Annotated in this window: 57 protein-coding genes and 1 tRNA gene (1 of these 58 cut by a window edge); 33 read left to right on the forward strand and 25 right to left on the reverse strand. The window is 66.2% G+C overall.

Features of this window, described 5'->3' with window-relative positions; all coding sequences use genetic code 11:
- The coding region (locus Q0Q36_RS07510; protein WP_293796913.1) for a glutathione S-transferase N-terminal domain-containing protein at positions 1 to 356 on the reverse strand (356 nt) is incomplete at its 3' end.
- A gap of 78 nt (positions 357 to 434) precedes the next feature.
- The gene (locus Q0Q36_RS07515) at positions 435 to 1,427 is read right to left on the reverse strand and encodes a LysR family transcriptional regulator (protein ID WP_293796915.1); all 993 of its coding nucleotides are present in this window, start codon (positions 1,425 to 1,427) and stop codon (positions 435 to 437) included.
- Positions 1,428 to 1,611: 184 nt separating this feature from the next.
- Here Q0Q36_RS07515 and Q0Q36_RS07520 point away from each other — a divergent pair, with 184 nt between their 5' ends.
- Positions 1,612 to 2,199, forward strand: coding sequence for a nitroreductase family protein (locus Q0Q36_RS07520; protein WP_293796917.1), 588 nt, complete (start codon positions 1,612 to 1,614; stop codon positions 2,197 to 2,199).
- Between the two features lie 119 nt (positions 2,200 to 2,318).
- Here the strand turns inward: Q0Q36_RS07520 and Q0Q36_RS07525 are convergent, their stop codons facing one another.
- Entirely contained in the window at positions 2,319 to 2,561 is a 243-nt protein-coding gene (locus Q0Q36_RS07525) for a DUF2312 domain-containing protein (RefSeq protein ID WP_199092121.1), read from the reverse strand.
- Positions 2,562 to 2,842: 281 nt separating this feature from the next.
- Between Q0Q36_RS07525 and Q0Q36_RS07530 the strand changes: the two genes are divergently transcribed.
- The 3 genes from Q0Q36_RS07530 (at position 2,843) to pyk (ending at position 6,177) form a co-directional block, all read left to right on the forward strand.
- The gene (locus tag Q0Q36_RS07530) at positions 2,843 to 4,117 is read left to right on the forward strand and encodes a glycerate kinase (RefSeq protein ID WP_293797126.1); all 1,275 of its coding nucleotides are present in this window, start codon (positions 2,843 to 2,845) and stop codon (positions 4,115 to 4,117) included.
- A gap of 2 nt (positions 4,118 to 4,119) precedes the next feature.
- Positions 4,120 to 4,563 carry a DUF1036 domain-containing protein gene (locus tag Q0Q36_RS07535; protein ID WP_293796920.1) on the forward strand — a complete coding sequence of 148 codons (444 nt, stop codon included), beginning with the start codon at positions 4,120 to 4,122 and terminating at the stop codon, positions 4,561 to 4,563.
- A 174-nt stretch (positions 4,564 to 4,737) separates the two neighbouring features.
- Positions 4,738 to 6,177, forward strand: coding sequence for a pyruvate kinase (pyk, locus tag Q0Q36_RS07540; protein ID WP_293796921.1), 1,440 nt, complete (start codon positions 4,738 to 4,740; stop codon positions 6,175 to 6,177).
- A 139-nt stretch (positions 6,178 to 6,316) separates the two neighbouring features.
- Here pyk and Q0Q36_RS07545 read toward each other — a convergent pair whose 3' ends face one another.
- Together Q0Q36_RS07545 and ykgO are read right to left on the reverse strand one after the other, a co-directional pair.
- Positions 6,317 to 6,970: a tetratricopeptide repeat protein gene (locus Q0Q36_RS07545; protein WP_293796922.1), complete on the reverse strand. Its 654-nt coding sequence runs from the start codon at positions 6,968 to 6,970 to the stop codon at positions 6,317 to 6,319.
- A 140-nt stretch (positions 6,971 to 7,110) separates the two neighbouring features.
- Complete coding sequence (gene ykgO, locus Q0Q36_RS07550; RefSeq protein WP_038363015.1) at positions 7,111 to 7,236, reverse strand: type B 50S ribosomal protein L36; 126 nt, start codon at positions 7,234 to 7,236, stop codon at positions 7,111 to 7,113.
- A gap of 244 nt (positions 7,237 to 7,480) precedes the next feature.
- Between ykgO and Q0Q36_RS07555 the strand changes: the two genes are divergently transcribed.
- The 8 genes from Q0Q36_RS07555 to Q0Q36_RS07590 all read left to right on the forward strand — a co-directional run bounded on the left by Q0Q36_RS07555 (position 7,481) and on the right by Q0Q36_RS07590 (position 13,095).
- A complete protein-coding gene (locus Q0Q36_RS07555) occupies positions 7,481 to 7,690 on the forward strand; it encodes a hypothetical protein (RefSeq protein WP_265056541.1) in 210 nt (69 codons plus the stop codon).
- Between the two features lie 261 nt (positions 7,691 to 7,951).
- Positions 7,952 to 8,028, forward strand: a tRNA-Arg gene (locus tag Q0Q36_RS07560).
- Between the two features lie 48 nt (positions 8,029 to 8,076).
- Positions 8,077 to 8,391, forward strand: coding sequence for a hypothetical protein (locus Q0Q36_RS07565; protein WP_293796944.1), 315 nt, complete (start codon positions 8,077 to 8,079; stop codon positions 8,389 to 8,391).
- A gap of 87 nt (positions 8,392 to 8,478) precedes the next feature.
- Complete coding sequence (locus Q0Q36_RS07570; protein ID WP_293796945.1) at positions 8,479 to 9,426, forward strand: metallophosphoesterase; 948 nt, start codon at positions 8,479 to 8,481, stop codon at positions 9,424 to 9,426.
- Positions 9,427 to 9,521: 95 nt separating this feature from the next.
- Positions 9,522 to 9,800: a cupredoxin family copper-binding protein gene (locus tag Q0Q36_RS07575; protein WP_293797127.1), complete on the forward strand. Its 279-nt coding sequence runs from the start codon at positions 9,522 to 9,524 to the stop codon at positions 9,798 to 9,800.
- An 8-nt stretch (positions 9,801 to 9,808) separates the two neighbouring features.
- Positions 9,809 to 10,369: a sigma-70 family RNA polymerase sigma factor gene (locus tag Q0Q36_RS07580; RefSeq protein ID WP_293796947.1), complete on the forward strand. Its 561-nt coding sequence runs from the start codon at positions 9,809 to 9,811 to the stop codon at positions 10,367 to 10,369.
- Between the two features lie 8 nt (positions 10,370 to 10,377).
- A complete protein-coding gene (locus tag Q0Q36_RS07585; protein ID WP_293796949.1) occupies positions 10,378 to 11,163 on the forward strand; it encodes an anti-sigma factor in 786 nt (261 codons plus the stop codon).
- Between the two features lie 309 nt (positions 11,164 to 11,472).
- Complete coding sequence (locus Q0Q36_RS07590; protein WP_293796951.1) at positions 11,473 to 13,095, forward strand: B12-binding domain-containing radical SAM protein; 1,623 nt, start codon at positions 11,473 to 11,475, stop codon at positions 13,093 to 13,095.
- 157 nt (positions 13,096 to 13,252) lie between these two features.
- Here Q0Q36_RS07590 and Q0Q36_RS07595 read toward each other — a convergent pair whose 3' ends face one another.
- A complete protein-coding gene (locus Q0Q36_RS07595) occupies positions 13,253 to 14,431 on the reverse strand; it encodes a porin (RefSeq protein ID WP_293796952.1) in 1,179 nt (392 codons plus the stop codon).
- A 406-nt stretch (positions 14,432 to 14,837) separates the two neighbouring features.
- Here Q0Q36_RS07595 and Q0Q36_RS07600 point away from each other — a divergent pair, with 406 nt between their 5' ends.
- The 7 genes from Q0Q36_RS07600 to Q0Q36_RS07630 all read left to right on the forward strand — a co-directional run bounded on the left by Q0Q36_RS07600 (position 14,838) and on the right by Q0Q36_RS07630 (position 23,732).
- Positions 14,838 to 16,079, forward strand: coding sequence for an alpha/beta hydrolase (locus tag Q0Q36_RS07600; RefSeq protein ID WP_293796954.1), 1,242 nt, complete (start codon positions 14,838 to 14,840; stop codon positions 16,077 to 16,079).
- A 30-nt stretch (positions 16,080 to 16,109) separates the two neighbouring features.
- Positions 16,110 to 16,556, forward strand: a complete 447-nt coding sequence (locus tag Q0Q36_RS07605; RefSeq protein WP_293796955.1) for a hypothetical protein — start codon at positions 16,110 to 16,112, stop codon at positions 16,554 to 16,556.
- Between the two features lie 172 nt (positions 16,557 to 16,728).
- Positions 16,729 to 17,304, forward strand: a complete 576-nt coding sequence (locus Q0Q36_RS07610) for a hypothetical protein (RefSeq protein WP_293796957.1) — start codon at positions 16,729 to 16,731, stop codon at positions 17,302 to 17,304.
- A 104-nt stretch (positions 17,305 to 17,408) separates the two neighbouring features.
- Positions 17,409 to 17,861 (forward strand): hypothetical protein, encoded by a 453-nt coding sequence (locus tag Q0Q36_RS07615; RefSeq protein ID WP_293796959.1) that lies wholly within the window; start codon positions 17,409 to 17,411, stop codon positions 17,859 to 17,861.
- Positions 17,854 to 19,086 (forward strand): HlyD family secretion protein, encoded by a 1,233-nt coding sequence (locus Q0Q36_RS07620; RefSeq protein ID WP_293796961.1) that lies wholly within the window; start codon positions 17,854 to 17,856, stop codon positions 19,084 to 19,086. The genes Q0Q36_RS07615 and Q0Q36_RS07620 overlap by 8 nt, the downstream gene beginning before the upstream one ends.
- A 337-nt stretch (positions 19,087 to 19,423) precedes the next feature.
- On the forward strand, positions 19,424 to 20,584 hold the full coding sequence (locus Q0Q36_RS07625) for an efflux RND transporter periplasmic adaptor subunit (protein WP_293796963.1): 1,161 nt from the start codon (positions 19,424 to 19,426) through the stop codon (positions 20,582 to 20,584).
- 4 nt (positions 20,585 to 20,588) lie between these two features.
- Positions 20,589 to 23,732 (forward strand): efflux RND transporter permease subunit, encoded by a 3,144-nt coding sequence (locus Q0Q36_RS07630; RefSeq protein ID WP_293796965.1) that lies wholly within the window; start codon positions 20,589 to 20,591, stop codon positions 23,730 to 23,732.
- 60 nt (positions 23,733 to 23,792) lie between these two features.
- On the opposite strand, the gene Q0Q36_RS07635 is transcribed toward Q0Q36_RS07630, so the two are convergent.
- Positions 23,793 to 24,434, reverse strand: a complete 642-nt coding sequence (locus Q0Q36_RS07635; protein WP_293796966.1) for a TetR/AcrR family transcriptional regulator — start codon at positions 24,432 to 24,434, stop codon at positions 23,793 to 23,795.
- 106 nt (positions 24,435 to 24,540) lie between these two features.
- On the opposite strand from Q0Q36_RS07635, the gene Q0Q36_RS07640 reads away from it, so the two are divergent.
- The 4 genes from Q0Q36_RS07640 to Q0Q36_RS07655 all read left to right on the forward strand — a co-directional run bounded on the left by Q0Q36_RS07640 (position 24,541) and on the right by Q0Q36_RS07655 (position 28,608).
- A complete protein-coding gene (locus tag Q0Q36_RS07640; RefSeq protein ID WP_293796967.1) occupies positions 24,541 to 25,350 on the forward strand; it encodes a cyclase family protein in 810 nt (269 codons plus the stop codon).
- Between the two features lie 23 nt (positions 25,351 to 25,373).
- A complete protein-coding gene (locus tag Q0Q36_RS07645; protein ID WP_293796970.1) occupies positions 25,374 to 26,300 on the forward strand; it encodes a 3-keto-5-aminohexanoate cleavage protein in 927 nt (308 codons plus the stop codon).
- Between the two features lie 11 nt (positions 26,301 to 26,311).
- Positions 26,312 to 27,331, forward strand: coding sequence for an SMP-30/gluconolactonase/LRE family protein (locus Q0Q36_RS07650; RefSeq protein WP_293796972.1), 1,020 nt, complete (start codon positions 26,312 to 26,314; stop codon positions 27,329 to 27,331).
- Between the two features lie 68 nt (positions 27,332 to 27,399).
- Positions 27,400 to 28,608: an ABC transporter substrate-binding protein gene (locus tag Q0Q36_RS07655; protein ID WP_293796974.1), complete on the forward strand. Its 1,209-nt coding sequence runs from the start codon at positions 27,400 to 27,402 to the stop codon at positions 28,606 to 28,608.
- 130 nt (positions 28,609 to 28,738) lie between these two features.
- Here Q0Q36_RS07655 and Q0Q36_RS07660 read toward each other — a convergent pair whose 3' ends face one another.
- The 5 genes from Q0Q36_RS07660 to Q0Q36_RS07680 are packed head-to-tail and all read right to left on the reverse strand — an operon-like array spanning position 28,739 to position 32,780.
- Positions 28,739 to 29,074, reverse strand: coding sequence for a hypothetical protein (locus Q0Q36_RS07660; RefSeq protein ID WP_293796976.1), 336 nt, complete (start codon positions 29,072 to 29,074; stop codon positions 28,739 to 28,741).
- Positions 29,074 to 29,958 carry a DUF6772 family protein gene (locus tag Q0Q36_RS07665; RefSeq protein WP_293796978.1) on the reverse strand — a complete coding sequence of 295 codons (885 nt, stop codon included), beginning with the start codon at positions 29,956 to 29,958 and terminating at the stop codon, positions 29,074 to 29,076. Before Q0Q36_RS07665 ends, Q0Q36_RS07660 begins: the two co-directional genes overlap by 1 nt.
- A 5-nt stretch (positions 29,959 to 29,963) precedes the next feature.
- Positions 29,964 to 30,791, reverse strand: a complete 828-nt coding sequence (locus Q0Q36_RS07670) for a carbohydrate ABC transporter permease (protein ID WP_293796980.1) — start codon at positions 30,789 to 30,791, stop codon at positions 29,964 to 29,966.
- Positions 30,784 to 31,656 (reverse strand): carbohydrate ABC transporter permease, encoded by an 873-nt coding sequence (locus tag Q0Q36_RS07675; protein ID WP_293796981.1) that lies wholly within the window; start codon positions 31,654 to 31,656, stop codon positions 30,784 to 30,786. The genes Q0Q36_RS07670 and Q0Q36_RS07675 overlap by 8 nt, the downstream gene beginning before the upstream one ends.
- Positions 31,656 to 32,780, reverse strand: a complete 1,125-nt coding sequence (locus tag Q0Q36_RS07680; RefSeq protein ID WP_293796983.1) for a mandelate racemase/muconate lactonizing enzyme family protein — start codon at positions 32,778 to 32,780, stop codon at positions 31,656 to 31,658. Before Q0Q36_RS07680 ends, Q0Q36_RS07675 begins: the two co-directional genes overlap by 1 nt.
- Positions 32,781 to 32,890: 110 nt before the next feature.
- Here Q0Q36_RS07680 and Q0Q36_RS07685 point away from each other — a divergent pair, with 110 nt between their 5' ends.
- Genes Q0Q36_RS07685 through Q0Q36_RS07700 form a run of 4 tightly spaced genes read left to right on the forward strand, consistent with a single transcriptional unit; the run spans position 32,891 to position 37,047 of the window.
- Complete coding sequence (locus Q0Q36_RS07685) at positions 32,891 to 33,682, forward strand: FadR/GntR family transcriptional regulator (RefSeq protein WP_293796985.1); 792 nt, start codon at positions 32,891 to 32,893, stop codon at positions 33,680 to 33,682.
- Positions 33,654 to 34,949, forward strand: a complete 1,296-nt coding sequence (locus Q0Q36_RS07690; RefSeq protein ID WP_293796986.1) for an extracellular solute-binding protein — start codon at positions 33,654 to 33,656, stop codon at positions 34,947 to 34,949. Before Q0Q36_RS07685 ends, Q0Q36_RS07690 begins: the two co-directional genes overlap by 29 nt.
- 56 nt (positions 34,950 to 35,005) lie before the next feature.
- Complete coding sequence (locus Q0Q36_RS07695; protein ID WP_293796988.1) at positions 35,006 to 36,295, forward strand: extracellular solute-binding protein; 1,290 nt, start codon at positions 35,006 to 35,008, stop codon at positions 36,293 to 36,295.
- Positions 36,295 to 37,047, forward strand: coding sequence for an SDR family oxidoreductase (locus Q0Q36_RS07700; RefSeq protein WP_293796990.1), 753 nt, complete (start codon positions 36,295 to 36,297; stop codon positions 37,045 to 37,047). The genes Q0Q36_RS07695 and Q0Q36_RS07700 overlap by 1 nt, the downstream gene beginning before the upstream one ends.
- A 177-nt stretch (positions 37,048 to 37,224) precedes the next feature.
- Here the strand turns inward: Q0Q36_RS07700 and Q0Q36_RS07705 are convergent, their stop codons facing one another.
- The 11 genes from Q0Q36_RS07705 to Q0Q36_RS07750 all read right to left on the reverse strand — a co-directional run bounded on the left by Q0Q36_RS07705 (position 37,225) and on the right by Q0Q36_RS07750 (position 47,050).
- Positions 37,225 to 38,250, reverse strand: a complete 1,026-nt coding sequence (locus Q0Q36_RS07705; protein WP_293796991.1) for an amino acid ABC transporter substrate-binding protein — start codon at positions 38,248 to 38,250, stop codon at positions 37,225 to 37,227.
- Positions 38,251 to 38,294: 44 nt separating this feature from the next.
- Complete coding sequence (locus tag Q0Q36_RS07710; protein ID WP_265056571.1) at positions 38,295 to 38,924, reverse strand: L,D-transpeptidase; 630 nt, start codon at positions 38,922 to 38,924, stop codon at positions 38,295 to 38,297.
- A gap of 14 nt (positions 38,925 to 38,938) precedes the next feature.
- Entirely contained in the window at positions 38,939 to 39,451 is a 513-nt protein-coding gene (locus tag Q0Q36_RS07715) for a hypothetical protein (RefSeq protein ID WP_293796994.1), read from the reverse strand.
- Positions 39,452 to 39,878: 427 nt separating this feature from the next.
- A complete protein-coding gene (locus Q0Q36_RS25100) occupies positions 39,879 to 40,073 on the reverse strand; it encodes an invasion associated locus B family protein (RefSeq protein WP_367187162.1) in 195 nt (64 codons plus the stop codon).
- 11 nt (positions 40,074 to 40,084) lie between these two features.
- On the reverse strand, positions 40,085 to 40,426 hold the full coding sequence (locus Q0Q36_RS25105; RefSeq protein WP_367187163.1) for a hypothetical protein: 342 nt from the start codon (positions 40,424 to 40,426) through the stop codon (positions 40,085 to 40,087).
- On the reverse strand, positions 40,423 to 41,085 hold the full coding sequence (locus Q0Q36_RS07725) for an alpha/beta family hydrolase (protein WP_293796998.1): 663 nt from the start codon (positions 41,083 to 41,085) through the stop codon (positions 40,423 to 40,425). Before Q0Q36_RS07725 ends, Q0Q36_RS25105 begins: the two co-directional genes overlap by 4 nt.
- A 101-nt stretch (positions 41,086 to 41,186) precedes the next feature.
- Complete coding sequence (locus Q0Q36_RS07730; protein ID WP_293797000.1) at positions 41,187 to 42,656, reverse strand: YdiU family protein; 1,470 nt, start codon at positions 42,654 to 42,656, stop codon at positions 41,187 to 41,189.
- Positions 42,657 to 42,759: 103 nt separating this feature from the next.
- Complete coding sequence (locus Q0Q36_RS07735) at positions 42,760 to 43,509, reverse strand: SDR family oxidoreductase (RefSeq protein ID WP_293797001.1); 750 nt, start codon at positions 43,507 to 43,509, stop codon at positions 42,760 to 42,762.
- A 110-nt stretch (positions 43,510 to 43,619) separates the two neighbouring features.
- The gene (locus Q0Q36_RS07740) at positions 43,620 to 45,323 is read right to left on the reverse strand and encodes an SUMF1/EgtB/PvdO family nonheme iron enzyme (RefSeq protein ID WP_293797003.1); all 1,704 of its coding nucleotides are present in this window, start codon (positions 45,321 to 45,323) and stop codon (positions 43,620 to 43,622) included.
- A gap of 21 nt (positions 45,324 to 45,344) precedes the next feature.
- Positions 45,345 to 45,788 (reverse strand): DUF4399 domain-containing protein, encoded by a 444-nt coding sequence (locus Q0Q36_RS07745; protein WP_293797004.1) that lies wholly within the window; start codon positions 45,786 to 45,788, stop codon positions 45,345 to 45,347.
- Positions 45,788 to 47,050 (reverse strand): DUF4399 domain-containing protein, encoded by a 1,263-nt coding sequence (locus tag Q0Q36_RS07750; RefSeq protein WP_293797005.1) that lies wholly within the window; start codon positions 47,048 to 47,050, stop codon positions 45,788 to 45,790. Before Q0Q36_RS07750 ends, Q0Q36_RS07745 begins: the two co-directional genes overlap by 1 nt.
- A 167-nt stretch (positions 47,051 to 47,217) precedes the next feature.
- On the opposite strand from Q0Q36_RS07750, the gene Q0Q36_RS07755 reads away from it, so the two are divergent.
- The 6 genes from Q0Q36_RS07755 (at position 47,218) to Q0Q36_RS07780 (ending at position 54,271) form a co-directional block, all read left to right on the forward strand.
- Entirely contained in the window at positions 47,218 to 48,663 is a 1,446-nt protein-coding gene (locus tag Q0Q36_RS07755; protein WP_293797008.1) for a caspase family protein, read from the forward strand.
- 50 nt (positions 48,664 to 48,713) lie between these two features.
- Entirely contained in the window at positions 48,714 to 49,892 is a 1,179-nt protein-coding gene (locus Q0Q36_RS07760) for an OmpA family protein (protein WP_293797010.1), read from the forward strand.
- Between the two features lie 169 nt (positions 49,893 to 50,061).
- Positions 50,062 to 50,772 carry a GntR family transcriptional regulator gene (locus Q0Q36_RS07765; RefSeq protein ID WP_293797012.1) on the forward strand — a complete coding sequence of 237 codons (711 nt, stop codon included), beginning with the start codon at positions 50,062 to 50,064 and terminating at the stop codon, positions 50,770 to 50,772.
- Between the two features lie 164 nt (positions 50,773 to 50,936).
- A complete protein-coding gene (locus tag Q0Q36_RS07770) occupies positions 50,937 to 51,896 on the forward strand; it encodes a dihydrodipicolinate synthase family protein (RefSeq protein WP_293797014.1) in 960 nt (319 codons plus the stop codon).
- A 121-nt stretch (positions 51,897 to 52,017) separates the two neighbouring features.
- A complete protein-coding gene (locus tag Q0Q36_RS07775; protein ID WP_293797015.1) occupies positions 52,018 to 53,259 on the forward strand; it encodes an FAD-binding oxidoreductase in 1,242 nt (413 codons plus the stop codon).
- Positions 53,260 to 53,269: 10 nt separating this feature from the next.
- Positions 53,270 to 54,271 (forward strand): 4-hydroxyproline epimerase, encoded by a 1,002-nt coding sequence (locus tag Q0Q36_RS07780; RefSeq protein WP_293797017.1) that lies wholly within the window; start codon positions 53,270 to 53,272, stop codon positions 54,269 to 54,271.
- 16 nt (positions 54,272 to 54,287) lie between these two features.
- On the opposite strand, the gene Q0Q36_RS07785 is transcribed toward Q0Q36_RS07780, so the two are convergent.
- Both Q0Q36_RS07785 and cyoD read right to left on the reverse strand, forming a co-directional pair.
- A complete protein-coding gene (locus tag Q0Q36_RS07785) occupies positions 54,288 to 55,034 on the reverse strand; it encodes an SURF1 family protein (protein ID WP_293797019.1) in 747 nt (248 codons plus the stop codon).
- Positions 55,035 to 55,044: 10 nt separating this feature from the next.
- Positions 55,045 to 55,219: the end of a cytochrome o ubiquinol oxidase subunit IV gene (gene cyoD, locus Q0Q36_RS07790; protein WP_293797021.1), read on the reverse strand. Its footprint extends 185 nt past the window's final position; the window shows 175 of its 360 coding nt (coding positions 186–360); the start codon falls outside the window, past its right edge; the stop codon is at positions 55,045 to 55,047.

Below are 55,219 nucleotides of genomic sequence, written 5' to 3' on the forward strand. Positions count from 1 at the left end.
ATCCTCCCTTCCCGAAAACCCCTAAACTGTCTCAAGAGCGCTGACGGCAGACAGTCGGCGGCGACGATGCCGATACCGGTCAGCGCCAGGTCGCGCCGGCGCGCCACGCCTTCCAGAGGGCGCAGAGAGCGGCCTGCGACATCCTCGAAATGCTGGATGATCAGCAAGGATTCGCTGATGGCGATGCCGTCGTCCGTGACCAGCGTCGGCGCCTTGATCAGCGGGTTGATCGCCCGGAATTCCTCCATATGCCGGAAGACCGAGACCGAGCGATGCTCGAACGGCACCTCCAGCAAGGTTCCCGTGATCGCCGCGCGGCGGACATAGGGGCTATCCAGCATTCCGACGAGCAGCATCGCGACCTCCGTTTCAACGCGGCGGCAGAGTGCCGAACCGTCACGGCAAAGCCACGCGAATTCGCGTGATGCGCTAGATCACGCCGCTTGATGCGCGGGGCTAGCGACGGGCGTGAGCTGTTCGCTCAACGGTTCATCGAGCTTGAGGCCCCGACTATGCGCCTCCATCTGGCAGGGGTCCCAATAGGGCGTGCCGCCGAAACGTTCGACCAGGAGGTCGATCAGCACCCGGACCTTGCCGGGCACATAGGCGCCGGGCGGGCGCACGACATAGAGCGCGCGCGTCGGCATCGGGTAGTCCAGCAGGATCGGCACGACCGCGCCGGAACGGATCGCATCCGAAGCGATGAAGGTCGGCAGCACGGTCAGCCCCAGCCCCGCCACGGCCCAGGACAGCAGCGTGTCGCCGCTGTCCGAATGCATGCGCCCGGGCGGCCGCACCGTGATCCAGCGCTTGCCTGTGCGGAACACCCAGTCCTGATCGTTGGTGCCGCTATAGAGCAGGCAATCATGGTCGTTGAGATCGGCAGGGATCGCCGGGCGCCCGCGCCGCTCGAGATAGGCGGGGCTGCCGACGACCGTGGCATGGACCGGCGCGATCTTCCGGGCGATCAGGCTGGAATCCTTGAGCGAGCCGATGCGGATTGCGGCGTCGAAGCGCTCGCCGATCAGGTCGACATAGCGGTCGCTCGCCTGCACGTCGATTTCGAGACGGGGATAGAGCTGCGCGAGCTCGCCAAGCAATGGCGCCACATGCTTGTTGCCGAAGGTCATCGGCATGGCGAGCCGCAACCGCCCGGCAACGCCGCCGGCCCGCTGCGCCACCGCCTCCCGCGCCTCCTCGAGCTCCGCCAGGATGCGCTCGCTGCGCGCCTTGAACTCGAGCCCGGCCTCGGTCGCGGCGACGCCGCGTGTCGTGCGGCTGAGCAGGCGCGTGCCGAGTTCTTCCTCGAGCCGGCTCACCCGTCGGCTGACGATCGATTTCGCCAGACCGAGCGTCTCCGCCGCCCGGCCGAAACCGCCCGCCTCGACCACGGCGATGAAGCTCCGGATATCGTCGAGCTCTGCCATCGGCGTTCCTCCCGCAGCAACAGTCTGGTTCTGATTATGAGGGTTCTGATGCGGGAAGTGAACCGCTACCTCTTCCCCATCGAAGTTCAATCCTGTTTTCGCCGGCAGGATTTTCGGTCTGGGTTTGGAAACCCACCCGTCACATTGACCTGCCGGGCGACGCGCATTCACGGACGAGGAAGCCATGCTCGACAAACTCAAGAAGCGCCGCACGCAATACGCTCTCGGCAAGGCGCTGCCGCTATCCCAAGCTCAGGTGGACGGCCTGATCCGCGAAGCGATCCGCCTTTCGCCTTCCAGCTTCAACTCGCAGAGCTCCCGCGCGGTCATCCTGTTCGGCAAGGAGAGCGACAAGTTCTGGAACATCACCAAGGAGGCACTTCGGGCTGTGGTCCCAGCGGCCGATTTCGAACCGACGGCCAAGAAGATCGACAGCTTCGCGAGCGGCGCCGGAACCGTGTTGTTCTACGAGGATCAGGAGCCGGTACAGGCACTCCAGACCAATTTCCCGCTCTATGCACACAATTTCCCGATCTGGTCCGAGCATTCGACCGGCATGGCGCAACTGGCTGTGTGGACCGCTCTGGCCGATGCCGGGATCGGCGCCAGCCTTCAGCACTACCACCCGCTCGTCGACGCGGAAGCCGGCAAGGCATGGAGCATTCCGGCATCCTGGAAGCTCACCGCCCAGATGCCGTTCGGCTCCAACGAGGCCGGCTTCTCGGACAAGACCTTCATCGACGACGAAGTCCGCTTCCGCACCCATAGCTGACCGAGACAAGTAAGCGCTCGGCGTGAGGCTTCTGAGACGACGCCTGAGTCACCTTCCAACGAAAAGCCCCACATCGGGAAACCGATGCGGGGCTTTTTTATGCCTGCGTGGAAAGCGGCTTACGCCGTCTCACCCACAGCCTGGAGATACAGGTCGAGGATCGCTTCCTCTTCCTTACGCTCGTCGAGATCGCGCTTGCGCAGCGCCACGACCTTGCGCAGCACCTTGACGTCGTAGCCGTTGCCCTTGGCCTCGGCATAGACCTCCTTGATGTCGTCGGCGATCGTCTTCTTCTCTTCCTCGAGCCGCTCGATGCGCTCAACGATGCTCTTAAGCTGGTCGCCAGCTACCGGATCGTCCATCTGATAACCTTCCCGGGTACGAAATTGGCCGGCAGCGTTCGCCCGGATGGGGGGCACACGTCAAGACCGAACTGGCCGGAGCCCGGCCGCCCATCAACAGTCCTGACGCCGCACGGCTGAATGCCCGGCCTCGCCGGCCGCTGAATCGTCGCAAAAAGTATGACTAGATTACCAGACGGCAGATGACGCCGGGCCCAAGCCACCCTACAACGATGACAGGGAGAGCGCCGCAGGGCGGCCAAGACCAGGGGAGCGGCGTGCCGCAATCTGAAATCGCCACGATGCGCGCCACCGCCCGCGCCATCTTCGACGCCGCCGTCGCCCGCGCCCATCCCGCCGGCTGCCTCCCTCGGTACCTGCCCGCGCCGCCCGCCGACGGGCGCCTGATCCTGCTCGCCGCCGGCAAAGCCGCCGGCAGCATGACCGCGCTGGCCGAGGCGCATTATCTCGACCAGGGTTTTCCGCCCGAACGTCTCCTCGGCCATGCCGTCGCCCGCCACGGTTACACCGCGCCGACCCGGCACATCCCGATGGTCGCGGCCGGCCATCCCGTGCCTGACCAGGGCAGCATCGACAGCGCCGAGCGAGCGCTGGCGCTCGCAGCCTCCGCCACAGCGAACGACCTCGTGCTCGTCCTCCTCTCGGGCGGCGGCTCGGCCAATTGGGTCGCGCCGGCCGGCGGGCTTGCGTTGGCCGAGAAACAGGCGGTCAACAAGGCGCTGCTGCGTTCCGGCGCGCCGATCGGCGAGATGAACATCGTCCGCAAGCGGCTCTCGCGGATCAAGGGCGGCAGGTTGGCACTGGTCGCCGCCCCGGCGCGATTGCTGACGCTCGCGATCTCCGACGTGCCCGGCGACGACCCGACCGCGATCGCCTCCGGCCCGACTGTAGCCGACCCCAGCACGACGGAAGAGGCCCGCGCCATCGTCGCGTGCTATGGCCTCGACCTGCCGCCGGCGGCTCGCGCCCTGCTGGACGATCCAGCAAACGAGACGCCGAAGCCCGGTCACCCCGCCTTCGCCAATACTGAATATCGGATCATCGCCCGTCCCGCCGACGCGCTGGCGGCGGCGCGCGCCGCGGCGGAAGCCGCGGGCTATGCCGTGCACGATCTCGGCGCCGATCTCGAAGGCGAGGCGCGCGAGGTGGCCGCCGCCCATGCGGATCTCGCCAGGCGCCTGAAGCGCGAAGGCAAGCGCGCCGCCATCCTCTCCGGCGGCGAACTCACCGTGACCCTGCGCGGCTCCGGCCGTGGCGGCCCCAATCAGGAATATGCGCTGGCGCTCGCCATCACGCTTGCCGGTGAACCAGGGGTTGTCGCGCTCGCAGGCGATACCGACGGCACCGATGGGGGCGGCGGAGAGGCCACCGATCCAGCCGGCGCCCTGGTCGATCCCCAGACTTTGGCTCGCGCCGCCGAGATCGGCCTTGATCCTGCCCGATCCCTCGCCGACAACGATTCGACCGGCTTCTTCGAAGCGCTCGGCGATTTGCTGCAGCCGGGACCGACGCTGACCAATGTCAACGATTGCCGCGTGATCCTGATCGAACCGTGAGAATGCCGGGCTCTACTCGAACGGTCCTCCCCCTCGCCTTTTGCGCGGCAGCCTTCCTCGGAAGCGTGGCGCCGGCGAAGGCGGATTTGCGCATGTGCAACACCACCTCAAGCCGCATCGGGGTCTCGATCGGCTATCGCGACGCGCAGGGCTGGATCACCGAGGGCTGGTGGAACATCAGCCCGCGCGGCTGCGAGACGCTTCTGCGCGGCACGCTGGCAGCGCGATTCTACTACGTCCACGCCGTCGATTACGACAAAGGCGGCGAATGGACCGGCAAATCGGTCATGTGCGTGCGCAACAAGGAATTCACGATCCGGGGCATCGAGGATTGCCTGGCACGCGGCTATGACCGCGCCGGCTTCTTCGAGGTCGATACCGGCGAGCAGAAGAGCTGGACGATCCAGCTCACCGATACCACCGGCGGCGGCGCGCCGCGGCCCTGACCCGCTTACGCCGTGCGAGGATCTCGGCATAAGGTGGATCACCGACGCAGGGTCAGCCGGCCCTGCGGACAAGAACCGGAAGCGAGACCCCGGCGATGGGCCAAAGCTCGCTCCATGACGAATGAAAGGGTGCGGCCGGAGCCAAACAGGCTTGCGGATCGCAGGGGAAGAACGATGAAGCGCGAACGCCGGATCAAGATCATCGCCACTTTGGGTCCCGCCTCCTCGACCGAGGAGATGTGCGCGAAACTGTTCGAAGCCGGCGTCGACGTCTTCCGCATCAATATGAGCCATACCCAGCGCGAGACGCTTTCCGAGAAGGTCGCGATGCTGCGCGGCCTGGAAGGCAAGTTCCGCCGCCCGGTCGGGATCCTCGCCGACCTGCAGGGCCCGAAGCTGCGCGTCGGCCAGTTCGGCGGCGACGGCGGCGTCATGCTGGAAAAGGGCGCGCGATTTACGCTCGATTCCGACCCTGCGCCGGGCGATGCCAAGCGCGTCCACCTCCCTCATCCCGAAATCCTGAGTGCCCTAGAGCCGGGCCACCACCTCATCCTCGACGACGGTAAGCTGCGCCTCGTGGTCGAGAAGGCTTCACCCGAGCAGGCGGTGACCAAGGTTCTGGTCGGCGGACGCCTGTCCTCGCGCAAGGGCGTGAGTCTCCCGCACACCACCATCGCCGTCTCCGCCATGACCGAGAAGGACCGCGCCGATGCCGAGGTCGCGGCCGAGGTCGGCGTCGACTGGATTGCACTGTCCTTCGTGCAGCGCCCCGAGGATATGGCCGAGCTGCGCAAGATCGTCCGTGGCCGGGCGCTGGCCCTCGCCAAGATCGAAAAGCCACAAGCGGTCCTGCGGATGGAGGAGATTATCGACGCCTCCGACGCGATCATGGTGGCGCGTGGCGATCTCGGCGTCGAGATGCCTCTGGAACAGGTGCCGGGCACGCAGAAGCGCCTGACCCGCATGGCCCGCCTCAAGGGCAAGCCGGTCGTGGTCGCGACCCAGATGCTGGAGAGCATGATCACGAGCCCGGTGCCGACACGCGCCGAGGTCTCCGACGTCGCCACCGCCGTGTTCGAGGGTGCGGATGCCGTGATGCTCTCGGCCGAGAGCGCGGCCGGCCAATACCCGGTCGAGGCGGTGGCGATGATGAACCGCATCGCCGAGGAGGTCGAAAACGACGCAATCTATCGCTCGATCCTCGAATCGCAGCGCAACGAACCGGAGGCGACCGGCGCCGACGCCATCGCCAAGGCCGCTCACGAGATCTCCGAGACCCTGAACCTCAAGGCGATCTGCGCTTGGACGTCCTCGGGCTCGACCGCCTTCCGCATCGCACGCGAGCGGCCGAACGCGACGGTGATCGCACTGACGCCCAACCGTGCCACGGCGCGACGCCTGACCCTGGTCTGGGGCGTGCACGCGATCGTCACCAAGGATGCCAGCGACGCCGACGACATGGCCTTCCGCGCCTGCAAATTCGCAGTGCGCGAGCACTACGCCAAGCTCGGCGATCGAGTCATCGTGGTGGCAGGCGTGCCCTTCGGAACGCCCGGCGCGACCAACATGGTCCGCATCGCCTTCATCGCCCAGGAGCATGTCGAGAAGGCGTGAAACCGGAACGTCATTCTCGGGCGGAGCATAGCGCAAACCCGAGAATGACGTTCAGGAGAAGTCCCATTCAGGAGCGAGTGCTCTTCCGGCATGGGATATTCGGGTCAAACTCGAGCATGACGAATGGGATTTCGGGCGCTCAGGCGTCCCGCCCGTCGACCTCGATCTTCAGCGAATCGACAGCCTTCTTCACCGCATCGAACTGCGGATAAATCTCCAGCGCCTTGCGGAAGGCCGTCATCGCGGCCTTGTCGTCACCCTGCTGGCGCAGGATCATGCCCAGCCCCATCATCGCGCCGTAATGGCGCGGCTCCCGCTTCAGCGTCTCGCCGATATCGAGCATGGAGCGGATCGAATCGCCCGCCAGATAGAGCGCGTTGGCACGCTGGTTCCAGGCCTCCGCCCAGTCCGGCTGCAGGCTGATGACACGGTCGAGGAGCTCGATTGCAAGCTCGTTCTGCTTGTCCTTCAGCGCCTGCTGGGCGCGGGTCATCAGCAGGTCCGCCGTATCGGAGCCCGAGCGGGCCCAGCGCCGCTGGATCAATCGCGCGACGCCTTCGGCCTCTTCCTGCGTGGTGGCATCGTGCAGGCGCTGGAACAGCCGCTCCAGCGTCGCCGCCGGGCTGCGCTGCGCTGCATTGGGGGCGACGGGATTATCCGCCTTGTCATCGGGGGCGACAGTGCCCGGCCGTGACGGCGGCGCGGGCTGGGCCAGCGCCCCGCCCACGGCAAGCTGGCCGGCGGAGGCCAGCAGCAACGCGAAGGCGGCGGGCGCGATGCGGGAGCGGATCATGCGCGCAACTCTAGCCGGCATCATCGCTCCGTCAAATCACAGCCGGGCGAGCGCGCAACGCAAAGAGCGGGCACGCCATCGGCGTCCCGCTCTTCAAAATCCCAACCGAGACATTCGCGCGGCGGAAGCCACGCGAAGGCTCAGCCCTGACGCGCCTTGAAGCGCTTCTGGACCTTGTTGATGATATAGACGCGGCCCTTGCGGCGCACGAGCTGGTTGTCGCGATGGCGCGCACGCAGCGACTTCAGCGAATTACGGATCTTCATCGTCTCAACTCCATCGGCCCGCCCGTGTGAGATGGGCCGGTCAAAAACCTTCAGCCTGCGACGCGGACCTCAACGATCCTCCCCGCCCATGCAATGGTGCGACTGATGCGATGCCGGCTGTATACGGATTTTTCCGTGGATCGCAAGTGCGATCGCGCTCCCGCCCGCAGGAAATCCGCTTTCCCTCCCTTGGAACCTGGACGACAGAATGGCGTTTGGACATTCGCCCACACGGAGACCATCCATGCGCCTGCCCCTTCTCACCTCGCTCTTCGCCGTCACGCTGATGCTCGGCGCCTGCGGCAACACTGTTGAACAGCGCATTGGCGGTGCCGCCGTCGGCGCCGGTACCGGCGCAGTGGTAGCGGGCCCCGTAGGCGCGGTCGTGGGCGGCGCAGCCGGTGCCGTCTCCGGCCCCTCCGTCGTGCGCGCAACGCGCAACGCGACGCGCTGAGCGGTATCGCCTGCGTGCCGTGGGCCGGCGTTCATGCGCTTCCCCACGGACGCCCCTCGCCGCATGACCGACATACAAACGAATGACGACACCTGGCCGGCACGGCCATCCGAGCTGGCCAGCGCCAACCGGTCAGAACCCGTCTGGAGACCGATCACAACAATTCCATGACTTCGCGATTTTGAGGGTTGCCAAGACGAAACGGACCGGCTATCTCCCCCGTCATCAGGCCGGACGCAACGCGTCATGACGCTCTGAGACGCGCCCGTAGCTCAGCTGGATAGAGCATCAGACTACGAATCTGAGGGTCAGAGGTTCGAATCCTTTCGGGCGCGCCATTACTTAGCTCTTTCCAGAGAGCCCGGTTTACAGCTTCAAATTCACGCTTGGTTCTGGGATTTCCGCTTAGCGCGGATGTCGATGACGTTGCCCATCTTCGGTTGACCGTTGTCGGCAAGGCCGCGGCGTTCCGCTTGCTCGCGGCAGACCTTCGCCTCCTCGGCGGCGTACCTAATCAGGACCACGATCTCGGCATCGCCGGCACCTGCGGTCGCCGGTTTGGCGCCGCGGGCGCAGCGCAGGGCGCGCAGGGTGAACCCGACGCGTCAGAAGCGGAAGCTGGCGCAACGCCCGGAAGCGCCCCTCTGGAACGCGGTAATGGCATGACAGAAAGCAAAGCGCGCGTCCTCACGCCTCTGTGAACATGTGATGCGGCAGGGGCGGGAATAAACCCACCGCTCCCCCGGTCTCCTCAGCATCTGCCACTGGCGGCAACGCAGGAGATCGACATGCACCACCCCAGTAATGATGATGAGCGCATCGACCGTCGGCACGCCCTCGAATGCATGATCTGGGCGGGTACCGGCGTGCTTTGGACGGTTTCAAGTGGTGTGCCGGTATCGCTCGGCCTCCTCGGTGAGGCCAACGCAGCTGAGACGGCGACAGGTTTCACGTTCCTGCAGATCTCGGACAGCCATATCGGTTTCGACAAGGCAGCTAACCCGCACGCCATCGACACCTTGAAGGAAGCCATCGCGAAGGTTCGGGCCTTGCCCGAAAAGCCCTCCTTCATGATCCACACCGGGGACATCACCCATCTGTCCACGGCAGCGCAATTCGACACTGCCGCGCAGATCATCGGCGGCGCTCGATTCGACGTGCACTATGTGCCCGGAGAGCACGACATCATCGACGAGAACAATGGGCGCGCCTATCTCGATCGCTACGGCGCGGGCACCAAAGGTGCCGGCTGGTACTCTTTCGACCAGAACGGCGTGCATTTCATCGGCCTGGTCAATGTCGTCAATCTCAAGGCCGGCGGCCTCGGCAATCTCGGGGCAGATCAGCTCGCCTGGCTGGCCGACGACCTCAAGGCTGTCAGCGCCTCGACGCCAATCGTCGTCTTTGCCCATATTCCGCTTTGGGCGATCTACCCGGAATGGGGCTGGGGCACCGACGATGCGGCGCAGGCGCTCGCGCTGCTCAAGCGCTTCGGCTCGGTCACCGTACTCAACGGCCATATCCACCAGATCATGCAGAAGGTGGAGGGCAACGTCACCTTCCACACCGCCCTTTCGACCGCCTTCCCGCAGCCCGCACCCGGTACCGCGCCTTCGCCGGGACCGATGACCGTACCGGCCGGCCAGCTGCGCTCGCTTCTCGGCATCACCCAGATCGCCGTGAAGCGAGGCAAGGAGGAGCTCGCGATCATCGACAGCACGCTTTCTGGAACCTGAGCCACGCGGCGCATAGAAGGATGCCTGCCATGATCCGCATCAACCTCAGCCCTCGCTGGCTTGCCTCCGCCCTCGTCTGCCTCGGCATCATCGTCATGGCACAGGCCCCTCTCGGGGCCGCGGATACCGCGCGCGTCAAGATCGACAACTTCACCTTTGCCCCCAAGGTGCTCACCGTGAAGGCGGGGACGACCGTGACATTCGAGAATGACGACGACATTCCCCATGTTGTCGTGGCGAATGACGGATCGTTTCGGTCCAAAGCGCTCGACACCGGGGATTCATATGTCTTCACCTTCACGAAATCGGGTGATTTTCCCTATTTCTGCGCGCTTCATCCGCATATGCAGGGTACCATCACCGTCACTCCGTGAGATGCGTCGTGCCCGGAGAAGCGGATGATGTCGCGGTGTTGACCGGTAAGGTCTCGGCGGAACGCTTCAGCGAGGTGGTTCTCCCCCATCTCTCCGATGCCCTGGCGCTCGCCCGCTGGTTGACGGGCAATGCCGATGACGCCGAGGACGTGGTGCAGGAGGCGTGCCTGAAGGCGCATAAGGGACTGGCAACCTATGCGGGCGGCAATGCGCGCGCCTGGCTGCTGACGATCGTCCGCAACGCCTCCTATGCCTGGCTCGCGCGAAACCACCCACGCCGCATCGTCGCCGTCGGCGACCTGGCCGATCTCGACGCGTTCGCCGCCAAGGCCGACACGGATGCCGGCACGCCGGAGGCGGCCTTGATTGCCAAGGCGGACGCGGCCGCGCTCGAAAGCGCGATCACGCGACTGCCGCACCCGTTTCGCGAGGTTCTCGTGCTCAGGGATGTCAATGGCCTCGGCTACCGGGAGATCGCAGCGATGCTCCATGTGCCGCTAGGCACCGTGATGTCGCGGCTGTCGCGGGCGCGAGGGCTGCTGATGGCTGAACTCGGGGGTACCCGATGAGAGAAAGCATGGAATTGCCATCGGACCCGGCCGATCTCCAGTTGCTGCTTCATGCCCTGGTCGATGGCGAACTCGATGCCGCCACGACCTTGGCTTTGGAACGGCGACTGGCGGATGATCCGTCGCTCGCGGCCGAGCACGCTCGCATCGCCGCCTTGCAAGCCGCCGTTCGCAGCCTGCCTCGCCCCGAACTCAGCGACGCCTTTCAGGCTCGCATCGTTGCACTGGGCATCGGCCCTCGCGAAGCACCGCCGGCTCGTCCCCGCTTCAGCTCGTCCCTCTGGCGCGCGATGGCGGCCTCGATCCTCGTCACCGCGGTCCTGGCGAGCGGGCTGACCCAATGGACGATGACACGCAACACACCGGACAGCTTCGCCGCCGCCGTCGCCAGCAGCCATCGCCGCAGCCTGCTCGCCACAAGTCCGGTCGATGTCGCCTCGTCGGATCGGCACACGGTCAAGCCCTGGCTCGACGCCCGCATCGGCCTGTCGCCCGCAGCGCCCGACCTCGCGAAGGACGGCTTTGCGCTCCTGGGCGGCCGTGTCGAGGTGATCGCGGACAAGCCGATTCCGGCTCTCGTCTACAAGCACCGCGAGCATCTGATCACCCTCGTGGCCACACCACAGGACGGCGGAACCGCCTCGAAACCGACTGTAGCCGAGCGTTCCGCCGGCGGTTTTTCCCTGGTCCGCTGGACCGACGGCGCATTCGCTTATTGGGCGATCTCGGACACGGATCGCGCCACGCTCGAAGATTTCGTCAGCCGCTTCCGGGAAGCTGCCGCGGCGGGATGAGTTCGATCCTCAGGGTTGCCTGAAAGGTGCGCGGAAATCGTCGCAGCCACCAGCGAATCTTCCCCCAAATTATGTCGTATCGCCACTTCTTTGGAGATTACCAAAGGACAGCGAAATTCGGCTAGCGCCTTGTTGTATTGGGACAATCGCATTTCCGAATACCGGCATCGGCTTTGCGCGGCATAGCGAAAACCAATCCCTTCCGGGGCGACAGGCCCTGAAAGGGTTACATTGTTATGGCTGCAATCTCGGACCTTACTCGAACCCTTCATCGCCTGCCGCTCCCTCAGCACAAACAGGGAAGATGACATGTCGACCGACCGCTGCCGCGTGCTGATGATCTATCCTCGGTTCAACCCGAATTCCTTCTGGAATTACAAGGCGACCTGCGAATTGGCCGGAGCACGCCATCCCGCAGCGCCGCTCGGCTTGATCACCGTGGCCGCGCTGCTTCCTGAATCCTGGGAGATCCGGCTCGTCGATCTGAATGCGGAAGAGTTGGACGAGCAGAATTTCGCCTGGGCGGATCTCGTCATGACCGGGGGCATGCTGCCGCAGCAGGACGGAACGCTCGCGGTAATCGCGCAGTGTCGCTCGAAAGGGAAGCCGGTCGTGGTCGGCGGCCCCGACGCGACGTCGACGCCCGAGATCTACGAAGCCGCAGATTTTCTGGTGTTGGGCGAAGCCGAGGAGATCATGGCTGACTTCGTCGAGGCCTGGCAGGCCGGGACGAGGAGCGGCGTCTTCCGTTCAGAGATGGGCAAGACCGATGTCACCAAGAGTCCGACGCCGCGTTTCGACCTCCTGATATTCGCGCATTACCTGCATGTCGGCGTCCAGTTTTCACGTGGTTGTCCGTTCAATTGCGAATTTTGCGACATTATCGAGCTCTATGGCCGCGTGCCACGCACCAAGACGAATGCGCAGATTTTGACGGAGCTGGAGACCCTCTACACGCTCGGATATCGCGGCCACGTCGATTTCGTCGACGACAACCTCATCGGCAACAAGAAGGCGCTCAAGCAGTTCCTGCCCGCCCTCACGCACTGGATCAGGGAGAAGGACTTTCCCTTCGAATTCTCGACCGAGGCCTCGATCAACCTCGCCGATGACGCCGCCCTGATGCAGGCGATGAGCCAGGCCAATTTCTTCACGATCTTCGTCGGGATCGAGAGCCCGGATACCGACACGCTGATCTCGACGCAGAAGAAGCAGAACACGTGCCGCAGCCTTCAGGAGAGCGTCCACCGGATCTACAGGGCCGGTCTGTTCGTGAATGCCGGCTTCATTCTGGGCTTCGACAGCGAGAAGGGCAGTGTTGCGCGCGGCATGATCGACTGCATCGAGGATACGGCGATCCCGGTTTGCATGGTCGGCCTTCTCTATGCGCTGCCCAACACCCAGTTGACACGGCGCCTGGACCGGGAGGGCCGCCTGTCCGTTCCCAGCGACGCCGATCATACGCAAGGCCTGGGCGATCAGTGCACGGCCGGCCTCAACTTCATGACCAGCCGCCCACGCCGCGCCATCCTTGAGGATTACCGAGCGGTGCTGGATGCGGTCTACGCCCCTCGCGCATTCTTCGGTCGTGTTCGACGGGTCGGCCGCATGCTCGATTGCAGCAATCGCCGACTGGAACTGCCGAAACCGATGGAATGGCAGGAATTGCAATCGTCCTGGCGCCTGATCTGGCGCATGTCGCTGGCGAAAGGAGGCGTGCGCCGCGAGTTCTGGAAGACGGTGGTCGACTGCCTCGCACATAACCGCCAGGCACTGCCCTATGTGATGATGATGGTGGCGCTCTATCTCCATCTCGGGCCGTTTTCCCGGCATGTCGTTGCCCAGGTTCAGAGGCAGATCGACAATCTGCCCAAGGCTTCGCCGGCCCTGCGCCCCGTGGGCGCCATGCCAAGAACGGCAGCAGCCGGCTGAGTGCACGCGACGCTGCAACTGGCCGCGCAGCGTGTTGAGCAGAAGCGGCTCGATGAGCCGCCATTCCACTGCCCTCAGCAGGTGGCGCCCATTCAAAGCTTCTTCACGAAGGTTTGAAGCCGCCCCCCGAACCTCGCAACCTTCATAGGTTCAGAACCTAGAACGTTCGCTCCACGAAGAGCTGCGCCGAGCTTTGCCGGCCGGAGAGGCTTGCCGCGCGCGCGTTCCCGGCAAGGTCGAGCTTTTGCCAGGCGAGCGAGCCTTCAAGGCCGAGGCGCAGCCCATCGACCGGCGCCCAGACGAGATTCGCAGCCACGCGGTCGATCTGGATTCGCCCTGCCAGCCCGGAAGGATTCGGGATCGAAAGCCGGTAGCGGCTGACATAGGCGTTGCTCGACCATTCATCCGTCCATTCGCGCCCGATCGCGACGACGCCAGACCAGCCGCGTGTGGTCAGATCACCGGTCAGGACCGAGAAGGCGGTGCGCTGATCGAGCCGCGAACCGAGATAGGGCGCAGCGTCCACGGCACCGGCGATCTGGGCGGTCAGTGTCAACGGCCGATCGAGAAGCGTCTTCTCCCAGGTCGCGCCAAGGATGGCCGCCCGGCCGACGCGGTGCGAACCGCCGGCGCTCGGCACGTCCCGCACGGCGGCAGCGCCATGCAGCGTCAATCCGTCCTGCTCATAGAGAAGGCGCACGACCCCGTCGGGGTAGCTGCTTCCCGCTCTCGGCACCACGGTGCGCCTGTCGACCGCGACATCTTCAGCGGAAAGGGAAAGACTGAGCTGTTCGGTCAACTGCCGTTCGTAGCCGATCAGCCCGACGGTCCGGCTCGGAATTCGACCGATGAAGGCAAAGTCGTCGCCGGTCCAGAAGTCGAAGCGCGAGCCTGCGAGCCCGAAGACGAATGCTCCGAACGTGACGCTGGCTTCGCCGATCGTCAGCTCGCTGCTGTCTGCACCGGCGGTATCCACTGAAAACTCGAAGGCGCTCGCCAGATAGCGGCCGTCGGCGAGCGTCTGTCCGGTCTCGATCCGGACGGTGGAGCTCAGCGGGAAGCTGGCGGCGCTCTGCGGCACCAGTCCCGTCGCCCGTGCCAGCGCGTTCGCCTTGTAGCCATCGTGCTGGATCCCGGCATTGACCGTGCCGGAAACGGCTATGCAGGTGCCGGTGCCTGGCGAGACGAAGCCGCGGGGGCTGTCGTCGCTCTCATCTTCGTCCTCGCCTTCGCTCTCGGCATCATCGTCACCCGCTGCGACCGCGTTCGAAGCCGCCGGTAACGTAAAGAGCGGTGTCGGTTCCGGCGGAGCGATAGTGCAACTGCGCAGGAACAAGGGGGGCTTGCTGGTTGCTTGCGCGGAAGCGCCAGCGAGCATAGCCGCACAGATGGCGATCAGCGCGGCCGTATCGCGCATACTCAGGGTCGAAAGCGGGACCGGCGACGAAACGGACGATGCATCATCCTGGTCGTGCGCGATGCGTTTCCCGGTGGTCATGGCGTCCGCAGCCTCGCACAGCGGCAGATTGTCGAGCGCCGATCCTGCTCCAGAACCATCGAGCCGACGCGGGATCATGAGCCTGAACGAGCGATGACTCGCTTGTCAATGGGACGTCTTCCGCTGCGGCGCTCAGCCCGACGAATTGCGTCCGCACGGCCTATTGTCCTTAGAGACAAGTGCCGCATTGGGCGATATGCTGGCATCCATAGCGTCTTGATGGCTCGGGCCAGGTTTTCGATCCATGCGGCTTCGACGAACCCTACGTCATGCAGGGGCGCTCCTCCTGGCATCTGCACTTGCCGGCTGTGCGGGCGATGTTCGTGGCACGCTCGTGCCGGTGTCCGCATCGGCGCCCGGCGCCAGCAAGGTCACCATGCTGGTCGCGACGACGCGCGCGGCCGATCAGGACCGCGGCATCCTGTTCTCCGGCGAGCGCGGCACCCCATCCTTTGCCGAGATCACGGTCTCGATGCCGCCGGACTCGGCGCGCAAGGTCGGCGAAGTGCAGTGGCCGAGCCGGCTTCCCGGCAATCCCGAGACGGATTTCGTGACGCTGAAGGTCGACAGGATCGACAAGGCCGAAGCGCTGACCCGTTTCCACAAGATGGTTCAGCGCACGCCGAAGCGGCGCGTCCTGGTCTTCATCCATGGCTTCAACAACCGCTTCGAGGATGCGGTCTATCGTTTTGCCCAGATCGCCCATGATTCACGCGCCAACGCCGTGCCGGTGCTGTTCACCTGGCCTTCGCGCGGGTCGGTCTTCGCCTATGGCTACGATCGCGAGAGCGGCAATTATTCCCGCAGCGCGCTCGAAAACCTGTTTCAGGGCCTGGCGCGGGATCCGTCCGTCGGCGAGGTCTCGATCCTCGCCCATTCGATGGGGAATTGGGTGACGCTCGAAGCTTTGCGCCAGATGGCGATCCGCAACGGCCGGATCCCTGCGAAGATCGCCAATGTGATGCTCGCGGCGCCCGATGTCGACGTCGACGTCTTCCGCAGCCAGATCGCGGATATGGAAGGCAAGCGGCCGCGCTTCACCGTCTTCGTGTCGCAGGACGACAAGGCGCTGGCGGTGTCGCGCCGCGTCTGGGGCAGCACGGCGCGGCTCGGCGCCATCGACCCGGACGCGGAGCCTTACCGGACACAGCTCGCCGCAGCGAATATCGCAGTCCTCAACCTCTCGAAGCTGCGCACCGGCGACAAGCTCAATCACGGCAAGTTCGCGGAGAGCCCGGAGGTCGTGCAGCTGATCGGCTCACGGTTGATCGAAGGCCAACCGATCACCGACTCGCATGTCGGGCTCGGTGACCGCCTCATACAGGTAACGGCCGGGACCGCCAGCGCCGTCGGGACGGCCGCAAGCCTCGCGGTTTCGGCGCCGATCGCGATCGTCGATCCCAACACGAGGCGCAATCTCGCGGACAACACGGAAGAACTCGGCCGCTCGCTGCGCGATGCAGGGGATGCGGCCACAGCCGAGTGAAACAAGACCGCTGGCATAGGGAGGAAAACGATGACGACCTTCAAGTTCTCCACCTTCATCGCTGCTCTGCTGACGCTGATTGCTGTCCCGGTCTTGGCGCAGGATTCCAAACTCGGTCCGCCGACCGGCACGGTCCGCATCCAGCAGGTCCAGGTCGCTTTCATCGGGTCGGGCGCAGCCGGCGGGGGCAAGCTGACCTATCGCGGGCATTCCTACGGCATCACGGTCGGAGGGCTCGGCTTCGGCGGTATCGGCGCCTCACGCGTGACGGCCAACGGCACGGTCTATGGCCTGACCCGGCTCGAGGACTTTGCCGGAGCCTACGCCCAGATCCGCGAAGGCTGGGCCGTCGGCGATGCCGGTCGGGGCAGGTTCTGGCTGCGCAATGCCAAGGGCGTGACGATGAAGCTGACTGCAAGGCGCCAGGGACTCCAGCTCTCGCTGGGCGCAGACGGCGTCCTGATCGGATTCAAATAGCCGAGGACCGGTCTCCATTGTCCTCTGAGACAGTGCGGCCCCGGTTTGCGGCGGATCGTCGGAGACTGTTTCTCCACGCAGAATGCGAAGCCAGCAGCCTGAGCTCGAAAAGACAGCCTGCCGAGCCCCCTTACAACCAGGTTTCATCGGAGCATTAGACAGGAGGAGTTCAATGCCAAAATTTAGCAGTTGGGCCATTGCCGTCATGCTGGCACTCGGCAGCGCCGCGTGCGCACCGGTCGTCACGAGCCAGACGGTCGTCGTCGCTGGTGTCGGCCCTGTCGATATCGAACAGATCAATGTCGAGATCGTCGCCGTTGCACCGGAAGAGCACTTCGTAACAGTCCGCCAGGGACGCTTCGTCTGGGATGTCCTGGTCCCGCCCGCTTTCGGCGACCTCCGGAACATCCATGCCGGCGACAAGCTCTCGATCAGCCGTATCGAAGGTGTCGCGCTGAGCGCCCGGCGTGCCAAGAGGGGAGCCAAGCCAAGCATCACCTATACCGAAACTGTCGCCGGCGCGCCCTTCCAGAACCTGCCGGAGAAGTTCGTCGCGCGTTCCCTGACATTGACAGCCAAATTCGAGCGCTTCGATCCGGAGACCAATATCGTCAGCTATGTCGGGCCGGCGGGACCACGGAATCTGCATGTCCTAGAGCCTGCGCTCAGGCGTGATCTCCAGCATTTTGGACGTGGCGACCTGGTCGAACTGACCTTCTCGGAAGCCGTCTACATCCAGAAACTCTGATCACGCCGGCTCTGTCCGCGCGAAGATCGGCGGTTCTGGATCTTCCCGCGGACAGAGCGAGCCGCTGCACAGCCTGACATGTCGTTCGATACTGGAGCCGACCTATGGCAGCAGACCTTCACCCCCTGGCACCACATCATCTCCCGAGCTTCATAACGGCGCCTGGAGAGACGGACATCTTGACGGTGGTCGCGGCCGCCACCCTCATCGGCGCGGTGCTGGGCGCCGGCCTGCTCTTCCTGCGCCTGCACACCCTGCCGGAGCGCATGGCGCACAAATCGCAGAAGCTCCAGTTCGAGATCGTCGCCGTGCTCGGGCTGCTTGCCCTGTTCACGCATATCCACCTGTTCTGGGTGATCGGCCTGCTTCTGGCCCTGATCGACATCCCCGATTTCTCGGGCCAGTTCGGCAGGATGGCGCATGCGCTTGAGCGCATCGCCGGGATGAAGCCCCGGGAGATCGCCGCCGGCGACGCCGAAATGGATCCGGCGGGCGCGCCGGTGAATACCACGGAAGGCAAGCCCGCGCCCTCGCAGACGGAGAGCCACCATGCTTGAGATTCTGGTCTGCTCGCTGCTGACGATCCTCCCGGACTATCTCTTCAGGCGCTACGGACAGGGCAAGCGCCTCGGCAAGGAGATCACGTTTTATTCGGTCTGGTTCGAGTTGCGCTGGGGCATCATCACCTGCCTCATGCTTACGGTCGGCCTGATCACCGTGATCTTCTACAACCATCCCTCGACGACGAATGCGGCCGTGATGTTCCGCACCGTCCCCATCATTCCCGAAACCAACGGACGCGTCTCGGAGGTCCTGGTCGGGATCAGCGGCCCGGTTAAAAAGGGCGACGTCATCTTCCGCCTGGACAGCAGCAAGCAGGAAGCTGCCGTCGAGGCAGCACGGCGCAAGATCGCCGAGGTCGACGCTTCGATCGTCGTCGCCCGCGCCGAGCTCGTGGCCGACGAGAACAAGATCCTGGAAGCGAAAAGCGCCCACCAGCAAGCGCTCGACGAACTCGAAACCAAACAGCAGCTGCAACAGCGGAACAGCGGCACCGTCGCGACGCGCGAAATCGAACGGCTGCAGAACCTGGCCGCAGGCCGCGAAGCCGCGGTTGCCGGCGCCGTTGCGGCGAAGGCGACGGCCGAGACCCGAATCGCGACGGCACTCCCGGCCGAGAAAGCGACCGCGGAAGCCGCACTTGCCCAGGCGCAGATCGATCTCGACAAGATGGTCGTGCGGGCGGGCGTCGACGGACGGGTCGAGCAGTTCACCTTGCGCGTCGGTGATATCGTCAACCCGTTCATGCGGCCGGCGGGCGTGCTGATTCCGCAGGAGGCCGGGCGGACGACGCTGCAGGCGGGCTTCTCGCAGATCGAGGCGCAGGTGATCAAGGTCGGGATGGTCGCGGAAGCGACCTGCATGTCCAAGCCGTGGGTGGTCATTCCCATGGTCGTGACGGGCGTTCAGGACTTCATCGCCGCTGGCCAGGTCAGGAGCAGCGACCAGCTCGTCGACATCCAGCAGGTGGCGAAGCCCGGCACGCTGCTGGCCTTCCTGGAACCACTCTACCCCGACGGCCTGGACGGGGTGACGCCCGGCAGCATCTGCATCGCCAATGCCTATTCGAGCAATCACGAGCTGATCCAGTCGGGCAAGCTCTCGACCACGCGCAAAATCGTGCTCCACGGCGTGGACGCGGTGGGCGTGGTCCATGCCCTGCTGCTCCGCATCCAGGCGCTCGTGCTCCCGATCCAGACCCTGGTCTTCAGCGGACACTGAGCGCTGCGGACCTTCGCTGGTGGCCTGAAGCGTCGCCAAAACCGCGATGCTTCAGGCCGTGCCCCTTGCTGATCCAGAGGCTCTCCGAGCACAGATCGCAGTAGCCCGAGCCGGGCTGGCAGCGTTGAAGCTGCGCGCCGTGCTCGATTGCGCGCGCAGCCTTCTCAAACGGCCGCGCAGCTTTACTCCCATGACACGCGCCCAAAAATCGGCTTTGCTTGAGCCCGTCGTCGAAGAGCGTCGTGAAACCATGACGCCTCCTGCCAAGGATCAAGTCCTGTGGGCGCGGGATAACCTGCTCCCGCCGGACGATCGACAGGACGTGGAGGGGGATCGAATGTCTGAGTTTTCTCGGATGGTGCGAGCGAAACCCGAACCGATGGTCCGGCTCCTTGCATTGGGGCTGCTTGCGGCCTCTTTTGCATGCGGCCCCGGAACGGGCGCCCTCGCCCAGCAGCCTGCGCCCGCGGCCGTCCCAGTCGGCACCGTGCTGGCCGAGAAGCGTGCGATCACGCAGACCGCCGACTTCGTCGGGCGCATCGAGGCGGTCAACCGCGTCGACATCCGCGCCCGCGTCACCGGCTATCTCGAAGAGGTTCTGTTCAAGGACGGGGCGACCGTCGCTGAAGGGGCTCCGCTCTTCCGTATCGAACGCAACCCGTTCGAGGCGGCTGTCGAGCAGGCGCAAGGAGCGCTCGAGAAGGCCCAGGGCGCCCTTCAGAACGCGACCGTGCAGCGCCAGCGCGCCGAGGATTTGCTGCGTACCAATGCCGGCTCCGCCGCCGTCCGCGACCAGCGCGTCGCCGAGGAAAAGGGTGCGCAGGGTGACGAGACCACCGCCGCCGCAAACCTGAAGACCGCCCAGATCAATCTCGGCTATACCGAGATTAAGGCCCCGATCGCTGGCCGGATCGGCCGCACCAAAGTGACCAAGGGCAATGTCGTCGGGCCCGATAGCGGCGTGCTGGCGCAGATCGTCAGCGATGACCCGATGTATGTCACCTTTCCGGTCAGCCAGCGCGAATTCCTGGCGCTCAAGACGAACCGGCTGCCGACGGATGGCACCGCCCCGCTCGTCACCCTCAAGTTCTCCGACGGCTCGACCTATGACCAGAAGGGCCGCGTCGATTTCGTCGATGTCTCGGTCGAGCGCTCCACCGACACCGTGCTGGTGCGCGCCACCCTGCCCAACCCGACCGGCAAGCTCCTTGACGGCACGCTGGTACGCGTCGGCGTCCAGGCCGACAAGAGCGAGGAGAAGGTGCTGGTGCCGCAATCGGCGCTGATCGCCGACCAGCAAGGCTCCTATGTCTTCGCCGTCGAGGACGGAAAGGCCGTTGTGAAGCGGGTCAAGGCCGGCGCAGAGGCCGGCTCCTATGTCGCGATCGAGCAAGGCCTCGCCGGCAACGAGCAGATCGTCATCCAGGGCCTGCAGAATCTGAGGCCGGGCGTGCCGGTCCTCGCCTCGCCCGTGACCCTGACGACCGGCCGGAGCTGAGCCGATGCTGAGCTCCGTCTTCGTCGACCGGCCCCGGCTGGCGATCGTCATCGCGCTCGTCACCACGATCGCCGGCCTGCTCTCGCTGTTCGCGATTCCCGTCGCGCAATACCCCGACATCGTGCCGCCCCAGATCTCGGTGCGGGCTTCCTATCCCGGCGCCTCCGCAGCCGTGGTCGAGCAGACCGTCGCCCAGCCGATCGAGGCCCAGATCGTCGGCACCGACAAGATGCTCTACATGAAGAGCGTCAGCGGCAATGACGGCAGCTATTCCCTGCAGGTCTCGTTCGAGCTCGGCACCAATCCCGACATCAACAACGTCAACGTCAACAACCGCGTGCAGCTCGCCCTGTCGAAGCTGCCGCAAGAAGTCCAGCGCAGCGGCGTCGTGGTCAAGAAGCAGTCCTCGGCTCTGCTGGGCGTCATCGCCGTCTATGCGCCGAAGGGCAATTACGACACGCTGTTCGTCTCGAACTACGTCACGATCAACCTCCTCGACGCAATCAAGTCCACCGCCGGCGTCGGCGACGCCTCGCTGTTCGGCGCGCAGGACTACGCCATCCGCGCCTGGGTCCGCACCGACGCCCTGACCGGCCTGGGCCTCACCACCGGCGACGTCATCGCCGCGATCCAGGGCCAGAACGCGCAGGCCGCAGTCGGCCGCATCGGCGCCCGCCCGATCTCCGATGACCAGCAGCTGCAGCTCAACATCCAGACCAAGGGCCGCCTGACCTCGCCGGAGGAGTTCGGCAGGATCGTGCTGCGTACCAATGCCGACGGCTCGATCCTGCGGCTCTCGGACGTGGCGCGCCTCGAGCTCGGCGCCGCCAATCTCGACCGCGACACTCGCCTGAACGGTGGCCCGGCCGTGCTGATCGGCGTCTACCAGGCGCCCGGCGCCAACGCCCTCACCGCGCTGGAAGCCGTCAAGAAGACGATCGGCGACCTCGAAAAATCTTTCCCCGACGGCCTCGCCTGGAAGGTCACCTACGACCCGACCGCTTTCGTCACCGCCACGATCCACGAAGTCCAGAAGACGCTGATCGAGGCCTTCGTTCTCGTGGTCATCGTCGTCTACCTGTTCCTCGGCAATCTCCGGGCGACGCTGATTCCAACCGTCGCCGTGCCGGTGAGCCTGATCGGCGCCTTCATCGTGCTCAACGCCATCGGTTATTCCGCCAACACCGTCTCGCTGCTCGCGGTGGTGCTCGCCATCGGCATCGTCGTCGACGACGCGATCGTCGTGATCGAGAACGTCGAGCGCGTGATGGAGGAGCACCCCGAGCTGACGCCCGCCGAGGCGACCAAGCGCGCCATGGGTGAGATCGTCGCCCCGATCATCGCCATCACGCTGGTGTTGCTCTCGGTCTTCGTTCCGGTCGCCTTCATCCCCGGCATTTCCGGTGAGCTCTTCCGGCAGTTCGCCGTCACCGTCGCGGTCGCGATGGTGCTGTCGGCGATCAACGCGCTGACCCTGTCACCGGCACTCTGCGCCATCCTGCTGCGGCCTCATCATGGGCCGCGGCGCGGGCCGATCGGCTATGTCATGCACGGCATCGACTGGACACGCGACCGTTATGGCGAGGGCGTGGCGCGCCTCGTGCGCATCTCGGCCATCAGCCTTGTCCTGACCGCCGCCTTCGGCGCCGGCATCTACGCCATGGGGCGCATCACGCCCACCGGCTTCCTGCCCGAGGACGATCAGGGCGCCTTCTTCGTCGTCGCCCAATTGCCCGACGGCGCCTCGATCGGCCGGACATCCGCGCTCGCCGCCGAGGTCGAGGGCATCCTGAAGACGGAGAAGGCGATCGCCGACTATTCGACCGTCATCGGCCTCAACTTCATCGACAACTATTCGCAGCCCAATGCCGGCTTTTTCGTGGTGACGCTGAAGCCCTTTGCCGAACGCACCAGCCGGGAGGACTCGGCTTCGGCGGTCATCGCCCGCCTCGCCCAGAAGTTCCGCGCCGTGCGCGCCGGCAACGTCGTCCCGATCGCGCCGCCGCCGATCATCGGCCTCGGCAGCGGCGGCGGCTTCAGCTACGTGCTGATGGACATGGGCTCGGCCGATCCCAAGGCGCTCGGCCAGGCCCTGCGCGGCCTGACCGTCGCGGCCAACCAGGAGCCGCAATTGCGGCGGGTGTTCTCGACCTTCTCGGATTCGGCGCCCTCGATCTATCTCGACATCGACCGCGACAAGGTCCAGATCCTCGGCGTCGCCTTGAGTGACGTCTTCCAGGCGCTACAGGCCTCGCTCGGCGGCTACTACGTCAACGACATGAACCTGTTCGGCCGCACCTGGCAGGTCCAGGTCCAGGCCGATGGCGCCGATCGCGCCTCGGTTGACGACATCTACCGCATCAATGTCCGCAGCCGCGCCGGCGACATGATCCCGCTGCGCTCCTTCGTAGAGGCCAGGGTGGTGGTCGGCCCGCAGGCGCTGATCCGCTACAACAACCGCCTGGCCGTGACGCTGCAGGGCTCGCCTGCGCCGGGGGTCTCCTCCGGCCAGGCCCTGAAGGCGATGGAGGACGTCGCCGCCAGGACCCTGTCCACGGGCTATCGCGGCGCCTGGACCGACGTCTCCTTCCAGGAGAAGCGGGCCGAGGGGCAAACGACGATCATCCTCGCCTTCGCGCTGCTCTTCGCCTACCTCTTCCTGGTCGCGCTCTATGAGAGCTGGACCATCCCCGTGCCGGTGCTGCTCTCGGTCGCAGTCGGTATCCTCGGCGCCTTCCTGGCGATCGTCGTGGCCGGGCTGACGCTCGACCTCTACGGCCAGATCGGCATCGTCGTGCTGATCGGCCTCGCCGCCAAGAACGGCATCCTGATCGTCGAGTTCGCCAAGGAGCTGCGGGAAAAGGGCCACCCGCTCCTGCATGCGGCGACCGAGGGTGCCCGCCTGCGCTTCCGCCCGGTGATGATGACGTCCTTCGCCTTCATCCTCGGCCTCTTGCCGCTGGTGATCGCGGAAGGCCCCTCGATGCTCGCCAGGCGCCATGTCGGCACGCCGGTCTTCGGCGGCATGCTGGCTGCGTCCCTCATCGGCATCTTCGTGATCCCGGCGCTCTATGTCGTCTTCCAGAGCCTGCGCGAGCGCCTGCGGCCTTCGACCCGCCCGGAGGAGAAGCCCGGATCCCTCCACTGACTATCCGTTTCGGAACGGCGATCAGTCCCTGACCCCGCGGTGGCTTTCCGGAACGCTGGGCTATTCGGCCAGCAAGCGCTCGATGCCCGCGGCGCAGAAGCGGGTCAGGCGCTCCAGCAGAAGCTCCGCAAGGCCGGCGGGAGACAACGTTTGGCGCTCGTCGTCGAGACGCGCGGCGCGGTCGCCCGCCGCCATCGTCATCACCAGCGCCCCAACCATGAACAGATAGGCATCGACCATCGCCGCGCGTGACGCCTGCGGGTATAGTTTCGTGAAGGCCGCCAGGAACTCCGTCGCGGTCGGATCGAAATGCTCGGCGAGGACGCCGCGGGCGGATTCGCGCGGGTCGACCGCCTCCCGCGCCGTCATCAGCGCGAAAGCCGCGCCCTGCACGCCTTCCGCGAAACGCTGGCGGACCGAAGGGCCGATGAAAGCTTCGACCACGGCGCTGATGTCGGGAGTTGGCGCCGCCATCGCCTGCGCAAGGGCAGTCCCCCGGGCTAGTGCCAGCGCATCGGCGCGGCGGGCGAAGACGGCGCGATACAGCGCCTCCTTCGAGCCGAAATAATAGCTGAGCTGCGACAGCCGCACCTCGGCCGCGGCGGCGAGATCGCGCATCGAAGCGCCGTCGGCACCGCCGCGTTCGGCGAATGTCCGCTCGGCTGCGTCGAGAATGCGCTCGCGCGTCGGCACCCCGGCCATCGAATCCCTCCTTCGCAGCGCCCCTGCCCTGCGTGATTTGCCTCTTACCAGAAAGCATATTCTACGCTATTGGTCGGACGTTCGTCCAAATTCTTGCCGACAGAGCATGATGGGACGCCAGGAGGAAACCAGCATGATGCCGACCGGGCGCCTCGTCGATCTCTCGATCCCGCTCGAAAACGACGTGCCCGCCGATCCGCCCTTCCAGAAGGTCAGGATCGACTACCGCACCCATGAAGGCACCGCGAAGGACATCGCTGCCGCTTTTCCAGGCCTGAAGCCCGAACAACTGCCAGATGGCATGGGCTGGGCCGTCGAACTCGCGACGATCTCGACCCATAACGGCACCCATGTCGATGCGCCCTGGCACTATCATCCGACGCAGGATCGCGGGGCGCCGGCCCTCAAGATCGACGAATGCCCGCTGGAATGGTTCCTGCAGCCGGGCGTGAAGCTCGATTTCCGCCATCTGCCCGACGGCCACGTGGTGACGCCCGCCGAGATCGACGCCGAATTAGAGCGTATCGGCCATCGTCTCAGCCCGCTCGAGATCGTCATCGTCAACACCCGCGCCGGCCAGCGCTATGGCGAGGCCGACTATATCGATTCAGGCTGCGGTTTCGGCCGCGAGGCGACGCTCTATCTCGTCCACCAGGGCATCAAGGTCGTCGGCACCGATGGCTGGAGCTGGGACGCGCCGTTCAGCCACACCGCCCACCGCTTCGCCGAGACCGGTGACGCCGCCCTGATCTGGGAAGGCCACAAGGCCGGGCGCGAGGCCGGCTACTGCCAGATCGAGAAGCTGCACAATCTCGAAGCCCTGCCGGCGACCGGCTTCATGATCAGTTGCCTGCCGGTGAAGGTGCGCAACGGCTCCGCCGGCTGGACGCGGGCCGTCGCCATCCTGCCGGCCTGAACCGATAATCGAGGGAGAAGCGCATGAGCAAGGTCATCATCACCTGCGCGGTCACCGGCGGTATCCACACGCCGACCATGTCCGACCACCTGCCGATCACGCCCGACCAGATCGCGGAACAGGCCATTGCCGCGGCAGAAGCCGGCGCCGCGATCCTGCATCTCCACGCCCGCGATCCGAAGGACGGCCGCCCGACGCCTGACCCGGCGGTGTTCATGGAGTTCCTGCCGCGCATCAAACAGGCGACCGATGCCGTGGTGAACATCACGACCGGCGGCGGCCTCAACATGAGCGTCGAGGAGCGCCTCGCCGCTCCGCTCAAGGCCGCGCCCGAGATGTGCTCGCTCAACATGGGCTCGATGAATTTCGCGCTGCATCCATTGGCGGAGAAATACAGCGGCTGGAAGCATCCCTGGGAGCAGCCCTATCTCGCCGGCACCAAGGATTTCATCTTCCGCAACACGTTCGGCGACATCGAGCGCATCTACAAGCTGCTCGGCGAGGGGCACGGCACCAAGTTCGAGCATGAGTGCTACGATGTCGGCCATCTCTATAACCTGGCGCATTGCCTCGATCGCGGCTGGTTCCGGCCGCCGGTCTTCCTGCAACTGATCTTCGGCATTCTCGGCGGCATCGGCGCCGATCTCGACAACCTGATGTTCATGAAGCGGACCGCCGACAAGCTGTTCGGCAAGGATTATCACTGGTCGGTGCTCGCGGCCGGGCGCCACCAGATGGCCTTCTGCACGCAGGCCGCGATGATGGGCGGCAATGTCCGCGTCGGTTTGGAAGACAGCCTGTTCATCGGCCGCGGCAAGCTCGCGACGTCCAATGCCGAGCAGGTCGCCAAGATCCGTCGCATCGTCGAGGAACTTGGCTACGAGATCGCCACCCCGGAAGAGGCCCGCGCCACGCTCGGCCTCAAGGGCGGCGACCGGGTGAATTTCTGAAGGCGCCCGGCATGGCGCCTCGTCCCAACCCGCTCGACGGGTTCACCGTCGATCCCGCCACGATCCGTTACATCGGCGAAGGCCTGCAAAGACCGGAATGCATCCTGGCCGAGCGCGACGGCTCGCTCTGGAGCGCCGATGCGCGCGGCGGCGTCGTCCATATCAGGCCGGACGGCTCGCAAACCCTGATCACCCAGACGGCGAGCCGCGGCTTTGCCGAGGCGACCGATCAGGAGGCTCGCTTCGTCTCGGGCACGCTGCCCAACGGCCTCGCCTTCGCCGGCAATGGCGACATCCTGATCTCCAATTTCGGCACCGACCGGCTGGAGGTCATGACGCGCGACGGCGGGACCCGCGTGCTGGTCGACAGAATCGACGGCGAACCGATCGGCAAGGTCAATTTCGTCCTGCGCGACAGCCAGGACCGCATCTGGCTGACGATCTCGACCCGCACGAAGAACTGGATGAAGGCGATCAGCCCGAACGTCCGCGATGGCTATGTCGCGCTCTATGACGGCGGCCGCCTGCGCATCGTCGCCGAGGGCTTCGCCTTCACCAACGAGATCCGCCTCGATGCCAGGGAGGAATGGCTCTACGTCGCCGAGACCTGTGCGCGGAAAGTGACGCGCCTGCGCGTCTTGCCCGATGGCAACCTGACCGATCGCGAGACCTTCGGGCCGGAGGATCACGGCGCCTGTATCGATGGCATCGCCTTCGACGCCCATGGCAATCTCTGGGGCACCCATGTCTTCACCGACCGCATTTTCGCGATCACGCCGGAGGGCGAGTTGCGCATCCTGCTCGACGACGACCGCGACAGCGCTGCCGGCCAGGCTTTCCTCGCGGCCTTTGCCCGCGGCGAGGCGACGCCGGACTTGATGCTCGCCTGCGGCGGCACGATTGCTCCCTGGTGTGCCAGCATCACCTTCGGCGGGCCGGACCTGCGGACCGTCTATGTCGGCAGCCTGAAGGGCACCCGCATTCCGTATTTCCGCTCACCCGTTGCCGGCCTGCCGATGGCGCATTGGTAGGTCCGGCGCCGTTCGACACGGCACGCGGCAATCAGAACAGAATTCGAAAACAGGATTCGGGAGGAACCATGAAGCGCATCATCTCTGCATTGGCGGGCGTCTCCGCGCTGTGCCTGGCCGGTGCGGCCCAGGCCGAAATCTCCGGCGGAACGGTCAAGATCGGCGTGCTCACCGACATGTCCGGCGTCTATTCCGACATCACCGGCAAGGGCTCGATCGTCGCCACGCAGATGGCCGTCGACGACTGCCTGAAGGCGGAATGCGCGGGCATGAAGATCGAGATCGTCTCGGCCGATCATCAGAACAAGCCGGATGTCGGCTCGACCATCGCGCGCGAGTGGATCGACCGGCAGGGCGTCGACGTCCTCGCCGACATGTCGAATGCGTCGCTCCAGCTCGCCATCCCGCCACTGCTCAAGGAAAAGAACCGGGTCGGCCTGTTCCCGGGCGGCACGGCCCGCCTCACTGGCGATGCCTGCCAGCCCGACCATATCGTCCAGTGGATGTGGGACACCTATGTCCAGGTCGCCGGCATCGCCAACTACCTGACCAAGCCCGGCACGAAATGGTATCTCGTCACCGCCGACTATGCGCTTGGCCACCAGCTCGAAGCCGACGCCAAGACGCTGGTCACGGCCAAGGGCGGGACCTATGTCGGCTCCGTCCGCCACGCCTTTCCGGCCGTCGACCTCTCCTCGCAGCTCCTCACGGCGCAGGGCTCGGGCGCCGACTATATCGCGCTCGCCAATGCCGGCGGCGACACCGTCGCGGGCATCAAGACGGCGCGCGATTTCGGCATCGGCCAGGACAAGCAGAAGCTCGTCGCCTTCTTCCTGACCGCCATGGACGTGAAGAGCGTCGGCCTCGCCGCGGCGCAGGGCACGGTGCTGACCGAAGGCTTCTACTGGAACCTCGACGACCGCACCCGCTCCTTCTCGGAGCGCTTCAAGGCGAAGCATGGCGCGGTGCCCTCGGCGATCCAGGCCGGCATCTATTCGTCCGTCCGGCACTACCTGAAAGCTGTCGCCGCCGCGAAATCGGACGATGCCAAGACCGTGATCGCCAAGATGCGCGAAGTGCCGATCGAGGACGACGTGGTCCGCAACGCCAAGCTCCGCGAGGACGGCCGCATGGTCCACGACTTCTACGTCTTCCGCGCCAAGCAGCCTTCCGAGTCGAAGGGCGATTGGGACCTCTACGATGTCCTGGCGACCATCCCCGGCGACCAGGCGTTCCGCCCGCTGAGCGAAAGCGCCTGCCCAGCCATCAAGCGCTGAGCGAAAGGCCGGAATCGCCGCCGGATTTTGCGCTCTCCCCGAGCGCTTCCGGCGGCGGGCGCCGCAGCGCTTCAAGCTGCGGCATCTCAGGACGAAGGACGCCCTGAACAAATATCCCCGCTGGGCTCGATCAGACCTTCAAGTGGAACGTCACCAGCACGGTGATCTCGGCGCCATCGGGCAGCGTCGCGGCGACGCGCAGGAAATTGCCGAAATGCGCCAAGCGCTGGAAGGTGACCGAGTCCTTCGCGGCCGGCAGATCGAATTCCGAGCCCTCGGGGCACCAGTGCAGCCCGTCGGCCGATATCTCGACCCGTGCCTTCGGCAGCAATCCCTTCGGCTCCTTCAGCGCCCGGACGAAGACGATCGCCTCCTTGGCCCAGCCGGCTTCGTAAGGTTCGGTCGCGCTGGCGCCGGTCCAGCTTTCGTTGCGAGCAACGACGGCGGTCAGGTTCTCGGGCAGCATCAGAAATCCCCCGACAGGCAGACGGAGTCGAGATAGGCGAAGGCGCGCTTGTCGGTATCCGTCTCGGCGAAGAAGGCGAGGTTCAACATGCACCACAGGTTCTTCATCGCGGGGATGCGGATGCAGTCGTAACCGTCCATCGCAAAGACGCGATCGTTCACCTGGAAGCGCGTCGCCTGCATCGCCGCGAGGTCGAAATCGAAGCGCAGATAATGCCAATTCACCTTGGTCGGAATCTCGTTGTAGCAGAGCCGCTGCTCGCCGCCCGGCAGGTCCTCCCAGTCGTCCGGCGCGAGGTGGTAATGCGTGATCGTCTTGCCGGCGGTGCCGATCGGCTTGATCGGCGTCGTCTTGCGCTTGAACTGCCATTTCTGGATGTGCTGCCCGTCCTGCGCGTTGAGGAAGCGCAGGTGCGGCATCACCCGGTCACCCGGCCCTGACGTATCGCCGATCTGGAGATCGTAGAGGAAGCCGAAGGAGCGGATATCGGTCTCCGAGAGCGCGAGTTCCGTCGCCTCGGGCTTGAAGGTGAAATAGGCCTCCAGCCGGATCGGCCCGGCCTTGCGGAAGGTCAGCCGCTTGATCGCGACATTCTGTGCGCCCTTCCTGGCCCGCGTCGCGATCTTCAGCGCGTAGGAGCCGTCGACGCCACCATGCGAGCCGAAATCCCAGTTCGGCAGGGTCGAGAGCATGGCGTGGCTGTGCTGGGCATAGCCCGGCAGCATCGCGTCCAGCGTATCCTCGTAATTGCCGACGAGCTGGGTCCAGCCGCACATGCCCCGGTCGAAATCGTCGAGGCAGATGATCCGCGGCAGCGGGTCGAAGCGGCTGAGCTGCGGGTCGGCCTCGCGGATCGCGCGCCTGAGGTCGTCGAGCTGGGTCATGGCAATTACCCCTTCACCGCGCCGGCGGTGAGACCCGCCACGAGATGCTTCTGCATGAGGATGACGAAGGCGAGCACCGGCACGAGCTGCACGGTGGAGGCCGCGAAGAGCACGCGCCATTCGACGCCCTCGACGGCGCCGATCATCTCGGAGATCACCAAGGGCGCGGTCTTCGCCTTGGTCGTCGTGAAGATGAAGGCGAAGAGGAACTCGTTCCAGGCGTAGACGATGACGAAGACCGAGACCGCGAGCATGCCCTGCGCCGCCATCGGCAGGATGACGCGGGCGATGATCTGCATCTGCGAGGCGCCGTCGACCATCGCGGCCTCGTCGAGCTCGCGCGGGATCTGGTCGATGAAGGTGCGCATCACCACCGTGCCCAGCGAGACGAAGAAGGTGGCGTAGAGCAGGATCAGGATGAAATGCGTGTCGTTGAGCCCTAGCCAGTTCACCACCGGGAAAAGCGGCAGCGTGATCACGATCGGCGGGATCAGGCGTATGAAGATCAGGAAGAAGGCCGAGGCTTGCAAGCCGCGCGAGGCGAAGCGCGAATAGGCGAAGCCGGCGAGCAGCGAGACGCCGACGGCCAGCAGCGTCGCCCCGACCGTGACGAGGAAGCTGTTCCACAGGCCGAAGAAGAAATCGCCCCAGCGGGTCCAGAGCGCCTGATAGTTCGCCAGCGTCGGCGCGAAGGAGAAGGCGCCGGTGGGCGAGAAGATGTCGCGATCGGCCTTGAAGGAGGATAGCGCGATCAGGCCGATCGGCACCAGCGACCATGCGACGACGGCAAGCACGCCGATGAATTTCAGGAGATGGCGCAAAAGCTTAGGCACGCGCGAACATCTCCCGGTAGAGCCGGCGCAGATAGAACAGCGCGAGCAGGAGCGAGGCGAGCACGAGCAGCCAGCCGGTGGCGGCGGCCGAGCCGAAGGCGTTGTAACGGAAGGCCTCGAGATAGAGATAAACCGCCATCACCTCGGTCGAACGCGCCGGCCCGCCGCCGGTCATCAGCCAGACCTCGGAGAACAACCGGAAGGCGAAGATATAGCGGAACAAGGCCGCGATCAGCAGCGCCGGCATCAAGAGCGGCAGGGTGATGCGCCGGAACGAGGTCCAGGCCGAGGCGCCGTCGATCGAAGCCGCCTCGTAGAGATCGCTGGGGATCGAGAGCCGCGCCGCATAGAGGATGATGAACGAGAACGGCAGGTGCAGCCAGATCGAGAGCAGGCTGACCATGGCGAGGCCGTGGCTCGGGTTCACTGCCCATTCGATCGGCGGCAGGCCGATCGTGGCCAGGAGCCGGCTCATCATCCCGACATCTGGCTCGAACAGATAGCGCCACATCACCACCGCCGAGACCTCGCTGACGGCATAAGGCGCGAGCACGATCGCGAGCAGGAGCGCGCGAAACGGCACTCCGGAGGCGAAGAACAGCGCCATGCCGAGCCCGATCAGCAATTCGACATGCACGACGACCGCGACGACGATGACGGTATTGAGCAGCGCCTTCCAGAAATACGGATCGGCCAGCACCTTGGCGTAGTTAGCGAGGCCGACGAATGTCGGCGCCTGCCCGAAGGAGGACTGGTTGAGGCTCAGCCAGAAGACATAGAGCGCCGGCAGGAAGATGATGCCGCCGATCATCAGCTGGACTGGAGTGACCAACGCGACCGCGGAAAGGGGCGTGCGCGCGCTCATCAGGCGATCCTGAAGCGCGCGAGCGCCTCGCGATCGATCTCGATGCCCAGCCCCGGCCCCTGCGGGATCGCAAGCTTGCCGTCGACGAGCTGCGAGCCCTCGCCGACGAGCGGCCGGGTGAAGGCGTCGCGCAGCGGGTTCTCGTAGACCATGCATTCGAAGGTGCGGAAGCTCTCCGCCGCCGCCGCCAGTTGCAGGCTCGCCGCCACGCAGATCGCGCCCGACCAGCCGACATGCGGCGCGTAAGCGGTATTGAACGCCGCAGCCAGCTCGGCGATGCGCCAGGTCTCGGTGATGCCGCCGGAGCGGGTGACGTCGGGCTGGATCAGCCCCAGCGAGCGGTCCTGCAGCATGGTCAGCGCCTCGCCCGCGACGAAATCGCTCTCGCCGGCCGCGAGCCGGATCGGCAGGTGCTGGGCGAGGCGGCGATAGCCCTCGCGATCATGCGGGGCGATCGGCTCCTCGAAGAAGCCGTAGCCGAGATCGGCGAGCGCCCGGCCGACGATCATCGCATCCTCGACATCATAGGCCCAGTTCGCATCGACATAGAGGGCGATCTCGTCGCCCGCGAGCCGGCGGACCAGCTTCGCGCGAGCTACCGCATCGCGCAGCGGATGGCCGAGCTTGACCTTGATCTCGCGGAAGCCGGCTTTCAGCGCCGCCACGACCTCAGCCTCGACCGTGGCATCGTCGAGCCAGTTGATCGAGGAGGCATAGGCCGCAACCTCTTTGCGCCCCATGCCGCCGAGCAGGCGATGGATCGGCTGGTTTGCCTGCTTGCCCGCGATATCCCAGAGCGCGATATCGACCGCCGCGATCGCCTCGACGACCTGCCCGCCGGGCCGGCCCGAGAGCGCGGCGCGCATCGCCTTCCACAATGCGCGCCGGTCGGCAGCATCGCGCCCGATCAGGCGCGGCACCAGGCCGTCTTCGATGAAGCGCGCATAGCCGGCGGCGCCGCGCCGGCACAGCCCCTCGCCGAACCCAATCGTGCCGTCCTCGGCCTCGACCTCCACGACGACGATCTCGATCGCCGGATAATCGCCCTGCGAGGTCCGCTGCACCTTGGGCAGGGTCGCCCGCAGCGGATGGACGTGAACTTTGGCGATGCGGCTGGCCGACATCCGGCATGGCCCTCCCGAGGCGTGTCACTGGGCGACATCTACTTATCTGATAGGTTTAACAGTTGCCAAGGAACGCGGCATCTGTCAATGATCGCCACCGGAGGATAGTGATGAGCGATCTCGCCCGTGCCGTGCTGGATGCAGATGACCCGTTCGCAGGCGGCGATGTCGTGCCGATGCGGCTCGGCGATGCCGTGATCCAGCGCATCACGCAGGCGATCCATGAGGGCCGCCTGAAGCCGGGCGATTCTCTGCCGTCGGAATCGCGCATCGCCGCCTCCTTCGGCGTCAGCAAGCCGATCGCCCGCGAGGCCGTCCGCCAGCTCGCAGCGATGGGCGTCGTCCATATCCAGCAGGGCAAGCCGACGCGAGTCCAGGCGCTCGACGCCGCCCCGCTCGACCGCTTCTACCGCTTCGCCGTGCGCGGCCGGGCCAATGGCCTGACCGAGGCCGTGGAGCTGCGCCGCATCCTCGAGCCGCCGATCGCCGCGCACAGCGCCGAACGCCGTTCGGCGGAGGATATCGAGAAGCTCGATCTCATTCTCGCCCGGATGGAAGATGCACTCGGCAGCGTGCCCCGCTGGATCGAGGCCGATCTCGATTTCCACGAGGCCGTCGCGGCGTCCTCAGGCAACCGCCTGCTCGATTTCCAGATCCGCGGCTTGAGGCCAGTGATCCGCGAGGTCATGGAGATCTTCAATTCGCGCGAAGCCCGCGGGCCGGAGGACTGGCAGCAAACCTTTGCGCGCCATGTCCGCGTCGTCGCGGCGATCCGCGCGGGCGATTCTGCTGCGGCTTCCGCCGCCATGAACAAGCATTTCGAAGCGGCAGAAGCCGCCATCGCGGAACTCGCGAGCCACAGGGAGGATCAGCATGAGCCAAGGGGCGACACTCGACCGTAGGCAGTTCGGCGCCGGCATCCTCGGGTTGAGCTTCGCCGGGCTCGGCCACGCCGCGCAGGCGCAAAGCGGCCCGTTCAACGTCTTCACCCATCGCGTCATGCAGACGGTCGCGACCGGAGCGCAGGGCGGCGACATCACCAAGGATTGGGCGCAGAAGAACGGCGTCACGGTCCAGTGGACGACCTTCGACACCGGCCCCTTGCAGGAGCGTCTGTTCCGCGAGGCCAGCCTCGGCGAGACCTCCGTCGATGTCGGCTTCGTCGTCAACACGCAGGTCGTGCCGCGCGCCGCGACCCTGTTCGAACCGCTCGACGACTATCTGAAAAAGGACCCGGTCGAGGACGTCGCCGACATCTTCCCCGGCCTGATGGAAGGCATGAAAGTCGGCGGCAAGCAGCTCGCCATCCCCTTTCGCCACGCCTCTTCCGGCCTGCATTACAATGAGGAGATCCTGGCCGAGAAGGGCTTCACCAAGCCGCCTGCGACGATCGAGGAGATGATCGAGATCGCCAAGGCCTGCAGCTATCGCCGCGCCGATGGCACGCAGGTCGTGGGCCTCTGTACGCCGGGCGTGACCTACCCGAACGTGATCGACCTCGCCCGCGCCTGGGACGGCGAATTCATCACGCCCGGTTTCAAATGCGTCGCCGACCAGCCGCCTATGCTGAATGCGATCCGCACGCTGCGCGAACTCTTCCAGGCCAATGCCTTCCCGCGCAATTTCGCGACGCTCTCGCCCGAGGATGTCAATGTCTGGATGCAGCAGGGCCGCGCCGCAATGAGCCTGCAGAGCATGGGCCGCAACCGCATCTACAACGACCCGCAGAAGTCGAAATTCCCCGGCAAGATCAAGACCATCGCCGTGCCCGCCTCGAAGACGCTGGCCGGCAAATATGTCGCTGCCCCGGCCAAGGTCGAGTTCTGGGGCATGGTCATCCCGAAGAACGCCAGGCGCAAGAACCTCGCCTGGAGCTTCATCAAGGCGATGACCTCGAAGGAGGCGACGCTGAAAGCAGCGCTCAACGGCAACGGCCCGGTCCGCGCCTCGACCTATGCCGACCAGGATTTTTCCGGGACCGTGCCTTACGCGGCCGAGGAGCTGAAGGTGCTCAAGGTCGCGCGCGTGCCGATGCCGGCCTTCGACGAGGCGGCGCGGGCCGGCGACCTGTTCAAGGAAGAGGCGGAAGCCGCCGTGCTCGGCATGAAGACGCCGGAGGAGGCGATGGCCTCGCTGGTCAAGCGTGTGCAGCCGCTGCTGCCGGCCTGACCGATCGAGAATACGGCGCGGTAACGGCGCCGAAGACACAATCCCGGAGGACATCGATGACGTTTCGGATCTCGCGCCGCCGGTTCGGCGCTCTCGCTGGTGCCGCTGCCACTTCGGCACTTATGCCAAAAGGCGCCTTCGCCCAAGCCAAGACGCTCACCGCACTCGGCCACCGCGTCCACCAGAACGCGGCCACGACCGGCCCCGGCGGCGACGCGACCGAAGCCTTCCGCAAGGCCAGTGGCGCCGATGTGAACTGGGTCACGTTCGGCGACGTGAACGCCGTGCATGAGCGATTGTTGCGCGAGGCTTCGCTCTCGGAGACCTCGATCGACGTCGCCTATCTCGTCAACGGCCGCGCCGTCCCGCGCAATCTCCAGCTCTTCGAGCCGCTGGACGCGCTGTTGAAGCAGGCGCCGATCGAGGCCTTCGACGATTTCGCGCCGGGCCTGCTCGCCCCGCTCAAGCTCGGGGATGCCTTGCACGGCATCCCCGTCCGCCACGCGACCAATGCCCTGATCTACAACGAGGCCCTGCTGGAAGAGCGCGGCGTCACCAAGCTGCCGACGAGCTTCGAGGAGCTGGCCGAGCTTGTCCGCAAGCTCACCTTCAAGCGCGAGGACGGCACGCAGGTCTATGGCCTCGCCTTCACCGCCGTCTTCGCCTCGAATTTCCTGACGCTCGCCCGCTGCCTCGGCGGCGATTATATGACGACCGACGGCAAGATCGTCGCAGCCGACGCGCCGATGGTGAAGACGCTCACATTGCTCGCCGATTTCTACAAGGCCGGCGTGCTGCCGCGGAATTTCGCGACGGTGAACAACGAAGAGATCACCACCTGGATGCAGCAGGGCCGGGCGGCGATGACGATCAACCCCTTCGCCCGATTGGTCACCTATAACGATCCGTCCAAGGGCAAGTACGGCGGCAGGTTCAAGTCGCTGCTGCCGCCGATGGCAGCCGATCTCGTCGGCAAGGTCGCCTTCGCGCCGACGACCGAGTTCTGGGCGCTGATGATCCCGAAGAACGCCAAGCAGAAGCCGTTGAGCTGGGAGTTCATCCGAGCGCTGTCCTCGAAGGCCGGCACGACCGCCATGGCGCTGAATGGCAACGGCCCTGTCCGCATCTCGACCTATGCCGACGAGAAGCTGAAGGCGGCGATGCCCTATGCCGCTGACGAGGCCGCGGCGCTCAAGGCCTCGCGCATCCATCTGCCGGCCTTCGACGAGCAGGCCCGCGCCCATGACATCTTCATTGAGGAAACACAGGCCGCCGTGCTCGGCCGCAAGCCGGCGCAGCAGGCGATGGACGATGCGACCGCCCGCGTGAAGCCGCTGCTCGGCTGATGGCGGGAGCGCTTTCGGGCCGCACCGCCCTCGTCACCGGTGCGGCAAGCGGCATCGGCCTCGCCGTCGCGGCGCGCCTCGCCGAAGCCGGCGCGCATGCGATCATCCATGATCGCGATGCCGCCGCGGCCGATGCAGCGACAGCCGATCTGCGAGCCCAGGGCCTAGCGGCTTCGGCCCTGATCGCCGATCTCGCCGAGACGGCGGCTTCCACTGCGATGGTGGCAGAGCTGAAGGCAAAGGCGGCCGAGCCCGATATCCTCGTGCTTTGCGCGTCCGTCGAGATGCAGGAAACCTGGGACGCGGTCTCGGAAGCGGCGATGGCCGCGCAGACCGCGATCAATATCCACACGACCGTGCGGCTGCTGCAGGCCTTCCTGCCGGGCATGCTGGCGCGCGGCTTCGGCCGGGTGATCGCGATCGGCAGCGTGCAGGAAGCGCGGCCCAACCCGACCCATTTCTACTACGCCGCCACGAAGGCAGCGCAGACCAACATGATCCTGAACCTCGCCCGCACCACGCAGGTGCCGGGCGTCACCTTCAACATCGTCAAGCCCGGCGCGATCCTGACCGACCGCAACCGCGCCGTCCTCGCCCAGCCCGGGCGGGAGGCGCAGGTGCTCGCCCGCATCCCCCTCGGCCGGCTGGGCAGACCTGAGGATTGTGCCGGCATCGCCCTGCTGCTCAGCTCGCCCGAAGGCAGTTATATCAACGGCGCCGAGATCGCGGTGGATGGCGGCTTGCGGCTGTGACAGCCACAGCGACCGGGGACTGCCACTCGCGCCCGCTCGCCTCGCGACGGCGAAATCAGCAACCTCGCTCCCGCTCTGGCCATGGCGAGCGCCTGGCACGCAGGGCAATACAGTTCCAGCCCTGAGCGGCGGCTATGAGCAGTCCCGCGCGAGCACGGGACTATTCCGAAGCCAGCCCTATCGCAGCGGCGGCGCGTAGAGGACGCCGCCCATGCTCCAGAGCTGGTTCAGCCCGCGCGGGATGCCGAGCTTCGAGCCGGTGCCGAGATTGCGTTCATAGATCTCGGCATAGTTGCCGCCTGCCTTGACGGCGCGAACCGCCCAGTCGGCCTCGAGGCCGAGCGCCTTGCCGAAGCCGCCCTCGGCACCGACGAAGCGGCGCACATCCGGCTTCGCCGATTTCAGCGCGTCGTCGAGATTGGTGCTGGAAACCCCGAGCTCCTCGGCATTGATCAGCGCGAAATTCACCCATTTCACCAGGGTGAACCATGGGAAGTCGTCGCTGCGCACCACCGGCCCGAGCGGTTCCTTCGAGATGACGTCCGGAAGCACGATCGCATCGGCCGGCTTGGCGAGCCGGAGCCGGTCGCCATGCAGCGCCGACTGGTCGCGGGTCAGCACATCGCATTGCCCGCCCTCGAAGGCCGCGAAAGCCTCCGCGGCGCTCGGATAAACCTTCTCCTCATAGGTCATCGAATTGGCCTTGAAGAAATCCGCAAGGTTGAGCTGGGTCGTGGTACCGGCCTCGACGCAGATCTTGGACTTGTCGAGCGACAGCGCGGTATCGACCTTGAGCGCGCGCTTCGCCAGGAAGCCCTGGCCGTCATGGTAGGTGATGCCCGCGAAGGCCAGCCCGAGCTCGGCCTCGCGGCCGAGCGTCCAGGTCGAGTTGCGTGCCAGCAGGTCGACCTTGCCACCTTTCAGCGCATCGAAGCGCTGACTCGCCGAGAGCGGGGTGAAGGCGACCTTGCCCGCATCCCCCAGCACGACCGCCGCCACCGCGCGGCAGAAATCGGCATCGAAGCCGCGCCAGTTGCCTTGCGCGTCCTTCTCGGAGAAACCGGTCACGCCCTCGCTCACGCCGCATTGCAGCGTGCCGCGCTGCTTCACGCTGTCGAGCGTACCGGCGCCGGCCGGAACGGCGAAGCCGGCGAGAAGCGCGAAACCGAGACCGCTGCGACGAATCCAGGGGGTCTTCGACATGTCTGCCTGTCCCTTTTTCAGATCGACGGAAATGGCGGGGTCTGTCACAGCGTCGCCTTGTGGCGGATGATGACCTTGGTCCCGATCGGCACGCGGTCATAGAGATCGGCGATATCGCCGTTGGCGAGCCGGAAGCAGCCCGACGAGATCGCCTGACCGATCGTCTCCGGCTGGTTGGTGCCGTGGATGCGGAAAACCGTCGAGCCGAGATAGAGCGCGCGTGCGCCCATCGGGTTGCCGGGGCCGCCGGCCATGAAGCGCGGCAGATAGGGCTGGCGCTGCAGCATCTCCGGCGGCGGGCGCCAGTCCGGCCACTCGGCCTTGCGGCTGACCTGGACCTGGCCGGACCAGGTGAAGCCCTCGCGGCCGACACCGATGCCGTAGCGCAGGGCACGGCCATTGCCCTGCACCACGTAGAGGAAGCGCTCGGCCGAATGGATCACGACCGTGCCCGGCGCCTCGTTCGAGCGGAACAGCACCATCTGGCGGGCATATGGCCCGTCGGTGATCGTCGCCTCCTCGCCCGACACACGGCCTGGCTCGTCGCCGATATCCATCGTCTCCTGCATCGCCGCCGGTGGGCGCGGCTGCGCCGAGGCCATCCCGGGCAAGGCGAGAAGCGATGCGAGCCCGAGGCCGGAGACCAGCAGGCCAGTGCGGATTGCGTGGTTCATCTCAGCGCCTCCGTTCAGCCGCAGCGGCTGTAGATGAAGGTTCCATAGCGGGCGTTGGCATCGGGATCGACGAAGCGCGCCACGAACTCCTTCGGTTTGACCGACAGCAATTCGCGATCCTGCGGATCGCCCGCCGGGGCCTCGAAGCCGAGATAGGTCTTGCCACCAGGCCCTGCCTTCAGCCGGAGCTCATAGAGCTTGGGATCATCGGCTACATGCATCATCACCCCGTCGCCGGAGCCTTTTGCGATGACATAGGGTTGCTTGCACTGGCTGCGCGCCTCGGCTTCCGTCCGCTTGCGGTCCTTCTCCGTGTGGAAGGAGGCGACGCCCCAGCGCCCGACCAAGGCATCCCGCGAGACATTCGCCGGAGCCGGGGCGGATGCGCCGACAGCACCGCCGCTCGCGATGGGCGGCAGGCTCTCGCCACCGCCGCAGCCTGCGAGAAGGAAGGGCAAGACGACGCCGCATGCCACGGCGCCGACAGTCGACCATCTTATGTCCTGGAAGCGTGCAAGCTCGATCATCGGCGTCCCCCTCCTTGCAACACGATAGCCCGTGCGGCACGGCCTGCGCGCCCGGTATCCCAGGTCGTCGAGGTCGGCGGCAAGCCGCGCTCCGGCCGTCCACCTTTCCCGCAAGCGAAACGGGACATCGCATGAGAGCCGCAAAGGACGCTCCGATCAAGCCCGGCCGCGAGCGGAAGCCCTGCCGGCTCCCCTGACCACGCAACAGGCCAGCACAAGGGGACAACGTCGGATATCGAGGACGGGCCGTTGTCAGCGGCTCCGGTGGAGCCGCCAACATGCGCGGCAATCGCCCCGGCCGGCTGCGCGGCCGCCGGCGAAACGACAACCGGAGACTGCAACAGAGCTGCGGTCGCGGGCTCAACGCGGCTTCGACATGGTGACGCGCGTGGGCCGTCTGCTCCGTCAGGAGACCGTCATCGCTGCATCAGCGCGACAATATCCCCACGCGATCGAGAGCGGTGGCGAAACCCCGGAGCGAGATGGAGAATGGTGCAGCCGCGCCATCATTGGTCGCCGCTTCGATCTTCAGCGCAGTGCCGGTCCGCGGGGCCAGCACGGTCGGCGCATCGAAGCTGACGGCGACCAGACAGCCGCCAGGCAGGCACGTGCGGAATCGCATCGGCTGCGCCGTCAGTTTCTCGTCGACCTGGAAGCGAACATCGCATCCGTCTGCCCGGCGATCGGAAACAGCGCGACGATGTTCGTCAGGATGAGGGAACGGGAACGATGATCCATGGAGCCTTCAGAACCTGACGCTGAAATTGGCCCAGGCCGACTTGATGGTCTTCCCACCGTCGACGGAGACCTCGTGGTCCTCTCCTCCAGGTCGATCTGGATATTGTCCCGGTCGGCAGGGCGGAACTGCAGCCCGCCGACATGGCGTGCCACGAAATCATACACGAAGGCCATCTGCTCCCGGCGCGGAACATCCTCGGTCCGCAAACGCATCATGGGGAACGGCGCTGCCGTCACGGCCCTCTCCCGCGCGAGGGATGCTCAGCCGGCGAGCAGCAACGCCCGGCCCAAGCGGAGGCCATCTCGGCCATGGTTCCCAGGTGATCGGCCGCCAAAAAACCGGAAACGCGCTTGCGGGGCTTGAGATCGTGGTCGCCATCCTCCAGCCAGAGCATCTCGATCTGCGGCGAGAGCCTGTAAGCTGCAACCTCCTCCCGGGTGCCGAATTCGTCGCGCGTTCCTTGCACGATCAGGGTCGGCGTCCGGAGATCGGCGAGATGCGCGGTCCGCAATTGCTCCGGCTTGCCGGGCGGGTGGAAGGGATAGCCGAGGCACAGCAGGCCGCAGATCCGGCCTTGCGCGAACAGCGCGTCGGCCACCATGCTCGCGACGCGGCCCCCCATCGACTTGCCGCCGATGAACAGCGGCCCCGTGGCGCCCAATGTATCGACAGCAGCGAGATATTGCGGATTGAGCTTCTCGGCCCGCGGCGGCGGCGGTCGTCCGCCGCTTCGCCGCCCCGCCATATAGTCGAACTCGAACCGGGCGACGCGAAAGCCCGCCTCGGCCAGCGCCCTAGCCGCCGCCGTCATCGACAACGAATCCATGGGAGCACCGGCCCCATGCGCCAGCAGGACGGTCATGGCGGCTTGCTCGGGGCCATCGAAAAGAAACATCGTGCCGCCCTGCTTCGCCGGACCGGATGCTCTGGTTCCGGTCGCCTTCGGCGCGACAGCCTAATTGACCTGGATAGCGCCCGATAGCCCTGCCGCGGGACCTAGGTCCCGCAGAACGTCGCCAGCACACGTTCATGCATTTCTGGCGGACGGGCATAGTTCTCGCGGCCCGGCTGCGCCTCGAAAGGCCGGGCGAGCACATCGATCAGGACTTCGAACGGACCGAAATCGCCACGCTCGACCGCCGCCTCGATGGCTGCTTCGACGAGATGATTGCGCGGGATGAACAGTGGGTTGACCTTCAGCATCGCACCGCGCCGCGTCTCGGCCGATGCGGTCTCCCGGAGCAGCCGCTGGCACCAGCGGCCCTCCCAGGCTTCGAACACGGCCGGGTCGCTGAACAGGCTGCGGCAGGCATCCGCGCTGTCCTGCGCGGCTTCCTCGCTCAAACGCCGGAAGACCAGCGTGAAATCGGCCTCGCCCTGCTGCATCGCCTCCAGCAGCGATCGGATCAGCTCGACATCCTCCGCCTCTTCCGTGGCGAGGCCGAGCTTGCGACGGAAACCCGCGATCAGATGCACCTGGAACTGCGGATCGAACCGGTCGAGCGCCGCCTGTGCGATCGGTACGGCCTTGTCGATATCCGCGTCCAGCAGCGGCAACAGCGTCTCGGCGAAGCGGGTGAGGTTCCAGCGCGCGATCGGCGGCTGGTTGGCATAGGCATAGCGGCCGTGCTCGTCGATCGAACTGAACACCGTCGTCGGATGATAGGCATCCATGAAGGCGCAGGGGCCGTAATCGATGGTTTCCCCAGCGATCGACATGTTGTCGGTGTTCATCACGCCGTGGATGAAACCGATCGTCATCCATTGCGCGATAAGCGCGGCCTGCGTAGCGACCACGGCTTCGAGCAAAGCGAGATAGCGTCCCTCGCCGGAGCAGGCCGGATAATGCCTGCTGATGACATGGTCGGCGAGCAGGCGCAGGGCCTCGACATCGCCGCGCGCGGCGAAGAACTGGAAGGTGCCGATCCGGATATGGCTTGAGGCGACGCGGGTGAGCACGGCGCCGGGCAGCAAGGTCTCGCGCCGGACGGCCTCGCCCGTCAGCACCGCCGCGAGCGCCCGCGTCGTTGGAATCCCCAACGCCGCCATCGCCTCGCTCACGATATATTCGCGCAACACCGGCCCGAGCGCCGCACGGCCGTCGCCGCGGCGCGAGAACGGGGTCGGGCCCGCTCCCTTGAGCTGGAGGTCGTAGCGCTTGCCATCCTGGTCGATGATCTCGCCGAGCAGGATGGCGCGCCCGTCGCCGAGCTGCGGGCTGAACCCGCCGAACTGATGGCCGGCATAGGCCGTCGCGATTGAAGCCGCACCGGCCAGCATACCATTGCCGGCCAGCATTGCGATGCCCTCCGGCCCCTTCAGCCAGTCGGGATCGAGCCCAAGCCGCGAGGCAAGCGGTTCGTTCAGCCGGATCAGCCGGGGCGCAGCGACAGGGGTCGGCGCGACCTCGGCGTAAAAGCGCGGCGGCAGGCGCGCATAGGAATTGTCGAAGGCGATCGGGTTCATCGACCGAATATGGGCGCGGCAGGCAGCAGCGCAACACGGAAAGCTGCGCTTTTGCCCCGAGAGGATGCCCGGCTCAGCGCACAGCTATCCGGCGTCAGGGCCCTTACGGCCCGACGAGCTGGCCGCCATCGACGACGATGCTCTGCCCGGTGACCCAGCTCGCCTTGCTCGAAGCGAGGAAGAGCACGACCTCGGCGATCTCCTCCGGCTTGCCCATCCGCCCGAAGGGGATCGTCGCCAGCGTCGCGTTGTAGAGCTCCGGATTGGAGGTCTTCCGGTTCTCCCAGGAGCCGCCGGGGAACTCTATTGAGCCCGGCGCGACGCAATTCACGCGGATGCCCTTGCGCGCCAGCATCTTCGCCTGGCTGCCGGTATAGTGCATCACGGCCGCCTTGATCGCGCCATAGGGCGCGGAGCGCGCCGAGGCCCGCAGGGCCGAGATCGACGAGATGTTGACGATCGACGAGCCCGGCTGGAGATGCGGGATCGCCGCATGGCTGCCGCGCACCACCGCCATCATGTCGACGCTGAGCGACGCCGCCCAGCCCTCTTCGTCGTCGCTCTGGCCGAAACCCGAGGCATTGTTGACGAGAATGTCGAGCCCACCGAGCGCCTTCACGGCTTGCGGCACATAGGCCTCGATCTGGCCGGCATCCGCGAGATCGACGCTGGCCGCATGCGCGGTGACGCCCAGCGCCTCGATCTCCTTGCGCGTCGCCTCCAGCGGCCCGGCGCTGCGGGCGCAGATCGAGACGGCCGCCCCGCCCGCGGCAAAGCCCAGCGCGATCGAACGGCCGATACCGCGGCTGCCGCCCATGACGATCACGCGTTTGCCGTTGAATTCCTTGGCCATGCCGGCCTCCCCTTCCTGATTGATTCCCGATCCTTATTGCCGGCGGGAAGGGGCGCGCTTCAAGGCAGGCGGCACGCATGCCGCCCCTGCGCTTCAGGGAGGAACATCGTCTAGCGATCCCGCGCGACGCGGAATCCGTTGGTGTAGAAGCGCACATCGGCCTCGTATTTGAAGCGCGCGGCCGAGCGCAGATAGCGTGGATCATTGTTGAACGAACCGCCCCGCAGCACGCGCTCGCGGCAATTTGCGACCGTATAGGCGCTGCCGTCGCGGGGCGCGTTGCGATAGCTCTCGCTCCAGCAATCGGCGACCCATTCGGCGGCATTGCCGGCCATGTCGTAGAGCCCGAAGGCATTGGCCGGGAACTGTCCGACCGGAACGGTGTTGCCGCGCTTCTGATCGTTGCAGCCGAGGCAGTTGGCGCGCTCCTTCAACAGGGTCTGGCCCCAGGGGTAGGTCGTCGTCGTGCCGGCGCGTGCGGCATATTCCCATTCGCTCTCGGTCGGCAAGCGATAGGCCTTGCCTGTTCGGGCGGAGAGCCAGGTGAGATAGGCATTCGCATCGTTCCAATGGATGTCCGTGACCGGCCGCTTCCCGCGCCCGAGCCCGCGATCATCCGGACGGTAGTTGCAGCCGCCCTGATCGATGCAGAGATCCCATTCCTCGAAGCTCACCTCGCGCGCGCCGAGATAGAAGCCGCGGATGCTCACCGGATGCACCGGCTTCTCGAATTCATAGAGGTCGTTCGAGCCCATCTGGAAGCTGCCGGCGGGGATCGCAACCAGCTCCGGACAGCCCACGCAATCGCGCTGCGGCGCGCCGGCGGCCGGTTGTTGAGGCGCTGCCGGCGGCGTGGCCACTGCAACGGCGGTGGGAGCCGGCGCGGCCGGGCCGGCACGATATTCCTGCTCCCGCGTGCGAGCGAGCGAGGCGAAGCGCCCATTCGGATAGGCATCGAGATAGGCACGGTATTCCGCGGCGTTGCGGCTGTTGCGGATCGATTCCCAGAAGGCGAGGTCGTAGGCCGCATCCTGCGTCGCCCCTGGCGTCTGGGGCGGCGGGATGACGGCGCGGCTGCCTTGCGCCACCGCAACCGGCTGGAAGACCGGCGTGACGATAAGCCCTCTCGGTGGCTCAGCCGAGAGCCAGATCTGCTGGCTGCGCCGGGTTTCACGCGAAACCGTATCCCGTACCTGCTTCACCGCCTGCGCCATCTCCAGCCCCGGCGTCCGGATCGCCTTGAGCCAGGCATCGACGGCGCGATCGGGACCGCCCGGCAACGCCTTGCCCGGCGCCGTCGGGAACAGCACCGCGATCCCCTCCATCGCCTCGAGCGGCAGGAGCCCCTTGGCCTTGCCCAGCCAGGGATTGTCCCGGCCCGCATCGAGGAAGATCAGTGCGCTCGCCGGCCGGGCGACGATCAGCGGATCGACGATCTCGTCCAGATCGACCGCGCCCTCGGCACCGTTCTGCACCGGCAGCAGGAAATTGCGGCTCCGCTCCTGAATGGCATGGCCGCTATAGAACACCACGGCCTGCGCGCCGCGCCGAAGCTTGCCCGCGAAGCTGGCGATCGCCTGCCGCAACGCGTTACGGTCGGCATTCTCGACGGAAACGACATCGAAGCCGCCGGCGCTCAACGCCTGAGCGACAGAGCGCCCTTGCTGCGCGGCGCCGCCGATCAGCGCCCCCGGATAGGCCTCGTTGGCGATGACGAGCGCGACGCGCGCAGCCTCCCCCGGCTGCTGGGCAAGGCCGGAAGCGGCCAGCATCGGCAGCAGCACGACGGCGATCAGGACGCGCAACCAGGCCATCGTCGGACGGAAGCCCCTCAGCTAGCGGACATTGATCGTGATTTTCGGCGACATCACGGGCGGATTATGCGGCGTATGGGTATAGTCGCCGAGCAGCAATTGCAGCGTGTGCCGGCCCTTCGGCAGCGTCACCACAACCTCGGTCTGGCCGTTGCCCAGATGGATATGATTGTAGTCGGACGGAATCGGCTGGTCCGGCGTTCCGGGCTCGGTATCGATCAGCAGATGGTGATGCCCGGTCCGCGCATGATCGACCCCGGCCGGCGCGACCCCCATGCCGCGCAGCCCGATACGCACGGTGAAGCGCTCCGGCACGCTCAGGCCGTCGATCGGGTAGTGGAAATAGACCTGCGCGCCCGGCGGAGCCGACTGGCGTGCTGGTGTTTGTGCGACGGTCTCTGCGACGAGGCCCTGCCAGGCCATCAGCGCGAAAAGGCACGTGATTGCGATGCGGGCTCGCGACATCACCGGCGCCTCCTCGCATTCGGGCCGCCCGGCGCCACGATCACGGTGATGCGCTCCGAGATCACCGGCGGATCATGCGGCACATGGTTCTCGTCGGCGAGCAGGAGCTGCAACGTGTGCCGCCCGTTCGGCAGCGTCAGCTTGTATTCGGTCTGGCCACCGCCCAGATGGATATGGTTGAGATCGGACGGGATCGGCGCATCGAACGGGGGCGTTTCCGTATCGACCAGCAGATGGTGATGGCCGGTATTCGGCTTGGCGACCCCGGCCGGCGCCACGCCCATGTTGCGCAGGCCGAAGCGGATCGTCGAGGTCGGGTAGATCCGGTCGCCGTCCCTCGGATAGACGAAATAGACGGCCGCATCGTTGGGTGATGGCGTGCGGCCCGCAGCGGCACCATGAGCGTGCGGCGGCGAAGGAGCAGCGGCGGCAGCGGGCTGCCCATCGGCGACGACGCGGACCCGGATGCGCGGTGACATCACGGGGGGATCATGCGGCACATGTTCGTGATCGCCCATCAGCAATTGAAGGGTGTGCTCGCCCTGCGGCAACGTGAGCTCGGCCTCGGTCTGGCCGCGGCCGAAATGCAGATGGTTGAAGTCGCTGGGAATCTCGCGGTCGAGCGCCGGCACGTCGGTATCGACGAGAAGATGGTGGTGGCCGCCATTCGGACTGGCCGTCCCGGCCGGCGTCACCGCGATACCCTCCGCCCCGAACCGGATCCTGGCGTGGCTCGGGATCGTGGCACCGTCCTGCAGGTCGAGAAAGAAGACGCGTGCGCCGGGCGCAGCCGCAGACCGCGGCTTCTCGGCCGGCATTGCTGGAACCTCGACCGTGATCCGCTCGGACATGATGGGCGGGTCATGCGGGACATGGTTGTGGTCGGCGAAGAGCAGTTGCAGCGTGTGCTTGCCCGGCGTCAGCGCGATCTCGGCCTCGGTCTGGCCGCCGCCGAAATGGATATGGTTGAAATCGCTCGGGATCGGCTGGTCGAGCGGCGGCAGTTCGGTGTCGATCAGCAGGTGATGATGCCCGCCATAGCGCATCGGCTGGCCGGCGGGGACGACCTCCATGCCGGAGATCGCGAAACGCACCGTGAGCCTGGCGGGAACCTGTGCCTTGTCGGCGAGACCGATGAAGGAGAGGCGCGCGGTGGCGGGAGCCGGGCTGCGTTGCCGGGCGCGCTCCTGCGCCGAGGCTCCGGCCAGCGGCATCGCCACGGCCAGACCCAACAGGAGAAGCGCCGGCGCAATGCGTAGCATCAGCGTCTTCCTTCCGCGAAAGATGGACGGAAGGCTACCAGCAGCCATGAGCGCCTTCAAGCAAAACGCCGTCCCGTTTCGATGAAGGACTATGCTTTGTTCTGGAGATGGCCGGGGTCATGCATTAGCATGACGTAGAGGCTGCCGGCTGCCTACAGGATGCACCCATGCCCCTCGTCGCGCGACTCTGCGGCCTGTTCCTCCTGCTGCTGTCCGGCCTCGCCCTGGCCGAGACGCCGCCGGAGCGGCGCGTCGCGCTGGTCATCGGCAATTCCAGCTACCGCAACGCTCCCGTGCTCCCCAATACCGTGAACGATGCACGCGACATGGTCACCGCCCTGCGCAAGGTCGGCTTCGAGGTGGTCGACGGCATCGATCTCGACAAGCGCGGCATGGATTCGGCACTGACGCGCTTCGCACGGTTGGCGCAGGACGCCGATGCGGCGATGTTCTATTTCGCCGGCCACGGCTTCCAGTTCAACGGCGAGAACTACCTCGTCCCGGTCGAAGCCAAGATCGAGGACGAGGTCGGCGTCCAGTACGAGACGACGCGGCTCAACGACGTCGTCACCGCCCTGAATTATGCCAAGGGCGTCAAGATCATGGTGCTCGACGCCTGCCGCAACAACCCGTTCGTCGGGCTGCTCGCCAAGCGGCAGGCGACGCGCGGCTTCTCGGTCGGCTCGGGCCTCGCGCCCGTTCAGCGGGCACAGGGCATGGTGATCGCCTATGCCACGCAGGCGAACGATGTCGCCGCCGACGGCGCCGGCCGCAACAGCCCCTTCACCGCAGCCCTTGTGCGCGAGATCGACCAGCCCGGCCTCGAAGTCGCGGCCCTGTTCCGCCGCGTGCAGAAGAGCGTCTACGATACGACCGCTGGCCGCCAGACGCCGGAACTCTCGCTCTCCCTGCTCGGCGATTTCTATCTGAACCGCGAGGAGACGGATGCCGATGTCTGGCGTCGCATCCGCGCCAGCGACGACGCCACGGCGCTGCAGGCCTTCATCCAGCGTTATCCGCAGAGCTTCTTCGCTGTCGACGCCCGCACGCGTCTCGATCTGCTGGAGCGCCGCTCCTCCGTCTCGACCGAGCGTGACAGGCTCGTGCGCGAATTCGCCGAGCGCGAGCGCGCCCTGCTCCAGCGCCTCGAAAAGGCGGAACAAGGCAGGCGACAGGCCGCCGACGATCTCGCCCGCAAGGATATCGGCGACGCGGTCGGCGTCCCACCACCCGCGCCGGCTCCGGGCACGGCACCCGTCGCGGTTGCCCCTGCTCCGCCCCCGCCGCGTACGCAGGACAAGGCGGAGCGCGCGCGCCTCGCCGACGAGCTCGCCCGCCGCGAATCCGAGCTCGCCGCGATCGAAACGGAAAAGCAGCGCCTCGCCGAGGAACGCCGGAATCTCGAACAGGCCATGGCAGCGCGGCTCGGCACACCCGGCATGATCCCCCAAAGTCGATCGACGCAGCCCGTCGCCATGCCGGGCGCTCCCGCCCGCCCGTCGGAGGCCGCGCCGCGCGGGCGTGCCTCCGGCGAATGCGCCGAACTCCTGATGCGCGCGCAGCTCGGCGATCTCACGCCTGCGGCGCGCGAACAATTGCGGCAGTGCCGCTGATGCAAGGCGGCCGTGGCGGATAGTCCCGGCCCGAACTGGAGAGGTGAGGCATGACGGGTCTGGTCCGCTTCAAGATCGCCATGATCGGTCTCGCCCTGCTGGCGGGCGCGACCGCAGTCGGCGCCCAGACCCCGCCGCCCCCGACGCCCGTTCCCTTTGCCGATGCGCTGCGCAAGGCGGCGGATGATCTCTTCGGCAAGGCGACCGTGCCCGGCGACAAGATCAACCTCGTCATCGATCCGCTGATCGATGCTGCCTCCGGTGCGCAATCGGCCGCGACGCGCTCGATGCAGGCGACGCTGATGGAGATGGTCAAGGCGAACTATCCGCGCTTCACCGTCCTGCCCTTCGACAGCGAGGCCCTCGCCAGCAAGCCGGTGGTGCTAGTCGGCACCTTCACCGCCGTGAACAACCAAGGCGTCGCCGACGGACCGCGCGACGCCTACCGGATCTGCCTGACGCTGGCCGACCTCAAATCCAACAGCGTCGTCTCCAAGGGCGTCTCGCGCGCCCGCATCGAAGGCGTCGATACCACGCCGACACCCTATTATCGGGACTCGCCGCTCTGGGCGAAGGACCAAGCGACGGATTCCTACATCAAGGTCTGCCAGGGCACGAAGCTCGGCGACCCGATCGATCCCGGCTATGTCGAGAAGCTCACCGCGAATGCGCTGATCAATGACGGCATCCTCGCCTATGAGACCCAGCATTTCCGGGAGGCGCTCGCCTTCTACCGGGCCGCGCGCAAATTGCCCGGCGGCGAGCAGCACCGCGTCCGGATCGGCACCTATCTTGCCGCCAGCAAGCTCTCGCGGCGCGAGGACATGGTCGACGCTTTCGGCGATCTGATCGATTACGGCCTCGCCACCGACCGTTTGATGGTGAAGCTCCTGTTCAAGCCCGGCACCACGCAATTCGTCGACGACCGCCAGATCACCGATCCCTATCCGATGTGGCTGAGCCAGATCGCGACGCGCTCCCGCCAGAAGGGCGCCTGCCTGGAGATCGTCGGCCACACCTCGCATACCGGCATGCCGCAGGTGAACGAGCGGCTCTCGACGCTGCGCGCCCAATTCGTCATGGACCTGCTGCTGACCGGGGCGCCCGACAATCGCGGCCGCATGATCGCGACCGGCCGCGGTTTCAAGGAGAACCTCGTCGGAACCGGCAAGGACGATGCCAGCGACGCGCTCGACCGCCGCGTCGAGTTCAAGGTGATCGGCTGCTGAGCAGGTACCCGAGGCCACCCGGTCGCCTCATTCCCTGCAACGCCCGGCGGCCATCCGCGACATGACCGGTCCCAGGCTCCATTGCAGCGGCTGATCGGCGGTTCCGGTGCGGCATAGATTGATCCCCCGCCACAGCGCCATTATGCCTCTTGTCGACAAGAGGATTCCCATGAAAGCCACCAAAGCCAAGGCAATGCCGGCGCCGGAGCGCAAACGCGGCTCGGGCGTGAAATTCGTCTATGACCTGCTGCGCAACGAAATCCTCGATCTCGTCCTGGCGCCGGGCAGCCCGATCGACGAGGTCCAGCTCGCCGAGCGCTTCAGCATGTCGCGCACCCCGATCCGCGAGGCGCTGGTGCGCCTGGCCGGCGAAGGCTTGATCGACACGCTGCCGAACCGCTCGACGATGGTGGCCAATCTCGACTTCCTCAACATGTCGCCCTTCTTCGACGCGCTGACGCTGATGTATCGCGTGACGACGCAACTCGCCGCCCAAAACCGCCGCCCGGCGGATCTGGAGGCGATCCATGCACGGCAGGCCGAGTTTGCCGCCGCGGTCAAGGCGCAGGATGCGCTGGCGATGATCGCGACCAACGCCGCCTTCCATGCCGCGATCGCCGAAGCCGGGCGCAATCCCTATTTCAACAGCCTGTTCAGCCGCCTCCTCGACGAGGGTCGGCGCTTCCTGCGGCTGTATTACCAGTCCTACGACGACCGGCTGCCGCAGCAGTTCGTCGACGAGCACGAGGCGATGATCGCCGCGATCGTGGCGCGCGACACCGCCCTGGCCGACCGCCTCGGCAAGGCTCACGCCGAACAGATCGTTCAGCAGATTCAAAAGCTTATGATCGGCGAAGAGCGGCTCGACATCGCGCTGTGAGATTCTTGCGTAATTCTTGTCGACAAAGAATATGCAAAAAGCTATAAAGCGCTCGGGAGGGGCGCGCCGCTGGAGTATGCGCCGATCGGATGGCTAGGCGATCTGATCAGGCTCGGCTCCGGCGGCGGGGTCTCCGCAAGAACGACAGCCAGAAGGAGAGCGAGATGAAGGCCAAGATTTTCTCCGGCGTGATCCCCGCGCTGATGACCCCGTGCAAAGCCGACCGGACCCCCGATTTCGACGGGCTGGTGCGCAAGGGCAAGGAACTGATCGCCGCCGGCATGTCCGCAGTGGTCTATTGCGGTTCGATGGGCGACTGGCCCCTCCTGACCGATGCCCAGCGCATGGAAGGCGTCGAGCGCCTGGTGAAGGCCGGCATCCCGGTCATCGTCGGCACCGGCGCGGTCAACACCGCCTCGGCCGTCGCCCATGCCGCCCATGCCCAGAAGGTCGGTGCTCAGGGCCTGATGGTGATCCCGCGCGTCCTCTCGCGTGGCTCGGTCATCGCCGCCCAGAAGGCTCATTTCAAGGCGATTCTGACCGCTGCGCCGGGCCTGCCGGCGGTGATCTACAACAGCCCCTATTACGGCTTCGCCACCCGCGCCGACCTGTTCTTCGCGCTGCGCGCCGAGCACCCGAACCTCATCGGCTTCAAGGAATTCGGCGGCGCTGACGACATGCGCTATGCGGCCGAGAACATCACCAGCCGCGATGACGACGTCTCGCTGATGATCGGCATCGACACCACGGTGGTCCATGGCTACGTCAATTGCGGCGCGACCGGCGCGATCACCGGCATCGGCAACGTCCTGCCGAAGGAAGTGCTGCATCTCTGCCAACTCTCGGTGGCTGCGGCCGCCGGCGATGCCACGGCCCGCCGCCAGGCGCAGGAACTTGAGCAGGCGCTGGCCGTGCTCTCCTCCTTCGATGCGGGCCCGGACCTCGTCCTGTTCTTCAAGCACATGATGGTGCTGAAGGGCGACAAGGAATACACGCTGCACTTCAACGAGACCGATGCGCTGAGCGACAGCCAGCGCGGCTATTGCGAAGCCCAGCTCAAGCTGTTCGACGCCTGGTATGCCGATTGGTCGAAGGCGAACGTCGCTCGCAAGCAGGCGGCCTGATCATGCGCCCCGCGCGGCGGAAGCCCTTCCGTCGCGCGGTGGCTGACTCCATGCTGATATCCTGGGCCGATTGCCGGTCCGGAGCAGAACCGCAGCACATATTTGCGAAATGCACCCGCTGATGGCCCCTCCCGATGTCATCGTCATAGGTGCCGGCGTGGTCGGCCTCTCCGCTGCGATTGCGGCGCAGGGGCGTGGCCTGTCGGTCACCGTGCTGGACAGGACCGGACCGGCAGCGGGTGCCTCCGCCGGGAATGCCGGCGCTTTCGCATTCACGGACATCCTGCCGCTCGCCTCGCCGGGCATCCTGCGCAAGGCCCCGAAATGGCTCCTCGATCCGCTCGGGCCGCTCTCGGTGCCGCCGGCCTATGCGCTCAAGATCGCGCCCTGGATGTTCCGCTTCTGGCGCGCCTGCTCGCCCGCCCGCGTCGCCCATTCCACGGCCGCGCAGACCGCGCTGATGGACCTGTCCAAGGCGGAGCTGGAGCCCTTCCTGCACGAAACCGGCACCTTCGCGATGCTGCGCAAGGACGGCAATCTCCAGGTCTATGAGAGCAAGGCCGAGCTGGAGGCCTCCCTGCCCGGCTGGCAGGCTCGCGAGGAGCACGGCATCACATTCCGGCATCTCGACGCCGCCGGCATGGCCGAAATCCAGCCCGGCCTCGCATCGCGCTTCACCCATGGCACCTTCACTCCCGGCTGGTACTCGATCGCCAACCCGCAGGGCTATACGATCACGTTGGCCGATCATTTTCGCGCCCGCGGCGGCACGATCGAGCGGCTGGAGGTCGAAAGTCTCGAGCCACGCGACGGCGGTGTCACGATCCATGCGCGCGGCGGGCAGACGCGGCAGGCGGCGCAGATCGTGCTCGCCGCCGGCGCCTTCTCCCATCGCATCGCTCGCAGCCTCGGCGAGCACATCCCGCTCGAAACCGAGCGCGGCTACAACACCACGCTGCCGCCCGATGCGTTCGACTTGAGGACGCAGGTCACTTTCGGCGGCCACGGCTTCGTCATCAGCCGCCTGTCGATCGGCATCCGCGTCGGCGGCGCCGTCGAGCTGGGCGGGCTCGACCTGCCCCCGAACTTCCGTCGCTCGGAGGCGATGCTGGCCAAGGCCCGCGCCTTCCTGCCCGGCCTCAAGCCCGATGACGGCGTGCAGTGGATGGGCTTCCGCCCCTCCCTGCCAGACAGCCTGCCGGCAATTGGACGGGCACGGGCAACCCCGCGCGTGGTCTACGCCTTCGGCCATGGCCATCTCGGCCTGACGCAATCGGCCGGCACCGCCCGGCTGGTCGCCGATCTCTTGACGGATCGGCCCCCAGTCATCGACATCGCTTCCTTCTCACCGCAGCGCTTCTGAGAGTCGGACCATGGCCAGCCACACCTTCTCCTGCATCGATGGCCACACCTGCGGCAATCCGGTGCGCCTCGTTTCCGGCGGCGGTCCTCGGCTGGAAGGCGCCAACATGCTGGAGAAGCGCGCGCATTTCCTCCGCGAGTTCGACTGGATCCGCACCGGCCTGATGTTCGAGCCGCGCGGCCACGACATGATGTCGGGCTCGATCCTCTACCCGCCGACTCGTCCCGATTGCGACGTCGCCGTGCTGTTCATCGAAACCTCGGGCTGCCTGCCGATGTGCGGCCACGGCACGATCGGCACGATCACCATGGGCATCGAGAACGGGCTGATCACCCCGCGCGAACCGGGCAAGCTCTCGATCGACGCGCCGGCCGGCAAGGTCGATATCAGCTATCGCCAGGAGGGCCGCTTCGTCGAGGAGGTCCGCCTGACCAATGTGCCTGGCTTCCTCTATGCCGAGGGCCTGACGGCCGAGGTCGAGGGTCTCGGCGAGATCGTCGTCGATGTCGCCTATGGCGGCAATTTCTACGCGATCGTCGAGCCGCAGAAGAACTTCCGGGACATGGCCGACCATACCGCCGGCGAATTGATCGGCTGGTCGCCGAAGCTGCGCTCCGCGCTGAACAAGAAATACGACTTCGTCCATCCCGAGCACCCCGAGATCCAGGGTCTCAGCCATATCCAGTGGACCGGCAAGGCGACGAAGCCGGAGGCCCATGCCCGCAACGCCGTGTTCTACGGCGACAAGGCGATCGACCGCTCGCCCTGCGGCACCGGCACCTCCGCTCGCATGGCCCAGCTCGCCGCCAAGGGGAAGCTCGCGGTCGGCGACGAGTTCGTGCATGAATCGATCATCGGCTCGCTGTTCAAGGGCCGCGTCGAGGCCGCAGCAACCGTGGCGAACCGCCCGGCGATCATCCCCTCCATCGCCGGCTGGGCCCGGATGACCGGCTACAACACCATCTTCATCGACGACCGCGACCCCTTCGCCCACGGCTTCGTCGTCACCTGAGGCGGCGAGCCAAGCGTCAATCCCCGAGCGGCGCGCCCGATCCGCGGCGGATCAGGAAGATCACTGCGCCGGCGCTCATCAAGGCAAGGCAGAACCAGGTCAGCGCATAGACCAGATGCGTGTTGCGGAAGCTGACCTGGGTCATCCCGCCTTGCGGCAACGGCCCGGGCTCGGTAGCCGTATCAGCATCGACGAAATAGGGCGCGACCTCCCCCAATCCACGCGCTGAGGCAATCGCGGCGGTGTCGCGCGAGTACCAGCGGCCGGCTACGGGATCGTTGCTGCGCAGGAAGCCGCCGCCGGACTCGCTCAAGCGCAGCAGTCCGACCACCTGCGTATTCGCCGCCCCTGTCGCTCGCCGTTCGTCCGCCCCGCGCCGGCCCTCCGGCACGAAACCGCGATTGACCAGAACGGTGAAACCGGCATCGCTGCGGAATGGCGCCATGACCCAGAAACCGGGCCCGCGCTCGGTGACGGCCAGGGTCAGCGTCGCCGGCACATCGAGGTAGCGGCCCCGAAAGGCGACGCGACGGTATTCGTCGGTGGCTACCCCAATACCGCTCCACGCATCCGGCCCCGGCGCCGCGACGGGCTCAGCATGGATGCGTGCCTCGACGCGGGCGATCAGGTCGAGCTTCCAGCTCCGCCGCTCGATCTGCCAGATACCGAGCCCTGCGAAGACCAGCGTGAAGAGACAAAGTGCGACGACAAAAAAGAACCGGGCAAAGCCGCCGCCTTTGCGCGCGCCCGCATCGACCGGCATCGCCCTGGCCTTACATCCGATGCATGTCCGGCATCATGTTCGTGTTGAGATGGTACATCACCCAGAGCGAGCCGGAGAGCACGATCACCACGATCACGATGGTGAAGATCAGGCCCATCATGTTCCAGCCGCCTTCCGAGCGGCCGTTCATGTGCAGGAAATAGACCATGTGGACGACGATCTGC

The sequence above is a fragment of the uncultured Allobosea sp. genome (assembly GCF_945957345.1).
GTDB lineage: Bacteria > Pseudomonadota > Alphaproteobacteria > Rhizobiales > Beijerinckiaceae > Allobosea.

Coding starts and splice junctions, on each gene's coding strand:
- Q0Q36_RS07705 (WP_293796991.1), bottom strand. CDS start 38,250: ATGTCGAAGACCCCCTGGATTCGTCGCAGCGGTCTCGGTTTCGCGCTT.
- Q0Q36_RS07650 (WP_293796972.1), top strand. CDS start 26,312: ATGGCGCCTCGTCCCAACCCGCTCGACGGGTTCACCGTCGATCCCGCC.
- pyk (WP_293796921.1), top strand. CDS start 4,738: ATGAAGCGCGAACGCCGGATCAAGATCATCGCCACTTTGGGTCCCGCC.
- Q0Q36_RS25100 (WP_367187162.1), bottom strand. CDS start 40,073: ATGCGATTCCGCACGTGCCTGCCTGGCGGCTGTCTGGTCGCCGTCAGC.
- Q0Q36_RS07770 (WP_293797014.1), top strand. CDS start 50,937: ATGAAGGCCAAGATTTTCTCCGGCGTGATCCCCGCGCTGATGACCCCG.
- Q0Q36_RS07755 (WP_293797008.1), top strand. CDS start 47,218: ATGCCCCTCGTCGCGCGACTCTGCGGCCTGTTCCTCCTGCTGCTGTCC.
- Q0Q36_RS07570 (WP_293796945.1), top strand. CDS start 8,479: ATGCACCACCCCAGTAATGATGATGAGCGCATCGACCGTCGGCACGCC.
- Q0Q36_RS07640 (WP_293796967.1), top strand. CDS start 24,541: ATGATGGGACGCCAGGAGGAAACCAGCATGATGCCGACCGGGCGCCTC.
- Q0Q36_RS07625 (WP_293796963.1), top strand. CDS start 19,424: ATGTCTGAGTTTTCTCGGATGGTGCGAGCGAAACCCGAACCGATGGTC.
- Q0Q36_RS07620 (WP_293796961.1), top strand. CDS start 17,854: ATGCTTGAGATTCTGGTCTGCTCGCTGCTGACGATCCTCCCGGACTAT.
- Q0Q36_RS07680 (WP_293796983.1), bottom strand. CDS start 32,780: ATGTCGGCCAGCCGCATCGCCAAAGTTCACGTCCATCCGCTGCGGGCG.
- Q0Q36_RS07600 (WP_293796954.1), top strand. CDS start 14,838: ATGCGGCTTCGACGAACCCTACGTCATGCAGGGGCGCTCCTCCTGGCA.
- Q0Q36_RS07630 (WP_293796965.1), top strand. CDS start 20,589: ATGCTGAGCTCCGTCTTCGTCGACCGGCCCCGGCTGGCGATCGTCATC.
- Q0Q36_RS07520 (WP_293796917.1), top strand. CDS start 1,612: ATGCTCGACAAACTCAAGAAGCGCCGCACGCAATACGCTCTCGGCAAG.
- Q0Q36_RS07635 (WP_293796966.1), bottom strand. CDS start 24,434: ATGGCCGGGGTGCCGACGCGCGAGCGCATTCTCGACGCAGCCGAGCGG.
- Q0Q36_RS07530 (WP_293797126.1), top strand. CDS start 2,843: ATGCGCGCCACCGCCCGCGCCATCTTCGACGCCGCCGTCGCCCGCGCC.
- Q0Q36_RS07685 (WP_293796985.1), top strand. CDS start 32,891: ATGAGCGATCTCGCCCGTGCCGTGCTGGATGCAGATGACCCGTTCGCA.
- Q0Q36_RS07610 (WP_293796957.1), top strand. CDS start 16,729: ATGCCAAAATTTAGCAGTTGGGCCATTGCCGTCATGCTGGCACTCGGC.
- Q0Q36_RS07585 (WP_293796949.1), top strand. CDS start 10,378: ATGGAATTGCCATCGGACCCGGCCGATCTCCAGTTGCTGCTTCATGCC.
- ykgO (WP_038363015.1), bottom strand. CDS start 7,236: ATGAAGATCCGTAATTCGCTGAAGTCGCTGCGTGCGCGCCATCGCGAC.
- Q0Q36_RS07750 (WP_293797005.1), bottom strand. CDS start 47,050: ATGCTACGCATTGCGCCGGCGCTTCTCCTGTTGGGTCTGGCCGTGGCG.
- Q0Q36_RS07740 (WP_293797003.1), bottom strand. CDS start 45,323: ATGGCCTGGTTGCGCGTCCTGATCGCCGTCGTGCTGCTGCCGATGCTG.
- Q0Q36_RS07545 (WP_293796922.1), bottom strand. CDS start 6,970: ATGATCCGCTCCCGCATCGCGCCCGCCGCCTTCGCGTTGCTGCTGGCC.
- Q0Q36_RS07605 (WP_293796955.1), top strand. CDS start 16,110: ATGACGACCTTCAAGTTCTCCACCTTCATCGCTGCTCTGCTGACGCTG.
- Q0Q36_RS07575 (WP_293797127.1), top strand. CDS start 9,522: ATGGCACAGGCCCCTCTCGGGGCCGCGGATACCGCGCGCGTCAAGATC.
- Q0Q36_RS07730 (WP_293797000.1), bottom strand. CDS start 42,656: ATGAACCCGATCGCCTTCGACAATTCCTATGCGCGCCTGCCGCCGCGC.
- Q0Q36_RS07515 (WP_293796915.1), bottom strand. CDS start 1,427: ATGGCAGAGCTCGACGATATCCGGAGCTTCATCGCCGTGGTCGAGGCG.
- Q0Q36_RS07710 (WP_265056571.1), bottom strand. CDS start 38,924: ATGAACCACGCAATCCGCACTGGCCTGCTGGTCTCCGGCCTCGGGCTC.
- Q0Q36_RS07725 (WP_293796998.1), bottom strand. CDS start 41,085: ATGTTTCTTTTCGATGGCCCCGAGCAAGCCGCCATGACCGTCCTGCTG.
- Q0Q36_RS07645 (WP_293796970.1), top strand. CDS start 25,374: ATGAGCAAGGTCATCATCACCTGCGCGGTCACCGGCGGTATCCACACG.
- Q0Q36_RS07695 (WP_293796988.1), top strand. CDS start 35,006: ATGACGTTTCGGATCTCGCGCCGCCGGTTCGGCGCTCTCGCTGGTGCC.
- Q0Q36_RS07760 (WP_293797010.1), top strand. CDS start 48,714: ATGACGGGTCTGGTCCGCTTCAAGATCGCCATGATCGGTCTCGCCCTG.
- Q0Q36_RS07615 (WP_293796959.1), top strand. CDS start 17,409: ATGGCAGCAGACCTTCACCCCCTGGCACCACATCATCTCCCGAGCTTC.
- Q0Q36_RS07780 (WP_293797017.1), top strand. CDS start 53,270: ATGGCCAGCCACACCTTCTCCTGCATCGATGGCCACACCTGCGGCAAT.
- Q0Q36_RS07665 (WP_293796978.1), bottom strand. CDS start 29,958: ATGACCCAGCTCGACGACCTCAGGCGCGCGATCCGCGAGGCCGACCCG.
- Q0Q36_RS07765 (WP_293797012.1), top strand. CDS start 50,062: ATGAAAGCCACCAAAGCCAAGGCAATGCCGGCGCCGGAGCGCAAACGC.
- Q0Q36_RS07745 (WP_293797004.1), bottom strand. CDS start 45,788: ATGTCGCGAGCCCGCATCGCAATCACGTGCCTTTTCGCGCTGATGGCC.
- Q0Q36_RS07655 (WP_293796974.1), top strand. CDS start 27,400: ATGAAGCGCATCATCTCTGCATTGGCGGGCGTCTCCGCGCTGTGCCTG.
- Q0Q36_RS07555 (WP_265056541.1), top strand. CDS start 7,481: ATGCGCCTGCCCCTTCTCACCTCGCTCTTCGCCGTCACGCTGATGCTC.
- Q0Q36_RS07590 (WP_293796951.1), top strand. CDS start 11,473: ATGTCGACCGACCGCTGCCGCGTGCTGATGATCTATCCTCGGTTCAAC.
- Q0Q36_RS07525 (WP_199092121.1), bottom strand. CDS start 2,561: ATGGACGATCCGGTAGCTGGCGACCAGCTTAAGAGCATCGTTGAGCGC.
- Q0Q36_RS07660 (WP_293796976.1), bottom strand. CDS start 29,074: ATGCTGCCCGAGAACCTGACCGCCGTCGTTGCTCGCAACGAAAGCTGG.
- Q0Q36_RS07785 (WP_293797019.1), bottom strand. CDS start 55,034: ATGCCGGTCGATGCGGGCGCGCGCAAAGGCGGCGGCTTTGCCCGGTTC.
- Q0Q36_RS07700 (WP_293796990.1), top strand. CDS start 36,295: ATGGCGGGAGCGCTTTCGGGCCGCACCGCCCTCGTCACCGGTGCGGCA.
- Q0Q36_RS07775 (WP_293797015.1), top strand. CDS start 52,018: ATGGCCCCTCCCGATGTCATCGTCATAGGTGCCGGCGTGGTCGGCCTC.
- Q0Q36_RS07535 (WP_293796920.1), top strand. CDS start 4,120: ATGCCGGGCTCTACTCGAACGGTCCTCCCCCTCGCCTTTTGCGCGGCA.
- Q0Q36_RS07735 (WP_293797001.1), bottom strand. CDS start 43,509: ATGGCCAAGGAATTCAACGGCAAACGCGTGATCGTCATGGGCGGCAGC.
- Q0Q36_RS07675 (WP_293796981.1), bottom strand. CDS start 31,656: ATGAGCGCGCGCACGCCCCTTTCCGCGGTCGCGTTGGTCACTCCAGTC.
- Q0Q36_RS07715 (WP_293796994.1), bottom strand. CDS start 39,451: ATGATCGAGCTTGCACGCTTCCAGGACATAAGATGGTCGACTGTCGGC.
- Q0Q36_RS07690 (WP_293796986.1), top strand. CDS start 33,654: ATGAGCCAAGGGGCGACACTCGACCGTAGGCAGTTCGGCGCCGGCATC.